Raw genomic sequence first — 57,671 nt, forward strand, 5'->3', positions numbered from 1 at the left:
ATGCGCTTGATAATGTTTGCGTATTCGGTATAAATATTGGATTAACCTTACCATATGCTCGAATCGCACGACACAAAGATTGACTATTCACTCCTAAAATAGGTGGTTCTCCAGCAGAATAAACATTTAATATTAAAAGAATATCCACATTAGAAAGTATACCAACAAACTCATGATATAGTTCTTTTATACGTGTATATCGATGAGGCTGAAATACCATAATCAATCGTCTATCAGGCCATCCAGTTCGAATCGTTGCAATAGTAGCATGTAACTCAGCCGGATGATGTCCATAATCATCTATTAACAGAATTTTTCCTGTTTGACCATTGATCTTATTTAAAGAATAATGACCTAAATTTTCAAAACGTCGATGTGTTCCTTGAAAATCCAACATAGTTTTAAGAATAATTCTATCACTAATCCCTTCTTCAGTTGCTACTGCAATAGCAGCTGTAGCATTCAGTGCATTATGATAACCAGGAGCATTTAAAGTAACTTGTAATTTTGTTTGATTGGAACGTAATATAGTAAAATTACTTTTGTCTATATTTTGATGGTAATTAAAAATATGTAAATCAGCATTTTTATGAAAACCATAAGTGATTGTTTTTCTGTTAATTTTAGGTAGAATTTCACAAATTACTGGATCATCGAGACATACTATAGCATATCCATAGAATGGTAGATTATGTACAAAATTAATAAATGCTTGTTTAAGATATTTAAAATTTCCTTGATACTGATGTATATGATCAGTATCAATATTGGTAATCACCTCCACCATGGGATGCAAATGCAAAAATGAATTATCACTTTCATCTGCTTCTACGATTAAATAACGACCATATCCAATTCGAGCATGTGCATTTTCCGATTTTATTATACCTCCGTTTATAAACGTCGGATCTAATCCTGCTGCAATGTAAATACTAGCTATCATTGTTGTAGTAGTGGTCTTTCCATGCGTTCCAGAAATAGCTATTCCATACTTAAATCTCATTAATTCGGATAACATTTCCGCCCGTTGAATAATGGGAATACGAGCTTGTTGAGCAGCTAAAATTTCAGGATTATTTGGATAAATAGCACTAGATATAACCACAACGTTAGCATTATTTATATTACTATATTTATGACCAATATAGATTGTTACTCCTAATCTAAATAAGCGACGTGTTATACTATTGTGCATAATATCAGATCCGGTGATACAGTAACCTTCGTGTACTAATATTTCTGCAATTCCACCCATACCCACACCACCTATACCAACGAAATGTATTTGTTTAATGCGATTCATCATTGGCATGGCATTGTTCGGTCCGAAACATAGTATATTCGACATATCTATTCAATATACTTTTAATGTTTTTCTATTTATCAAAATGGAATGTAATTCATATATTTATTTTTTTAGGTATTCAATTATTGTCTGAGAAACTTGTTGAGTTGCATTAGGTATGGCTATACTTCTAGCGCGTTGCGCCATACTACATAATGTTTTTCGATCCCAAGATGATAACATTGTACTTACAGTATCACTTGTAAAATTTTGTTGTTCAATAATTTTTGCCGCCCCCACCTGTACTAATGGTACCGCATTCCAATATTGCTGACGATCTTTATGATGTATAAAAGGCACAAATATTGCTGGCAACCCTACAACAGATACCTCGCTTACTGTTAATGCTCCAGCGCGGGATATCAGTATATCTGCCCACGCGTATGCTTGAGCTATATCATCAATAAATTTTACAATTCTATGATAGCTTTGTTTTATTTTTCGATAAGCCCGTGTTACTTTTTTAAAATCTTGTTCTCCAACTTGGTGCCATATGATTAATTTATTAGATAATTTTTCAGCCATATTTGGAATAATTTTATTTAATATGTGTGCGCCTTGGCTGCCTCCAATCACTAAAACACGAATAGGACCAACACGACCTTTCCATCGCTTAGATGGATTTGGAACAGCTAATATCGTATGTCGTATTGGATTACCTACTATTTTAGCATTAGGAAAAGTACCAGGAAATCCTTGCAACACTTTTTTAGAAAAAATTGACAAATACCGATTGGTTAACCCAATAACTCTATTTTGTTCGTGTATTATCAATGGTATCCCACACGTCCATGCTGCTAATCCACCGGGCCCAGAAACATATCCACCCATTCCTAATACTATATCAGGTTGCCAATATTTTATAATTTTTCGTGCTTGATATATTGCTAAAAAAATAAAAAACAGCATAGTACACTTAATGTGCAATTTTTCTCCACACCACTTTTTAATATAAATAAATTTAATATCAATACCATATTGAGGCACTAATTTAGCTTCAATACGATCTGAAGTGCCCAGCCAAACAACTTGATATCCATTATTAATTAGATAATGGGCCACTGACAATCCCGGAAATACATGCCCTCCGCTGCCACCTGCTACGATCATAATTTTCTTTTTTTGATTCATTTTTTAATGCGCTTCAAAAAAGCTTGATTTTTAGATAAACGTGTCTCGAAATCTATTCTTAACAACTGCATGCTTGCCATGACTGTAATCAGAAAGCTAGATCCTCCATAACTAATAAATGGTAATGTTAATCCTTTTGTGGGCAATATTCCACTGACAGTGCCTATATTAATAAAAATTTGCAATCCAAACCAAATGCTAATAGAACAAGCTAAAATTCCGGAAAATCTGTGATTAATATTTAAGGCGCAATAACCAATAATCATTCCACGAAACACAATTACAAATAACATAAACAGTACTAAAATTGCTCCAAAATATCCTAATTCTTCCGAAAGAATGGAAAAAATAAAATCAGTATGAGCTTCAGGTAAATATTCTAATTTCAGAACAGAATTTCCTAGTCCCTCTCCAAAACATTTTCCACGACCAAAAGCTATCAATGATTGAGTTAATTGATAACCATTTCCAAATGGATCTCTCCATGGGTCCCAAAAAGTAAATATACGTTGTATGCGATAAGGTTTAATCACAATTAATGGTACAATTAAGAATATATTAAGTATAAAAACCCATATTAACTGACATAATTTAGCGCCAAAAAGAAACAATATAGCCAAAGTAGTAATAAAAAGAATAATAATACTACCAAAATCAGGTTGTGCTAATAATAGTACAGCTAATATAATCATTATTATTATAGGTTTCAATATGCTCCAAAATTTGGCGCGTACTTCTTTTGATTTACGTTCTAAATAGTTAGAAAGATAGCAAATAAAGGATAATTTTGATAGTTCCGCAGGCTGAATACACAATGAACCCCACATTATCCAACGTGATGCTCCATTAGTAGAATTATTTAAAATTAATGCGGCTGTCAACATTATATAACTGCATATCAACATAATAACGCTATATTTCTTCCAAAATATTATGGGTGTTCTTAAAACAAGAACCGATAATAAAAATGTTACACTGTAATAAATAATTACACGTTTTATAAAATAACACGGATCATTCGCTAATCTCAGACCAGTGGGAATTGATCCTGAACTAATAATAACAAAACCAATACTAATTAATCCTAATAATAACCAAAAAAATATACGGTCATATAATACATTAATATTTAATGATTTTTTTTTATCCAACTTTAATGGTTGATTAATAATTTTTGTTTTAAAGAACCTCATTATCTAAATTCTCGAGCAAAATGAGTAAATATAAGTCCACGCATTTCGAATGATTTAAATTGATCCAAACTAGAACAAGCCGGAGATAACAAAACTATATCCTTCGGTTTTACACGACGACTAACAATACGCATTGCTTGAATCATTGTATTTGTAAAAATAACATCACTAAATCCTAATTCCGTCAATAATGATCCATCTTTTCCAAAACAATAAAGATTAATTTTATGTTGTTTAATCAAATGTTTCAAAGAAGAAAAATCAGCTAATTTACCATCACCTCCTAATAGTAAATGTAACGTACCAGATAACATTAAATTGTTGATCGCTTCTTTAGTGGCACTGACATTAGTAGATTTAGAGTCATTAATCCAACTCACTCCATGATTTTTATAAATTAATTGACAACGATGCATTAAACCAGAAAACTGGCGCAACACTTTTAAAGAAATAGAGCGAGGAATATTGATAATATCCGATAATGCCAAAGCAGATAATGCATTTATATAATTAACACGATTATTCATTCTCATTTCAGAACAATTCAGTACATATTTATTGTATGCAACTATCCAAATATGTCCTTTATAATATTTCAGATAATAATCTACAGAATCTTCGTTTTCACTAAAACTTACACAATAATCGTAATCATTATATACAGGCGCTGTTAAAGGATCTAAAGCATTCATCACACAAATTTTAGTATTTTTATAAATTCTTTGCTTAGACAACCAATATTGTTTTAATCCACCAGGATAATGATCCATATGATCTTCGCTAACATTTAAAATTACAGCTGCTATCGTATGTAAACTATAGGTTGTATCTAGTTGAAAACTCGAAAGCTCTAATATATATAATTGATATGATTTATTAAGTAAAGAAAGCACAGGCACACCTATATTCCCTGCTACACCAACACGCCATCCAATACTTCTAACCATTGTAGCAACCAATTGAGTTACTGTGCTTTTTCCATTAGATCCAGTAATAGCTATTATCGGTGCAGTTACTTCACGAGCAAATAATTCAATATCACCAATAATTTCTATTCCTAATTTTAAAGCTTCAATTAAAATTGGATGATCTAATCGTACTCCAGGACTAATTACAATCAATGTAGCACTCAACAACCACATATCATTAAATGCTCCTAAGTGATACTGTACAGCATGTGGTAATTTTTTTATCCCCGGAGGACATATACGGGTATCTATTACTTTCGGTATCACACCACGATCTAAAAAAAAATTGACACAAGATAAACCCGTTATCCCTAAACCAATAATTACAACTTGTGATCCTCGGTAATTACGCATATTTTTATTGACGCATCTTCAAAGTGATTAATCCAAAAAAAACCAACACTAAAGATATTATCCAAAATCGAACTATAATCCGAGGTTCTGGGTAACCCTTTAGTTCAAAATGATGATGAATGGGTGCCATTTTAAATATTCGTTTTCCAAATAATTTAAAATAACTTATTTGTAGGATCACAGATAAAGTTTCTATTACAAACATACCGCCCATAATTAATAATAAACATTCTTGACGCAACAACACTGCAATCACTCCGAGCGCACCCCCAAGTGATAAGGAACCTATATCACCCATAAATATTTGAGCAGGATAAGTGTTAAACCATAAAAAACCAAGCCCAGCTCCAATGATAGCAGAACATATGATTACTAATTCTCCAGAAAAGTAGATATAAGGAAGATTTAGATAACTAGCAAAGTGAAGATCGTTGCTCATCCATGCAGCTACAGCTAATCCAGCGGCAATGGATATTATAGGCATAATCGCCAACCCATCTAAACCATCAGATAGATTTACGGAATTACTTGTTCCAACAACAACAAAATATGCTAGAAAAATATACCAAATACCTAATTCTGGCATAAAATTTTTAAAAAATGGCACTATCAATTGTGTAGATGTAGGACTACGATCTGACACAAAGATAATTATGACTAAAGTTAAAGCGACCAATGATTGCCAAAAATATTTATGTAATGCACTCAAACCTGAAGAACTTTTCTTTTTAATTTTTAAAAGGTCATCAATTAAACCCAATATTCCATATGTTATTAGTATAAATGCTACATACCATATATATATATTTGATAAATCAGCGCACATCATTACTGATATGGCAATAGATAGAAGCATCGCGATTCCACCCATAGTAGGTGTACTTTTTTTTTGAGTATGTGATTGTGGCCCATCACAACGTACTATTTGAAAAAAACGCAAATTATGACACCATGTAATTGTATAGTAACCTATCCCTAAAGAAATAAACAATGCTAATATAAAACTAATAATAGCTCTGAAAGTTAAATGATAAAAAATATTAAATTTGGATGAATACAGTACTAATACATTCTCTGTTAGCCAAAATAATATTTTGATCCATCCCGAATAGCATCTATTATTTGCTCCATTTTAAAAGCACGTGATCCTTTTATTAACACACTAATTGATTGATGATTAGATAACATTTGCTTGATATAAATAATTAATTTATTTTTATTTTGAAAATGTTTTCCTTTTCCACATATTTTAGATATAAAATAGCTGACGCTGCCTATGGTAAGAATTTTATTAATATTTGTCGTTGCGATTAATTTTCCAATATAGCAATGATACTTAATTGATTTATATTTTCCTAATTCTAACATGTCACTAACTACCAATATACGATATCCTGGCATGGTAGTTAGCACGTGAATAGCAGATATCATAGAACCAACATTTGAATTATAAGTATCATCTAATAATAATTTACCTTGACCTAAAATAATTGGAAATAACCTTCCAGGTAACATTTTTATATTTTCTAATCCATACACTACCTCTGATAAACCTGCTCCTACAGAAAATGCAATAGCGCTAGCAGCTAAAGCATTAGCCACATTATGTATTCCTAACATTGATAAAACTACCGGAGAAGTTCCATATGGGGTATGCAACATAAATCGTGTTCCATTTTTTTTAACAACAATATTGCTTGCAAAAAAATCTATACCTACGTTAGTACATACAGAAAAAAACCATATAAATTTCCCCTTCAACGATTTACGCCATACGGACAAAGCATGACTGTCAGCATTTATAATACCTGTTCCGTTTGAATCTAATGTAGCAAAAATTTTCCCTTTTTCTTTGCCTATTTCAGATAATGATTTGAAACCTGATAAATGTGCAGGATAAACATTGTTTACTAAAGCTATATTAGCGGAAACTATCTTACTTAATTGAGCAATTTCTCCAGGAGAACTGGATCCTAATTCGATAATCGCAAAATTGTTTTTTTTTGTTAAACGTAATAAAGTAATTGGAACCCCAACTGTGTTATTTAAGTTACCTTGTGTTGCTATTATATTTCCACACCCTTTTAATATAGACGCAGTCATTTCTTTTACTGATGTTTTTCCACTCGATCCAGTTATAGCAATAACTTTTGCTGATGTTTGTTGGCGCACCCAACGCGCCAACGTTATTAAAGCGCAACGAGTATCAGGAACTATTAATTGCGGAACATCTAATAATACATGATGATTTACTAACAATGCTTGAGCACCAGCAGCAATTGCTTGATTTGTAAAATCATGACCGTCAAAACGTTTACCTATTAACGCTATGAACATACATTTTTTGTAAATAATATTCGAATTAATAGTGATCTCATGAATCATTAAATCCATACCAATATATTTAGCATGTAAAACTGGCGCTATTTCATGTAAACTAAATGGAATCATGATGTATTGCTCTTTAAAAAATTTTTTACTATGTATTGATCAGAGTGATATATGACATTATTTTCGATGATTTGGTATTTTTCATGACCTTTTCCAGCGATCAAAATTATGTCTTCTAAAGAAGCTTTCAAAATAGCAGTTTGTATCGCACAGTAACGATTTTTAATAATTTTGATGATTTTTTTTGGATATGATGGTATGCCACAAGTAATATCATTTATAATCGATTGCGGTTCTTCCATACGCGGATTATCATTAGTAATAATTATACAATCAGCATACTGATTCGCAATATAACCCATTAAAGCACGTTTACTTGAATCTCTGTTACCTCCGCACCCAAAAACACACCATAGTTGACCATAACAAAATCGTCTAATTGAAATTAGCGCTTTTTTTAATGCATCCGGAGTATGCGCATAATCTACTATAACCGTAGGATATCCATGAGAACGAAATACTTCCATTCTACCAACTACCGGTAGTAGTTGTGATGATGTATGTACCAATAATGACAAAGGATACCCTAATACTAACAACGTACCTAAAGCTAATAATACATTGCTAACGTTAAATTCCCCTATCAATTGACTACGAATTACTCCGTTGCCCCAACTTGAATCAAACATTATATCTGTGCCATGAATATGATAATTTACCTTAACCCCACGTATCCATTTACCTTTCCAAAAATATGGCAAATTACTCGTTGCTGTTACTGCAATTGCTTGAGGACAATTATATAACCATCGATAACCAATGGGATCATCAGCATTAATTACATATTTTTCTACACATAATTCATTAAATAGCCTCCATTTAGACATAGAATATTGCATAACGTTACCATGATAATCTAAGTGATCATGGCTTAAATTAGTAAATATAGCTACTTTGAAATACAAAGCATCCACACGATATTGATCTAATCCATGTGATGATACTTCCATAGCAACAAATGTAACCTTGTTTTTAACAAACTGAGCTAATATTTTTTGAGCATCAATAGCAGAGCATGTTGTGTTATGAGACATACACATATTATCTAACGTCCCGTTACCTATTGTGCCCATCACAGCGCTTTTTTCCCCCAACAATTGGACCCAACGAGCTAATAAATGTGTTATAGTAGTTTTTCCATTAGTACCAGTAACACCGATTAAATCCAAAAAACGTGATGGATGATTATACAAGCTACCTGCTATATCAGATAAATACCGCGGTAAACGATCAACATAAACTACAGGTATTTTATTTAAATGATAACTATATTTATTAAATATTGCTGTATCATTCCAAGATTCTAATAAAACTGCCGCAGCTCCCTTTTTGATCGCATAGTTAATATATGATCTTCCATCGGTCTTAGAACCTTTAATTGCTACAAATAAATTTCCTAATACAATGTTACGACTATCCAATTCTATTCCTGTTAATGTGGGATTAGTAGGATTGTCAAAAACATATGGCGCAAATAATTTGTATAAATTTCGTAAATCACACATATAATTGTATTTACAAGACCCGATCGATTTATTATGAAATTATTGTAAAAAATCTGGTCTTACATTCATTATTTTTAATGCATTACCCATTACTGCGCTAAAAACTGGAGCAGATACCATATTTCCGTAATAATGACCATTTTTAGGATCATTTATTACTACTGCCAAAGCAAATCTAGGATTACTTGCAGGAGCCACCCCAGCGGTACATGCAATATATTTATTAATATATTTCCCATGTGATCCAACTACCTTGATAGTACCAGTTTTTACGGCAACCCTATATCCTTTAATTGCAGCGTGACAACCACCACTCGGTAATGACACATTTTCCATCATGTCCAACACAGTTCGTACTAAAGATGTGGGAAAAACTTGCTTACCTAGTACCGAAGAAGAATTAATCCGTATAATGGAAAGTGGTCGAGATATTCCCATTCCACCAATAGTAGCATACACTTTAGCTAGTTGTAACGGAGTAATCATTAATCCATATCCATAAGAAAAGGTGGCGCGTTCTATGTCTGACCAACATTTATTATATGGGTATATTCCGTTACTTTCTCCCACTAAGCCTATATTTGTTGATTTACCCATTCCAAAATTTGAATATGTGTTAACCAAAACTGTTGCAGGCATAGCCAATGCTAATTTAGAAACGCCAACATTACTAGACTTTTGTAGTATCTCTCTAATAGTTAATTTTCTACGATATAACACATCTTTAATTCGATGCCCATTTATTATATAAGGTGATGTATTAATAATCGTGTCTTTTGTAATTAGATTATGTTGTAATGCAGCCATAATCACAATAGGTTTTACTGTTGAACCTGGTTCAAACGCATCAGTAATAGCACGGTTACGCATAGCAGATTTATTAACAATAGATAAAAAATCATTTGGATTATATGATGGACTATTCGTCATAGCTAGAATTTCTCCAGTATTAATATCTATCAACACTATACTACCGGATTCTGCTTTATTTATGTGTATAGCATTGTTCAATTCCCGATATGCCACATGTTGAAGGCGTTCGTCAATGCTGAGAATGACATTTTGAGAAGCTTGACCATGATTTAAAATAATTTCTTCAATTGTTCTCCCAAATCTATCTTTTCGCATTGCTCTTGTTTTGGGTTGCCCAGTCAACCAGGCATCAAAACTTTTCTCTATACCTTCAATTCCTTGATTATCTACATCTGTTACTCCTATTAAATGAGCAGTTGTACATCCAGAGGGGTAATATCTTTTTGATCCTGATTGCAAATGTACTCCCGGTAATTTAAGTTGACTGATGTATTTGGAAATAGTAGGGTCAATTTGTCGCGCTAAATACAAAAAATGATCTGTGGTATGATTATTAATGAGAGATGATAGCTTATTTAATGATATAGATAATATTTCGGATAATTCCGTCCAGCGACGGATATCAGCAGCAATACCGCCGTTCTTATTAATTTCTTTAGGATCAATCCAAACCGAATCAGCCGGTATACTAATTGCTAATAGTTTACCCATTCTATCGGTAATACTACCACGAGGAGAAAGTGTACTTTGTACACGTAATGAACGCATGTTACCTTCATTAATCAACTGATCAGAATAGATAATTTGTAAAAAAGTTAATCTTAATAGCAAAACAATTAATACAAAAAAAATACAGCTATATAATACATTAAAACGTTTGCTATTTAAAATTGTTTGAAAATTATAAGATTTAAACTTCATATAACATAAATGATGTTCATCACGTGATGAACTATAGCCTATGTAACTAATATTTTTATTTATTGCATAACAAATTTTTATAAATCAATACAATGTATTATCTTGAGTTAGTTCTGCATAACGCATTTGTAATTTATCTATAGCGATGCGTTCAATACGATTATGGTGAGATAATATTTTTTCTTCAAGAATTAAACTTCTCCATTCAGCATCTAAATTATTTTTTTCTAATACAAGATTCTCGCGATCTATAATCATAGATCTAGTTTGATAAGTTACTAAAACAACCAACATTGCTGATATTAATACTAACAACAATAAAAGTAATTGCCACTTACCATATAAATATAAATCATCATAAATAATATTAACAAGAGTATATTGTTTCTTTTCCATCATATTCACATCACTAATTTTTCAGCGCAACGTAATATTGCACTACGAGCACGTATATTTCTTTTAATTTCTTGCTTTGAAGGTGTTAATTTTCCTATATTTTTTAATTGACACTTACTTTTATATTGATTAAATATTTGATTATTTGTTAACGGGATCTTGGGAGGAATAGACCAAACACAACTATGTTCACGAATGAAGTATTTTACTAACCGATCTTCTAGAGAATTAAAACTAATTACTACCAACCTGCCTCTCGGAGCCAATATAACCAATGCATCTTTTAATACTTGTGTTATTTCTTCTAATTCATTATTAATATACATTCTAATTGCGAGAAAACTCTTAGTTGCAAGATGCTTACGCATATTACGTAGCGGAATAGCATCACAGATTAATTTAGATAAAACAATTGAGCGTATAATAGGTGTATGTTGTCTTTTAGATACTAAAACTTTAGCAATATTTTTTGAAAATCTTTCTGCTCCAAAAATTTTTAAAACCCAAGCAATATTTTCTTGAGATGCCTTCGATAGCCATTCAGCCGCAGATATTCCATTGCTAATATCCATCCGCATATCCAGTAAACCATCTTGCATAAATGAAAATCCTCTGCTGCAATCATTTATTTGATACGTACTTATCCCTAAATCCAGTAAAATGCCATCCACTAATCCAATTAGTCCTACATTTTTAACATATTTGATCGTTTTAGAAAACGAACTATGTATTATAGTAAATCTATCATCTTGTTCAGCAATGCACTTTCCAATTTTTATTGCTAATAAATCTTTATCCATTGCTAACAGACGACCTTGTTTATTTAATTGAGACAAAATTAATTTAGAATGACCTCCTGAACCAAACGTTCCGTCAATATATATTCCTGTTGAATTAATATTCAATAACTGTATCGCTTCATGTAGCAATACACTTTTATGAGTGTAGTTAATATGGAACATGTATATAATAACCAAAAAATATAGATAACAATATGCGTGTTTAATACAATCTGAAATACCTAACAATAAAAATTGTCAGATACATAACATTTTATATTTTATAGTACTAAGTGTTTATAGAAACTTCAATTAGAATAGATTTTATATCTTATATTCAAAACATAAAATTGCACATTTTTAATCTAAAAATTCAAAAAACACTATTATCAATAATAATAACATAAAAAAACAATCTTAAAAAATATTATAGTACTGTTGTATTAACATTTCCCTGCCAATAGTATTAGTAGTTGACAAACCATATTTAATAGATTTAAAATAAATTTAATGTAATAAATTATTATTTAAATCTGATGTTATTAGTTCGTAATCAGTGTATTATTAATTCAGATATTATATATCTATCTCAAACATTCATGAGAGATAAATAATCATGAGTCAAAAAGTCATTATTTTTGATACAACTTTACGAGACGGCGAACAAGCTCTACAAGCGAGTTTAAACGTAAAAGAAAAATTGCAAATTGCTTTTGCTTTAGAACGATTGGGAGTAGATATTATGGAAGTTGGATTTCCAGTATCTTCTCCAGGAGATTTTGAATCGGTTCATACGATAGCCAAACACATAAAAAATAGTTTAGTATGCGCCCTAGCCAGATGTGTCGATAACGATATTGATATTGCAGCAGAGGCATTAAAAGTTGCAAAAAATTTTCGCATTCATATATTCCTACCCACCTCCTTTGTACATATTCAATCTAAATTGAAAAAAAACTTTGATCAGATTATAGAAATGACCATTCATGCAATACAGTATGCAAGGAAATACACTGATAACATAGAGTTTTCTTGCGAAGACGCTGGACGTACCAATATAGATAATTTATGTCTTATTGTTGAAATTGCTATTCAATCCGGAGCAAGTACAATTAATATTCCCGATACAGTAGGCTATACCACTCCATACCAGTTTGGGAAAATTATCACTTCTTTATATAATCGTGTCCCTGTCATTGATAAAGCTATTATTTCTGTTCACTGTCACAATGATTTAGGGATGGCAGTTGGCAATTCTATTTCAGCTATACAAGCAGGAGCTCGTCAAATTGAAGGTACCATAAATGGTATTGGTGAACGAGCAGGAAATACTGCTCTAGAGGAAGTAATTATGGCCATCAAAGTACGAGAAGATTTACTGAATGTATGCACTAATATTCATTATCAAGAAATTTATAGAACTAGTCAAGTAGTAAGTCAATTATGTAATATGCCTATTCCAGCTAATAAAGCAATAGTTGGGTCAAATGCTTTTTCTCATTCTGCAGGTATTCATCAAGATGGTATACTAAAAAATAGGGAAAACTATGAAATTATGACTCCCGAAACTATTGGTCTAAAGGATTTTAAATTAAACCTTACATCTCGATCTGGAAGAGCAGCAGTAAAATATCATATGAAAACAATGGGTTATCAAGACAGTGATTACGACATGGATAAATTATATGATGTTTTTCTAGAATTAGCAGATAAAAAGGGACAAGTATTTGATTACGATCTCGAGGCATTAGCATTTATTAATAATCAACAAGAACAATCGGAATTCTTCAGATTAAAATGTTTTCATGTACATTCTAGCTCTTCTGGAATTGCTCACGCTTCAGTAAAATTATATTGTGGAAACAACATATGTTCTTATTCAACGAATGGTAATGGACCAGTAGATGCAATTTATAAAGCATTAACTCGCATCGCTAAGTTGTCTACTATAAATTTAGAGAGATACCAACTGAATGCAAAAGGACATGGTCGTAACGCGTTAGGGCAAGTAGATATTGTTGTATCATATAAAGGACGCAATTTTCATGGAGTTGGATTAGATACAGATGTAATAGAATCTTCAGTGAAAGCCATGATTCATGTTTTAAATAATATTTGGCGATCGAAACAAGTGATAATCCAACGAAAATATATAAAAAACAATAATAATAATAATCAGTAATTTGGAAAACCTAAATACTTATGAACAATAATAATTATTATATTGCAATATTACCAGGAGATGGAATTGGACCGGAAACTACAAGACAAGTTTATAAAATTTTAGATGTAATAAAAAAACAATTTCAAATCAATATTGTTACTACAGAACATAAAATAGGAGGAGATGCAATTAATAGCGAAGGTACACCTCTTCCAAGTAATACTTTAAAATATTGTGAACAATCGGATGCTATATTGTTTGGAGCGGTGGGAGGGCCACAATGGACGCACTTAAAAGGATCAGAACAACCAGAACAAGGGGGTTTATTAACTTTACGCAAACACTTTAATTTATTCGCTAATTTAAGACCTATATATCTTTCTGATGCATTAAAAGAATTATCTCCTTTAAATACGAATAGAATTACAAATGGAATTGATGTTATATTTGTACGTGAGTTAACCGGAGGTATTTACTTTGGCAAACCAAAAGGACGTGGAGGTACAGGTTTACATGAATATGCTTTTGATACTACGGTTTATCATCGTTTTGAAATAGAACGTATTAGCAAGATTGCTTTTAAATTAGCTCAAAAAAGACGCAAACGTGTGTCTTCTGTAGACAAAGCTAACGTACTACATACTTCTATGTTATGGAGAGAAGTAGTATCACAAATCTCTCAAAATTATCCAGATGTTGAATTAGAACACTTATATATTGATAATGCCAGCATGCAATTGATAAACAATCCTTCTAAATTTGATATTATTCTGTGTCCAAATTTATTTGGAGATATTTTATCTGATGAATGTGCTATGATAAGCGGATCCATTGGTATGTTGCCTTCTGCTAGTATCAATGAGCACAACTTTGGTTTGTATGAACCTGCCGGAGGATCAGCTCCGGATATTGCAGGAAAAAATATCGCTAATCCTATCGCACATATCCTCTCTGTTGCATTGTTATTTAGATATAGTTTAAAATTAAGTTATATTGCAACTGAAATTGAAAAAGCAGTTGATCAAGCGTTAATATTAGGATATCGAACAATTGATATAGCAAAAAAATATGAAAAAAGCATAGGAACCAATGAAATGGGTGACGTTATAGCTGATTTAATTAAAAACAAAAGAGAAAAATAATATTGGAAAATCCTTATACCAAAAGTTATACGATGCACATATAGTTTATAAAAATAAAGATGATATTCCAATATTATACATTGATAGACATTTATTGCATGAAGTCACGTCACCCTAAGCTTTTGAAGCGCTACGTTTAAGAAAACGTAGCGTTAAGCAACCAAATAAAACGTTTGCCACTATGGATCATAACGTGCCCACTACAACAAAAAACATTAATGATTCTGGAGATATGGCCAAAGCACAATTAAATAGATTAACAAAAAATTGTAAAGATTTTGGAATTACGTTATTTGATTTAAATCATCCTTATCAAGGAATAGTTCATGTTTTAGCTCCAGAGCAAGGCATCACGTTACCCGGTATGACTATTGTATGCGGAGACTCTCATACCGCTACTCATGGAGCTTTCGGTGCTTTGGCTTTTGGAATTGGAACATCAGAAATAGAACATGTGTTAGCAACGCAAACTTTAAAACAAATTCGATATAAATCAATGCAAATTAACCTTTTTGGCATTATTGCTCCCCAAATTACAGCTAAAGATATAATTTTAGCAGTTATTGGAAAAATTGGACATGGAGGAGGATCTGGTCATGTAGTAGAGTTTTGTGGGTCTATTATTACTTCCTTTAGCATGGAAGAACGTATGACCCTGTGTAATATGGCTATTGAGATGGGAGCAACTTCCGCTTTAATAGCTCCAGATAACATTACTTATGATTATTTAAAAAACCGTAAATTTTCTCCAACCGGAAAAAATTGGGAACAAGCGCTATTATATTGGAAAACTTTATATTCTGACCACGATGCTCACTTCGATAAAAGATTTGATTTTGATGTATCTAATATTAATCCACAAGTAACCTGGGGAACTAATCCTAGTCAGGTCATCTCTATTGATCAACCTATTCCATCTTTGGAATCTTTTAAAGATCTTATAGAACGCAACTCTGCTGAACGCGCCTTAATTTATATGCAACTTCAACCTAATACTTATTTAACAGATATTTCTGTTGATAAAGTATTCATAGGGTCATGTACCAACTCACGCATTGAAGATTTACGTATAGCAGCACAAACAATTAAGGGTCATCATATTTCTAAAAATACACAAGCCATTGTAGTACCGGGGTCTAAATTAGTAAAAAATCAAGCAGAAAAAGAAGGGTTAGATAAGATTTTTATACAAGCAGGATTCGAGTGGCGTTTACCTGGTTGTTCTATGTGCCTAGCTATGAACAATGATAAACTGGAAGTAGGTGAGCGTTGCGCTTCTACTAGCAATCGAAATTTTGAAGGTCGTCAAGGTCGTGGGAGCCGTACTCATTTAGTAAGCCCAGCAATGGCAGCGGGCGCTGCCATTGCTGGGCGCTTTATAGATATCCGAAAATTAAAATAATATATATATATATATATTATATACATATAGGACATATGATACATATGATTCAATTTACGCAGCACACTGGTATAGTTCTACCACTGGATATTTCTGATATTGACACTGACAACATAATCCCAAAACAATTTTTAAAAACCATTACTCGATCTGATTTTGGATTATATTTGTTTTTCAATTGGCGTTTTATCGAAAATACACCGAAAATATTAAATCCAAATTTTATATTAAATGACCCACATTACAAACACGCTAGCATTTTGCTAACCCAAAGAAATTTTGGATGTGGATCATCTCGTGAACACGCAGTATGGGCGCTTATAGATTATGGATTCAAAGTGATCATAGCTCCAAGTTTTGCGGATATTTTCCATAAAAATAGTTTTAATAATCGTTTACTACTTATAACTTTGTCAGAGTTAAAAATAAATGATTTGTTTAAAGAAATTGCAACACAAAAAAAAGGTATATCCTTTACTGTAAATTTATACGAACAAATTATTTATACATACGATAAAAAGTACTATTTTGAAATAAATAAGTTTCATAAACATTGTATACTTAACAAAACAGACAATATTAGTTTAACACTACAATATGATGCTGCAATTAAAAAATATGAGAGTAACCAGCCATCGTATTTAAAATAAATTATAATAATGAAAAAAAATAAATATATTGACCGTACATCTGTATATGTGTAAAAATTTAACAATAGTACATATTAGAACAACCAAAGAATTTGTATCAAAATTATCAGGAATATATGTAATAAAATAACATAAATCGAAATATCCATATGTTTATATCATGCACAACAAACGAACAGGATATAGAATAATTCATATAAATACCCCTAACAAATAATGTCTATTATTTGGACACTAATATTTAACACTCAAAAATTCAATATATGCAAATAAATAAAAAAATTTATAAAAATAATTATATTTTAATGTTATTCTAAAAGACATATATTAGAATGCTTGTTCGTATGTACATGACATCGATACCTGCACAGATAGGATACATGAACCCTCAAAATTACAGTATATGTTTATATTTTTTAAATTTTGAGTTTTCATATACAGCACACTACTTATTCAATTTGTTAATAAGATATTTAAAAAATTATGATATTTAATTAACAAGATAATATTCAACAATAAATATACTATATAATATATTTGTTTATCCAATCATAAAGAGCTCGTATTTTTGTTGCACAACACGCAATTAAAATAGTTTAATCAATGATTATTAATTTTTTTTTAAGAACATTATTATTAATTTAATTTTTTTAATATTTTATACTCAATTTTGTTTTTTGGCTTATGCATCTAATTGCGCACAAATTCCTATGATCAACAGTCTTTCTTCTATTGATCAAACTATCTGTGTATTATCCGACGAATTAAATATTTATTATCCTAATAAAATTAAGTTTTCTGGACATGTTAGAATAAAACAAGATCATAACATCTTCATGTCCGACAAACTAATAATATTACTTCAAGAAAAAAACGAATTATTGTACAATACAAAATTATATGCATATGGTCATATTGAGTATAAAAACAGCTATGTTATATTAACTGGAATTCGTGCTTGGATTAATTTTTATAATAAAAATATAGATATTCATGAAGGCACATATCATGTCTTAAAGCCTCCTATTCATGGAACAGCAAATTCTATAATGCAGAGGGGGGAAGGCCGCTATACTATTGTTAAGAAAGGAAAGTGTACTTCTTGTATTTCAAATAAAAATTATTGGAACATAACAGGATCAAAAATTCTTTATGATCATAAAACACACAATATGGATATATGGAATGCTTGTCTTAAAATAAAAAAAATACCAATATTTTACAGCCCCTATTTATCATTATCTTTGCATCAAAACAATATCTTAGGACACTACATACCAAACATTAAATATAGCAATAAAAATGGATTGATCTTAAAAATACCTTGTCCTATTTTTTTTTCAAAACATTGTTCGGGAAGTATTTCCCCATGTTATACATCTCACTTAGGAACAAAATTAGCAACAGAAATATACTATTCAGTTAATCCAGGAACTGGATTATTAATTTTAGATCTTATAGGAAATAATAAAATATATAATAAAAATTTTTCCAATAATTACCATAACAAATATTGGCAACTATATTGGAAACATAACGGCATTATGAACAAAAAATGGCATTTTCATTCTAATTATACCTCGGCTACAGGCTCCGATAATTACATTGAAAACTTTAATATACCAACATATACACATTCTAATAATAATCACATCAACCAAAAAATACTATGCAATTATAGTGATAAAAATTGGAGCGCTAATCTAGCTTATTTTGGTATCACAAATACTAATACCACGATGATTAAAAATCATTCCAATTATAACAAAGCATTGCAATTAGAATTGAACTCATATATTGATTGCATCAATAATCAACCATTTAATTTAAAATTATTCAGTCAATTAACGCAATTTATACCTTCAAATTATCATTACCCAAAAACAATCAGAATACATACAGAACCAACTTTAGATTTCTCAATAAATAATCATTATAGTTATTTTAACAGCGAAGCCAAATTAAGAATAACACATTATCGACAAAAAAATGTAAATCATTACAACAGAATACAAAACCCAGATCATCATTTAAACAATATAGTTAACCGCATCATCCCACAATTTAAAATTAACGGAAAGATGATTTTCAAAGAAAAAACACATATTTCAAAAAAATATAAACATTTCTTAGAACCAAAATTACAATATTTATATGTACCATATCGTTTTCAAGAAAATATCGGTATCTACGATACTGATATGATTCATATAAATCATAATAATTTATTTCGTGACACTACATATAGTGGATTGGATCGTATTTTATCTGTCAATCAAATTACGGGAAATATAGCTATACGATGTTGTAAGAACAAAAACGAACTATTTTACGCGTCTATAGGTCAAATTTTTGATTTGAGACAACTGAATTTCAAACATATAAAAATATCTAAATGTACACAAAAAACTCCTAATATCATGTTATTTTCAGGAATAAGTCATTGGAATATTAACGATTATTGGAATGTAAACACTGAAATGCAATATGATATGCAACATCGTGCATTATCATTTGGGACTATAATATTAGAATACCTAGGTAAAGACAATCAAGTTTTACAAACACATTACAGACATACCAACGAACAATATCTTGAAAAAATACTACCAAACATTAAAGAATCAATATATCACAACACAATTGCTCAATTAGGAATACTTGCTTGTTATCCTTTAATTGATAATTGGAAAGTAAGTTGGGCACATTACCATAACATAAAAACTAATCAACTCATTGATCAAACAATAGGAATACAGTATTATACACCATGTTGGGGAGTGAATATATCTTGTGAGCGAAAAATGATTGATTGGAGTAAAGAATTAAACCGCAGTATATATGATAACAAAATACGATTTGATATCAGAATATATAACTCTACGTCAAATTTTAAAACAAATCCATATAAGATGTTAAACATAGGGGTTTTTCCATATCAACACACATTTTAACCTTATTCATTGTATGACGACGTTAAATCAGGTTCATACTTATAATATTGTTTAATCGTATGAAATTTTGGCAAATATTAGTTCTAATGTTTACGTTCAAAACAAATATTGTTCTTGGAGCATTAAAAACAATCGATAAAATCGTAGCATTAGTAAATCATAATATTATTTTAGATAGTGATGTCAGAAACAATGTGTATACAATTCAAAATAACATCTCTGATACCCACAACAATATATTACAAGATATTTCATATTATCAACAAATATTAGATCAATTAATCATAGATAACCTCGTCTTACAGATTTTTGATCAACAAGAAATTATTAAGATTAATTATAATCAACTTAACCAAATGATTAATTGCATTTTAAATTTATATGATATGACATTCGATCAGTTTCATTCATATTTATATAATATTGGATTAAGTTATGAAAAATTTTATTTCCAACAATACCAAAATATGATTAAAACAATGATATGTGATCATGTTATGCATGATCGTGCTCATGTATTAACAAATGAAATAAATGAAATTGCCAAAACATCAAATATTATTGATTTTAACAAACAATTTAAATTGAAGCACATTATATTTTCATTACCAATACAACCCACTCAATACCAAATAGACAAAATAGAAGATTTTGCACGATTATTAATTGAAAAAAAAGAATTTAACAAAAATATCAAAGAATTGATGCGAACATATTCCAATAAAAATATTATTCAAATAATTAAAGTGCACGAAACAGAATGGATTTCATGGAAAGACATACCAATCATTTTTGAAAAACATTTACACACTACCAAAAAAGGTGATGTTGTCGGTCCAATTGTATCTTATGATGGAATACATATCATAGAAATAAAAGATATACGTCATAAACAAATTATACTACCTGTTACTAAAGTTACAGCAAAAATATTTGGTATTAAAAATTCGTGTAAAAATATAAATATAGTGGAAGAATTGTTACAAACCAAAGAACGAATGGAGAAAAGTAATATTACATTTGGAATGATTGTTAAAGAAAAATCAAAAGATATATATTGTAATCACTATACAGAAAATATAGTATACAAAGATTTAGATGATTTAGAACCATCAACTCGAAAAGTTTTAAGTTCTTTAAAAAGAAATGAAATTAGCATACCAGTATACACTTCTTTCGGATGGTGTTTAATTCAATTAATAGATATATCTGTACTGGATTATAATGAAATAATATATGAACGTGCTTATTTATATTTATTAAATAAAAAATTTCATGAAATTATGAAAAATTGGATTCAAGAATTACGATCCGAATCGTATATTAAAATCATCAACTAAAATGAAAAAAAAAAATAAACGATTTCGACGCATTGTGATTACTACAGGGGAACCAGCTGGGATCGGTCCTGACATAATCATTATGAGCGCGCAAAAAAAATGGCCTGTAGAGTTAGTCGTGTGCGCAGATCCTAATTTGTTATTAGATAGAGCGAAGCAAATCAATGTACCTTTAAGACTCCGTTCTTATCATTCTAAAAAATTAGCGTCTCCTTGTGTGTCCGGAGAATTATCTATATTAAAAATGTTACTGCCACAACAAGTTACACCTGGCCAATTGAATGTTAATAATAATAATTATGTTATTGATACTTTAACACGAGCATCGCAAGGATGTTTAAATGGGGAATTTTCAGCATTAGTGACAGGCCCTGTACATAAAGCTATCCTTAATAAAGGAAATATAACATTCAGTGGGCACACTGAATTTTTATCTCACATAAACAAATGCAAAACCACTGTAATGATGTTAATCAATAGCACATTACGTGTTGCTTTAGCCACTACTCATATACCTATACTATCTGTTCCAAAAATGATTACTCAACAATCTCTTTGCGATACTATTCCCGTTCTTGCTCAAGGATTAAAAAAATATTTTGGAATTGCATACCCTAAAATTTATGTATGTGGCTTGAATCCACACTCTGGAGAATCCGGCTATATAGGACAAGAAGAGATTAAAATTATTATACCTGCTTTAAATATTTTAAAAAAAAACATTAATTACGAACTAATAGGACCTTTATCAGCTGACACAATATTCCAAAAAAAGTATATGCAACATGCAGATGTAATACTAACTATGTATCATGACCAAGGTTTACCTGTTTTAAAATATTCTGGATTTGGTCAATCAGTGAATGTTACGTTAGGATTACCTTTCATTAGAACCTCTGTAGATCACGGTACTGCTCTTGAACTATCTGGAACAGGACAAGCATTACCCGATAGTATGATTATGGCTATTACAGTTGCGATTGAAATGATAAATAATCTTTATGCAAAAAAAATACTATAAAGATCATCTTATCAAGAAGAAATGGAGTCAAGTATTTCTTACAGATCAAAATATTATTGACACCATTGTTAAAACTATTAATCCTAAAAAACATCAAAAAATACTAGAAATAGGACCTGGTTTAGGTGCATTAACTCAACAAATTTTAAATACTGCAGATCTCAATTCCTTAATATTGATAGAACGTGATTTAAACTTGGTCAATCGCCTAATTCAAATATTTGATAAAAAAATCAATATTCTTTATCAAGATATAATGACAACAAATTTTTTTGATTTATCACATCAAGTTGGACAAAAACTACGATTAATAGGAAATTTACCCTATAATATAGCCACAGAATTAATTATATATTTATTTCAATATATTAATGTAATCTATGATATGCATTTTATGTTTCAGAAGGAAGTAGCTATGCGCCTTTACGCAAATCCCGATAGAAAAGAATATGGAAGATTAAGTATAATAACACAATATCATTGCAAAGTTATTCCATTGTTAACGATACCATCAACTTCTTTCTTTCCTATCCCAAAAGTAGAATCTATGGTTGTAAGTCTACTCCCCCACATAGACACTCCGTATCCAATCGTTAATATAGAAAAACTATCTTTTCTGACAAAATTAGCTTTTAGACAAAGACGAAAAACTCTTCGAAATAGTCTATCTACATGTTTTAACACAAAAGAAATTATACAGACAGGAATAAATCCAGAGTTGCGAGCAGAAAATGTCACTATTGATCAATACTGCATACTAGCAAATATGTTAAATATAAATAGAAAATAAACTTACTTACATAATGTATTATTGTACTACATACAACTATTTTGTAATTGTATTTTAACTGAAAAATGGCTATACATTCCATCTTTATTAGGTTATTGTATATGATTGATTTATGACTTATTTATGTAAATAATCATAAGTCAATGTCATAATGATATAAAACTTAATTAATAAATACAAAAATGTTTAAAATGAATCAATCTTTATTGTAATGAGCAGTTATGTATTAAATAAAGCATATTTTCATATTTTATAAGATATATGTTTTGTTGTATGAGTGGTGCTTTTTAAAACAGAAACTTTATACTTATACAAAATATTAAAAATATTATGATATATATGTATTTGATCAATTTTTATTATAAAAATATATAATAGCCAAATGTCTACTTATTTTATTGGAGATGTTCACGGGTGTTACAAACACTTACAAACAATACTAAACCATGTATGCTTTAATCCTAAAGTTGATACCCTACATTTTACCGGAGATTTAATCGCCAGAGGACCAAATTCATTAGAGGTATTACGTTTAGCCTATGAATTGAAAGACAGTGCGTATCTAGTATTAGGGAATCATGAATTACATCTATTAAAAACATATTTTGGAATAATAGACTGTAATAAAAAACGCACAGATCAGTTTGATGCTATATTCAATGCTTCAGACATAGAAGATTTGATTAATTGGTTACGTCATCAACCTATGTTATTTATAGATGAAAACAATAAAATATTAATGACCCATGCAGGTATTAGTCCTAGTTGGAACGTTAACGATGCTAAAAAATATGCTAAAGAAATAGAAAAAATTTTAGTTAGTGACCATTATTTTTTACTTTTTAAAAAAGATATACATAACAATATATCCGATACGTATCACATTAATGATAATAAATTAAAACAAATACAAGAAAACATTAATGTATTCACACGCATGCGTTATGTTGATTTAAATGGAAAGTTAGATTTGAAATATAAAGGTATCCCTAAAGATGCCCCAGCATATATATATCCGTGGTTTTCTTTAAAAAACAAATTAATTGATCCCACATATAGTATAATTTTTGGGCATTGGGCATCTTTAGAAGGCACAAAAATTCCATCTGGTATTTATGGATTAGATTCTGGTTGTTGTTGGGGAGGGGCTCTGACTTTATTGCGATGGGAAGATAAAAAAATTGTAAGCATACCTTGTACTCTACCTGATTAACTTAAAAAATAATCAAACTTTAGAGATTATTTTTACATATTCTTACCATTTTTAATAAATTCGCATCATATGATTTCATTACTCTTGAAAGACAATTTATTGATTGATCTACAAATATTAGCTGAATTAATTAATATAACTGAATATCTTAATTATTAACCATAATAGTCTAGTCGTCACTTGTAACGTTCTAAAATAGAAAATTGTAGATAACAACAGTTTTCTCTAATTTCATAAAATTTATTAAAAACAGATCTCCATTCTCTTATATCATAATCAGGAAACCAAGCATCGCCATCAATTTCAACGATATTATGAATATATGTTAAATACAAGCGTTGTGCGTAAGGTAAAAAAATATTATATATTTCACTTCCTCCAATCACCATGACTTCAGGTGTATTTTGTATTAATAATAAAGCTGAATTTATATTGTCAGCTACAAAAACACCATTATAATTATTTAATAGATTACGACTTAAAACAATATTTAGTCTATTTAATAACGGTCTTTTTCCTATAGACTCAAATGTTTTACGCCCCATAATAATTGGCTTATATGAAGTATGATACTTAAACCACTTAATATCCATAGGTAAATACCAAGGAATAATATTTTTTCTTCCAATTATATGATTGGTAGTCAACGCAGCAATTAAACTAATAATCATTAAGCACAACATTCAAGTTTATATTTAAAATTAATAATACTTTTAATAAAATCTATAATTACTAAAATACACAGAGTATAATTGTGTAATTAATATTAATGAATCAATGACAGCTTTAATGTATTATTTTGGCATACATACATACATACATACCCTGAATTGATACCACATGTTCTGTAGTATCAATAATTAATGACACAGCTGTAGCAAAACTTCCGTTTATTATAGTAATAACATAATAAACTCCATATTTAATATTCCAAGTGCCCTGATTCCAAATATATCATTAAGAAATACTTACTTTATGAAAACAATCAAGATCAAATCTATTTAATAAACTAGGAAAATCATGAGTCTACGCAATGCTAAATTAATAAATATAGCGCCAAATATATTCATCACGAGTAACAATATAGCCGTGTTATATGCCCTTTTTTCGTATTAAATGAGTCAATTGACGAGTATCTACTTCTCTAGCAATTCCAACAATATTTTATTGTATTAAACAATTTAAAAGAGTTAATGTATAATGAAAATTACTAACAATTATTGCTAGGTCATGAATGATTAGCCCGCTTACTTGGATACAGAAGATTTATTATCAAATTTATTAGTCCCAATATTCCCAATATGAGGACAAGTCAATCTTACTATTTAGTATGCATATATAAGAAGGATCAGTAATTGTTTATTGATAGCCAGTTATTGATTGATGTGTGTTGAAGAACACTATTTCCCCTATCGTTTCTCCTTCTGATCCTATTATTTAACCATAAAATCGATTACCATCTTCTAGTACCAACAACACTGATGTCATTACAATAACTCTATCTTAATTAGTAAATTGATTCATCAAATGTATGATTTATATTTTATTGACTAAAGAAAATTAATTAACTAAATGTTTAACTAATATTACCATCATACTAGATTAAAATAAAACATATGTAAATAAAATCTACAACGTTTTATTTATTATAAATTTTAAAAATTTTTAGTAGCATCAAATATGTATTCATATTTCATATATGAATACATATTATTTACTGTCATCTATTTCATCATCATGATGTGTTCATTTCTAAAATATCGCTTACATCAAACAATCCGATTTTATCATGCCCTATCCAAAGAGCAGCGCGCAATGCTCCATGAGCGAATATTAAACGATCCGATGCTTTATGCGTGATTTCTAAACATTCTCCTAGTCCTGCAAATAACACAGTATGTTCTCCAACGACATTTCCAGCACGTATCGAATGAATTGGTATATCTTCACAAGCAGATGTTGGTGTGTACGACGTTGGAGCATCAAAATTAAAATCCATAATTTTATTATTATTGGAACGAACGGATCGCAATGTATTTACAATAATGTTCTGCATTGTTAAAGCAGTACCAGATGGTATGTCACGTTTCTTGTTATGATGAGTTTCAATAATATTGATATCTGAAGTACTACCTATGATTTGAGTAATCCTATGTAACAGTTTAAATATTAACGCTACACCTATACTAAAATTAGAGGAAAAAACAATTCCTATTTTATGGGATGCATTTAAAATAAGATTCTTATGTATCTTATTAAATCCAGTAGTTCCAATAACTATATTTTTATTGTTATTAACGCAAAATTTTAAGTATTCTACAGATACATCAGGGGCAGTGAAATCAATTAAAACATCAAAATTATCTTTAATTGATTCTAAATTATCAGTAATTGTCACACCTAAAGTATCAGCGTTTATTAATGTTCCAACATCCATTCCACAAATATTAGTATTTAAACGTGCTATGGCAGCTCCTAAAACAATCTCTTGACTAAATTGTTTTTCTCCTTTAACAATACATTTTACTATTTCTTTGCCCATTCGACCAGTTACTCCTGTCACGGCAATACGAAGAAATGTACCGCTCATAATCTATTACCTTATTAATGATGTTGATTTATTATAGATATAGAAAATCTATGACTCTGATTGGTTCTTATATATTGCGCACAGTAGAATAAAATATAAAAATTATTAATAAATTTTAGTAATTATTATTTTATATAATAAAACACAATTAAACAACATTTCACGTTATTTTTAATTTTTTATAATCATTTTTTTACGTTCAATACTTAATTTTACTGCCATGATAAAACTAAAAAATACACTATTATTGTGAATATACTAAATTTTAGGTATATCAAAAAATATGTTTTCTTCCTGTCCGACCATTTCTTCAACAACAACATGATCTGGACTTAACAGACGTAATTTTTCAATAACTTGGAGTACTAAAATATCTGGAGCTGATGCCCCAGCAGTAATACCAATGTTATTTATTCCATATAACCAATTTCTTTGAATATCATTAGCATGACCAATTAAATATGCACTCTTTCCAATACGACGTGCTAGCTCCATTAATCTTACAGAATTAGATGATGCCATTGATCCCACAACAAATATCATCTCTACCGCCAGAGCTAAATTTTTAAGAGCATTTTGTCTATTAAATGTAGCGTAACAAATATCATTTTTTCTAGGACCTAGAATATTAGGAAATCTTCTATTCAAAATTGCTATAATTTCTGCGGCATCATCTATCGACAAAGTTGTTTGTGTTACGAAAAATAAATGATTTGGATGATTAACTTGCACTGACCAGGCATCTGATTGAGATTCAACCAAATATATTTTTTGTTCAGAATTTATAGGAACATATTGCCCCATAGTTCCCTCTACTTCTGGATGACCAGAATGACCTATTAATATTACTTCCATATTATTACGATTCGCTAGAGCAACTTCTTTATGTACTTTAGTTACCAATGGACAAGTAGCATCAATTACTATTAAATTTTTAATTTTTGCCTGTTCTCGTATCCTTTTTGATACTCCATGAGCAGAAAAAACTAAAACCGATCCATTCGGCACCTCATCTAGTTGCTCAACAAAAATAACACCTTTATTAGATAATTGAGCGACTACGTAACTGTTATGCACTAACTCATGTCGCACATAAATTGGCGTGCCATATGTTTGTATAGATTTATCTACAATATTGATTGCTCGATTGACCCCTGCGCAGAACCCACGCGGGTTAGCTAATACAACTTTAATTATTTATACCTCTTCATATTCGTAAGAATATTTAATACTCATATAAAACGACAATTAATTTTAAACAATTTGTATAATTATATTAAAAAAATAACAACATATGTTATGTTTAAAACAATCCCTTGTACATATCATGATGTTAATTTAAGTTATTTTTTAAAAAAATCATAATAGAATCTTCCTGTTAAGATGGTAATTCCTACACAAATTGCTATATCTGCAACATTAAAAGTTGGCCAATGCCAACTTTTAATGTGCAGATCAATAAAATCAACTACTGCTCCGTATAGTATTCGATCAAATAAATTTCCTAAAGCTCCCCCAATAATCATAGAGTAAGATATCCTATAACACCTAGAACGATCAATCAATTTATACAAGGCCACAATAAACGCTACGATCACTAATATTGTTATCCAAACAAATATCCCATGATAATATAAATGAGAATCGGCAAATAATCCAAAAGCTAATCCTGTATTACAAATATAATAACAATTAATGCCGGGCAATACTGATAACACCTCCCCAATACAAATGAGTCTTTACCCAATATTTTGTTCCTATGTTTAAAAACATTAACAACATAGATAACCATAACCATTTTAAATTTTTATAATTATATTTTTTATGCATTAAAAAAACCTACGCTTTTCTCCTGAGCCAACTATGTTAGTAATACAACGAGAGCAAATATTTGAATAATTTTTATATTGATCAATGATATCTAATCTATAATGCCAGCAACGCTGACACTTTTTACCTTGAGCTTTTTCTAAAAAGATTTTCAACCCAGGTATTCCTTTTTGTTCACATTGAGTTACATTAAATTTATTGTAATAATCTAAAACTACAGCTGATGACGTTATTAATCTAAAAGAAAGTTCATGACCCAAGATACGTAATATATTTGCCAGTTCTGGAGTAGCATATAAAACTACACTGGCGTCTAAAGATCCCCCGATAATACCAGTAAGACGCATTTGTTCAACTATTTTACTTACTTCACTTCTGACATTTAAAAAAGTATTCCAATTATCACTATTCATAATTTGTTTTGAACTTATACTAAATAAGCCATCATACCATTCTTCAGTAAATACATATTTTGATCTATTTCCTGGAATATATCTCCAAATTTCATCAGCAGTAAAAGATAAAATTGGAGCAATCCAACGCACCATAGATTCAATAATATGATACAATGCAGTTTGGCAGCTACGACGTTCTTTACTATTTTTTTTCATAGTATATTGTCGATCTTTAATAACATCCAAATAAAACGAACCCATTTCTATTGAACAAAACTGCATAATTCGTTGTATTACATTATGAAAATTATATTTGTTATAATGCGATATTACTTCTAACTGTACAGATAATGCTCGATCTACTACCCAACAATCTAATTCAATCATATTTTCTGGATGTACACAATCTTGTTCTGGATTAAAATCACCAATATTAGCTAAACAAAATCGGGCAGTATTCCGAATACGCCGATACACATCGGTCGTATGTTTCAAAATAGAATTTGAAATTGTCATTTCTTTAGAATAATCAGAAGAGGCTATCCACAATCGTAATATATCTGCTCCGAAATCTTTTATTATTTCCTGAGGGCTAATGACATTACCAAGAGATTTAGACATCTTACGTCCCTGAGCATCTACAGTAAATCCATGAGTCAATACTTCTTTATACGGTGCTTTACCTGTAATTGCGGTTGATATAATTAAAGACGACATAAACCAACCACGGTATTGATCTGAACCCTCTAAATATAAATCTGGTGACTTATTATGGTATTCTAATCTCTCTGGTATTACCGAATAATGAGTAGAACCAGAATCAAACCATACATCAAGTATATCTAACACTTTTTCATATTGATCTATTTCTTCATTTCCTATGAGATCTTCAGTTTTTAAATCCCACCACGCCTGTATTCCACGTTGTTCTACATGTTGAGCGATTACTTCCATTAACTCAATCGTACGAGGATGTAAGATATCGGTTGTTTTGTGAATGAAAAGAGGTATGGGTACACCCCAAACGCGTTGCCTTGAAAGGCACCAATCCGGTCTATTAACAATCATTGTTTCAATGCTAGATTCTCCCTTATTTGGAATCCAACGTACTTTATGTATTGTTTCCAATAATTTATTTCTTAAATTATATTTATCCATACTTAAAAACCACTGCGTAGTAGCTTTAAAAATGACAGGAATTGCATGCCGCCAACAATATGGATAACTATGTTTATAATTGTAATTCACATGTAACAAAGAACCTGATTGACTTAATAAATTTATTATTATGTCATTTGCTTGAAATACTTGTACTCCATCTAACATAGGGTGCACATTAGATACATAACGGCTTGTATCATTTATTATACTAATAATTTTAAGATTATATTTTCGAGCCACAATATAATCATCAACGCCATGATTTGGAGCTATGTGTACTACTCCTGTTCCAGAATCTAATGTGACATGATTACTTAAAACAACAGGGATATCAAACGGCATGAACGGATGATGAAATTTTAACGATTCTAAAGAATTACCTGATGTTTCTACTAAAATCTCCCAAGAAAAACATTGTATGCGTTGCATTACAACATCCACTAAATTAGCCGCAACAATTATATATTTATGATTATTCACTGCAATCAATTGGTAATTGTAGTCTGGATGTACAGAAATAGCCTGATTGGAAGGTAATGTCCAAGGAGTAGTAGTCCAAATCACTAATTCAACGCTATGTTGACATAATTCAACATTGAATATTTTAGAAATACGCATACTATTTACTGCAGCAAAAGCAACATCAATAGCAGGAGAAAAATGGTTATTATATTCCACTTCCGATTCGGCTAGTACAGAGCAACATTGAAAACACCAATGTACAGGTTTTGTTCCTTTATAAAAGTAACCTTTAGATATAACCTTACTTAAAGTACGAATAATATTTGCTTCTGTCTTAAAATCCATTGTCAAATAAGGTCGTGACCAATCTCCTAAGACACCTAACCTTACGAAATCTTTTTTTGTATTTCTATTTGATCTAAAACATAATTACGGCAGATACTTCGAAATTTATTTGGATCAACACTAATTCCTGGTTGCCCTATTAACCGTTCTACTTGTAGTTCGATAGGCAATCCATGACAATCCCAACCGGAGATATAGGGGGCATTATACCCCATTAAGTTTTTATATTTTAGAATAATATCTTTAAGTACTTTATTTACTGCATGACCTAAATGAATCCTACCGTTCACATAAGGTGGGCCATCATGTAATACAAATAATTTTTTTTTGATTTTTTTAAGACGAATTGCTTCGTATAAATTATCTTTATACCAACGTTTTAAGACAATAGGCTCACATACAGGTAAATTAGCACGCATTGGAAATAATGTATGTGGTAAATTCAAAGTATTTTTATAGTTAATCATTTATAAATTATTCCGTTTTATAAACTTTATTTATATTATTAATTTTATTAAAGTAACTACGTACTTTTATTATATCGTTTTTAATTTGATGCTGTAATGTTTTCACGGAACTGAAATATTGTTCATCGCGTATTTTAGACAAAAAAACCACTTTAACATGATAAGTATATAGATTTGTAGATATATTTAATAAGTGTACTTCTAATTTTTGTTGATTTTTTCCAGTAATTGTCGGACAAATTCCCACATTAGCTATACCCGGTAATGGTACGTTAGAAATACCATATACCTCTACTGCATATACACCATGTACGGGTAATCGTTTACCTTGTAATGATATGTTAGCCGTAGGAAACCCAATTCTACGGCCTAATTCATTTCCGCGAACTACACGACCAGAAATACAATAAGAATGTCCCAGTAATAATTCAGCATCCAACATTCTATTTTCCACTAAAGCGACACGTATCGCAGTACTACTTATTCTTTGATTGTTTTCATCAAGATAAGTGGCGACACGTATTACTTCAAAACCTTCATTTTTACCCATTTTTTGCAATAAAATAAAATCCCCTTTTCTAAAAGCACCGAATCTAAAATCATCCCCGATATAAATAAACCGTACGTCTAATTTAGATATTAATATATTTTTAATAAAATTATATGCTTCAATAGCAGCAAATTTTTTATTAAAAGTAATACACAAAATGACATCTACTCCTGCTACACATAAATAATTAACTTTATCTCTTAATCTAGTTAATCGCATTGCTATTATATTAGATAGATACTCGTTAGGTTGTGGTTCAAAGATCATGACCACAACAGGTAATTTCAAAGTGTTTCTTTTTTTTTGTAACTTTTCGAGCAATGCCTGATGCCCACGATGAAATCCATCAAAATTACCAATAGTAAGTATACAACCTTTATGATGGGGTTTTATATTATGTAATCCTCTAACAAATTCCATGTTAAATTCAAATAAATTTTTAAAAAAATATCTATATTTATTTATATATTTTTAAAATACTGACCTTATTTTATTTAATTTAAAAATAATACAATTTAAAAATAGATTTATAAAAAAAGATATTATCTAACGTATAGATAATCGCATTTAAAATAATAAATAACAATTGAAATATACAATTTAAAAATATAACATAATACATAAGTGCAATTAAAATTTTAATATTTGGGGGTATTGTAGATTGGCTAATACTAAATCAGCTCAAAAATCTCTTATAAAATCAAGGAATCAACGAAAGTATAATATAAGCAGAAAATCTATGTTGCGTACTTTTGTAAAAAAGGTATATATAGCAATTGCATCTCAAGATAAAACAACCGCAATGACTGCATTTATTGCTATGCAGAAAATAATAGATCGTCAGGCTTGCAAAGGATTAGTTCATAAAAATAAAGCCGCTAGGTGTAAATCTAGAGTATATGCACGTATTAAATCTATGGGTTGTTAATTGAAAAAATAAAGTAAAAGAGGAGATCATATCATAACAACAAAATTTAAATCATATATTTTAGAAATATCGTTGTCACTCAATCAACGAGTAAGATCATCGAAGAATTTTTTTACGCCATCAAAAAAACTTTTAGATCTAGGACTGTTTCTATTCCCATGAGGTCCTCCGAAACTATTTGACAAATCTTGAAGCAGTTGTTTTTGTATATCATTTAGTTTCACCGGAGTTTCTACTACCACTCTACATAATAAATCCCCGTTACCACCACTTCGAACTGATTTTACTCCTTTTCCTCTCATACGAAATAATTTTCCAGTTTGTGTTTCAGGAGGAATTTTTAATTTTACCCTGCCATCTAAAGTTGGCACTTCAATTTCTCCTCCCAAAGCTGCCATAGAAAAACTAATTGGTACTTCACAATAAAGATTTTTTTCTTCTCGGTCGAAAATTGGATGTTTTCTAATTTGAACTTGGACGTATAGATCTCCTGCAGGTGCACCATTTTTTCCAGATTCACCTTCTCCTGATAAACGTATTCGATCTCCTGTGTTTACACCTGCTGGAATTTTAACAGAAAGAGTCTTAGATCGTTCTACTCGTCCATTTCCACGACATCTGTTGCAAATTTCTTTAATAATTTTCCCGTGCCCATGGCATGTGGGGCATGATTGCTGTACAGAAAAAAAACCTTGGCGTATTTGAACTTGCCCTTGACCATGACATGTCATACAAGTAATGATATCTGAATTTGATCTCGCACCACTTCCACGACATTTCTCACATGCTGATAAAGTTGGTATGCATATTTCTTTAACAATTCCACGTACTGCATCCTCTAAACTCAACTCTATATTATAACGTAAGTCCGATCCTCTACCTGCACGATTTCTTCTATTTCCTCCAAATATATCTCCAAATACATCACCAAAAATATCGCTAAAATCTGCTCCTCCCGAATTTGTTGATGACCCCATATTGCCTGATTCAAACGCTGCATGACCATACTGATCATAAGCTGCACGTTTTTCTGAATTACTTAATATTTCATATGCTTCTTTAATTTCTTTAAACTTCGTCTCAGCTGTAGTATTTCCTGGATTACGATCTGGATGAAACTTCATTGCTAGGCGTTTATAGGACTTTTTGATTTCACGCTCATCCGCATTTTTGGAAATGCCTAAAATCTCATAATAGTCTGATTTAGCCATGGTTTTCTTTATATCCCTTTATATACTTATTAATTTAGCAATACACTTATAGATTCAATATTTTTTAATTGATAATTTTAATAATTAATTTTCTCCTACTCTACATTTATTTTTTTTAAGAATATTATTTTTTGTTCTTTACTTCTTCAAATTCTGCATCTACTACTTCTCCATTTGGATCAGAAGTACTGTTAGTAGCCTGAGATTTAGATTGCTCTTGGTTCTTTTGACTAGCTTCTAATAATTTTCCAGAAACTTTAATTAAAGACTGAATTTTAGATTCAATTTCACTTTTATCTTCATTCTTGATAACTAACTCCAATTCTTTTAATGCGTCTTCTATAGAAGATCTATCATCTAACGATAAATTATCACCAACTTCCGTTAATTGTTTTCTAGTACTATGTAACAAATGATCAGCTTGATTACGAATTTGTACTAATTCTTCAAATTTACGATCTGATTCAGCATTAGCCTCTGCTTCTTGCACCATTTTATTAATTTCTTCTTCATTTAAACCAGAAGAAGCTTTAATAGTAATTTTTTGTTCACGTCCACTATTTTTATCTTTAGCAGATACATGTAAAATACCATCTGCATCAATATCAAAAGTTACTTCAATCTGAGGTATACCACGCATTGCCGCTGCTATTCCATCTAAATTAAATTGTCCTAATGATTTATTATCGCTTGCTCTTTTTCTTTCTCCTTGTAAGACATGAATAGTGACAGCGGATTGATTATCTTCAGCTGTAGAAAAAATTTGACTATGTTTAGTAGGAATAGTAGTATTTTTAGCAATTAATGATGTCATAACCCCTCCCATCGTCTCAATTCCTAATGATAATGGAGTCACATCTAATAACAATACATCTTTTACATCCCCCGATAAAACCCCTCCTTGCACAGCTGCTCCTATAGCAACTGCTTCATCAGGATTGACATCTCTTCGCGGCTCTTTTTGGAAAAATTCAGATACTTTTTTTTGAACAAGAGGCATACGAGTCTGACCGCCTACTAAAATAACATCATGTATATTGGAAACAGATAAATTAGCATCTTTTAATGCTACTTTCAGTGGATCCATAGTACGATTAACTAAATCTTCCACTAGAGATTCTAATTTAGCACGAGTTACTCTAATATTCATATGTTTCGGCCCAGTATTATCTGCTGTAATATACGGTAAATTCACATCAGTTTGATGTGAAGCAGATAATTCTATTTTTGCTTTTTCTGCTGCTTCTTTTAATCGTTGCATTGCTAACGGATCATTATATAAATTAATATGTTGATCTTTTTTGAATTCATTTGCTAAATAATTTATCAAAAGACTATCAAAATCTTCCCCTCCTAAATGAGTATCTCCATTAGTAGACAGTACTTCAAAAGTTTTTTCTCCGTCAACATCATCAATTTCAATAATAGAAATATCAAAAGTTCCGCCTCCTAAATCATATACTGCAATTGTACGATTCCCCTTAGTTTCTTTATCTAGGCCATAAGCTAATGCTGCAGCAGTCGGTTCATTTATAATTCTTTTAACCTCTAAACCAGCAATACGTCCAGAATCTTTAGTAGCTTGACGTTGAGCGTCATTAAAATAAGCTGGGACAGTAATAACTGCTTCAGAAATTTGTTCTCCAAGATAATCTTCTGCGGTTTTCTTCATTTTTTTTAAAATTTCAGCGGAAACCTGAGGAGGCGCCATCTTTTGACCTTTAACATCTAACCAAGCATCTCCGTTATTAGCAGAAATTATTTTATACGGCATGATATTCACATCCCGCTGCACTTCTCTGTCTTGAAACCGACGACCAATCAATCGTTTAATAGCAAACAAAGTATTTTTAGGATTAGTAACAGACTGCCGCTTGGCTGGTTGACCAACCAAAATCTCTCCATCTTGTGTATAAGCAATAATAGAAGGAGTTGTACGATCACCTTCACTATTTTCTAATACACGAGGTTTATTACCTTCAATAATTGCAACACAAGAATTGGTAGTTCCCAAATCTATGCCAATAATTTTTCCCATCTACACATCTCCACTGAAAAATCGATTTAATCATACCATGCACCTGATATGCGGTCAAAACTGCACTTTTCAACCTTGAAACAAGTTTGTTTTCAAAACTTTTCAAAAAAACGTTATATGAATTTAATATAATCAATTGTTTTTTAACATCACAAATAAAATCATACAACACCCATATAAATAACATAAAAAACTTGTTATTTATATAATATATAATTTTTCATCATTACCCTTCACAAACACCACCTTATTATGTAATCATACATGATTATTAAAATACCATTAGACACATCAATAAATACACAAATATAACAAATATTAGAATTTAATATAAAACATCTATGTTTGTAGTATTTGTATAATATTTTAAGACATTATTCTTAAAATTAGATTACGTAACGAAGAAAAACATTTAGATATTTCATGAGATAATACAGGCAATTTCATACGTTCTTTTAGTATAACTGGTAATATTACTTGTATCTTTTTTTTCAAAAAGTGCTCCACTAATTCTTTAAATTTAACAGGATGTGCAGTGCCAAGACATATACCAAATTCATCAGAATGCAATTTATCACGTAGCAATCGATATGCTACAGCAGTATGCGGTTCAGAAAGATATCCTAAATCTGCAATTTCTTGGACTGTTTTTTCAGTGATAAAATCGCTAACACAACCGTATTCTAATTCTCTAATAGATTTATTTTCTCGAAGAAACAATTCCTCTATTCTAGACCAATTGTTTGGAGAACTTACATCCATAGCATTAGAAAACGTTGAAACAGTAGGACGAGGTTCCCAATAACCATATTGTAAAAATCTAGGCACAGTGTCATTAATATTAGTAGCAGCAATGAACTTTTTTACTGGTAATCCACAAGACTGAGCTAATAATCCTGCGGTTAAATTTCCAAAATTACCACTAGGAACCGCAATCACCAATTTATTACGCACTTGATACGGTAATTGTGATACTCCTTCAAAATAATAACAAATTTGAGCTAACAATCGACCAATGTTAATAGAATTAGCAGAATTTAAATCTAATGCCTGTTGTAATACACTATCATCAAAAGCTTGCTTAACTAAATTTTGACATGAATCAAAATCTCCATTTACTGATATTGTAGAAACATTACCTCCTAAAGTGCAAAATAATTTTTCTTGTAATCTACTAATCTTGCCTCTAGGATAAAGAATTATAACATGTATATTGCTTAAATTAAAAAAAGCATGAGCCACTGCAGCACCTGTATCTCCAGAAGTGGCGGTAAGAATAACCATCGGTTTATCAAATCGATGATTAATATTATTTAACATTTGCGCCATGAATCTACTACCAAAATCTTTAAAAGCTAAAGTTGGTCCATGAAAAAGCTCTAAAACCGAAATATTATCATTTATATGTACTAGTGGTACTGGAAAATTAAAAGCATTTCTAACACAAGTTAATATACTATTTTTTGATAATTCAGAACCAATATACGCAGACAAAATATGTGTGCTACGTTCTATAAAACTCATCTCTAAAAGAGAATTGATTTCAAATATAGAGAATTTTGGAAGATTTTTTGGAAAAAATAATCCCTGCTTTTTTCCTAATCCTTTCAAGAGAGCTTGAGTAAACGTGACTTGTTCATTATGTTGCTTAATATTATATAGTTTCATTCATTATTCACCATAATACGTGCTCCAAGCTTATCTACAAAACAAATTTGAACAAAACCTGAATTATTTTGTAAATAAAAACGTGATAGCCAATCAGAAATATCTTCTATTACATCATGATTATTGCATAATGCAAAAACTGTGGGACCAGACCCTGAAATACCACAAGATATAGCACCTTTTTTCATAACATTATGACGCATATAAGATAATTCCATCGGAAATAATTGCGAACGATAAGGTTCTGCAATAATGTCCTTCATACATTTAATTGCTAAATCTTCTTGATTAGTATGACAAGCATGTATGAAACCGGATAAATATTGACTATGATTGATACAATCTTCACGATCATATTTGTTTGGTAGTACTGATCGAGATGTTGCTGTAGATATTTTAATACCTGGATACGCTATAATCCATAACCAATCATCAAAAATAGGAATTTTCTGGCTGACAGCATTACAATTTTTCAAAATCAAACGCATACTCCCTAAAAAACAAGGCGATACATTATCAAAATGCATTGAACCAGAAACTTTACCTTCCATTTCTCCCATTAGCGCGAGCAGTTGATCTGTATTAAGTGGACATCCGCAATGATAATTCATTGCTACTAATACAGCTACTATGGAACAAGCACTAGAACCTAAACCAGAAGAAACAGGAACATTTTTTTCTAGTGTGATATTTAAACAATATGTTTGTCCTAAAATTTCACAAAACTTTTTCCAACATTGGAATACAATATTTTCTTCTAATTGTGCCGGTAATTGATGATGAAAACATCCTGTATTTTGTAAGCTAAATGTATTAGCATTTTCAATGCTAATACAATCTCCGAGTAAGCTACCATTTATGGGAGAAATTGCCATTCCTAATGTATCAAACCCCACTCCAATATTACCAATAGACGCTGGTGCGTAAACTCTAGTCATACCCAGATACATCCTTATTTTTATTATGATAAAGTACGTAACAAATCTGCAAATACTCCTGCTGCTGTAACATTATTACCTGCTCCATAACCACGTAATACCAATGGTATTGGTTGGTAGTATCGTGTAAAAAATGCAAGAGCATTTTCTCCATCTTTTACTCTAAATAATGGGTGATTATTATTTATAGATTCAATTTTCACACAGCACCGTCCTTCCTGTATATTACCCACGTAGCGTAATACATGTCCTAACTTATATGCCCTTTGATATTTATCAAAAATAACATTATCTAGTAGAGATAATTTTTTTAAAAAATTATCTGTATCATTTTTGCTAATGAAATTATGAGGTATTACTGGATCCACTTGAATATCATTTAATTCTAATTCATATCCGACTTCTCGTGCTAAAATTAATAATTTTCGAGCTACGTCTATACCAGAGAGATCATCTCTGGGATCCGGTTCAGTATAACCTTTCTTCTGAGCCAATAAAGTTGCAGCAGATAACGATAAACCTTCATCTAATTTTCCAAAAATAAACGATAAAGATCCAGATAAAATACCTGAAAAACTTATTAATTTATCTCCAGCATTTAATAAATTTTGTAGATTTTCTATAACTGGTAATCCAGCTCCTACATTAGTATCGTATAGAAATTTCTTGCGTGATTTTATCACAATATCCCTAAGCATTCTATATTGTTCCATAGATCCGGTGTTAGCTTGTTTATTTGGTGTAATCACATGACAACCATTTAATAAAAAATCCACATAACAATTAACTACATCGATACTACTAGTACAATCAACGACAACTGGATTTAACAAATGATTTTCTTTTATAATTTCTATTAATTTTTTTAAATTGCAAGATTCACAATTTTTATTTAGAGATGATTCCCAACGATTTAAATCAATCCCATTTATGTCTATACACATCATTCGAGAATTAATAATACCACATACTCTTAAGTCAATATGTTTGTTTTTTAACCAATGTCTTTGACGTCGAATTTGTTCTATTAAAGCTGTACCAACACCTCCGGATCCAATAATAAATACTTCTATTAGTCGATCAGTGCTAAATAACATTTGATGAGCTACTCTAATACCCATAGCAGCAATATTGTTTTTTACCACCACCGAAATAGAACGCTCTGAAGATCCTTGAGCAATTGCGATGATGTTAATATTAGCACGAGCTAACGCTCCAAATAATTTATTGGACAAACCAAGTTGAGTACGCATACCATCACCTACAACCGAAATAATTGCAAGATCTTGTATGATATCTATTGGTTCCAAAAGTCCATTTTTTAATTCTAAATTAAACTCTTCATTTAATGCAGCGCAAGCTTTTGATAACTCTTGATAAGGTACGCAAAAGCTTATACTATATTCAGAAGATGATTGAGTAATTAATACTACTGAACATATGGCCTTAGACATTGCAGAAAATACACGAGCAGCCATACCAATCATTCCTTTCATTCCTGGTCCAGAAATATTTAACATTACCATATCATTTAAATATGTAATTCCTTTCACTATATTAGTTGTATCATTATTAATTGGGCCAATTAATGTTCCAGGAGCATTAGGTTTGAAAACATTTTTTATTAAACAAGGTATATGAAATTGAGCAATCGGTAAAATAGTACGAGGATGTAAAATTTTAGCTCCAAAGTAAGAAAGCTCCATAGCCTCTTGATAAGATAATGAATTTAATAATTTCGCATTAGGTACTTGATGCGGATCACACGTATAAATACCATCTACATCTGTCCAAATTTCACAACGACTAGCCCCTAAACAAGCCGCTAAAATTGCAGCTGAATAATCAGAACCATTCCGCCCTAAAGCAACCAATTCACCCTGATCATTTCCTGCAGTAAATCCAGCCATTAACATAATATCTAAATGAGAAATAGGTATATTTTTAATACGCCGTGCAGATTCTTCAATATTTACCATAGAAGCAAGATACTCTTTTCCTTGGGCTACGAGATTATCTACTGGATTAATAACAGTTATCTGAAGGTTTCTAGCATTTAAAAGCTCTTCCATTAAAATAATGGACAACTTTTCTCCCAAGCAAATAATATTAGCATTTACATTATCTGGACAAAATTTTAACAATGAAATTCCATGTAACAAATTTTTTAAATGAATAAATTCTTGTTCTAGTATAAGATTTAAAGTTATATAATTAAATCCGGATTGAATATGAGCTATATCTTTCAGTAAATTATTAAAAATAGTTTCTATATTGTGAATATGTTCTAATACAGAACTACCATTCAATGTGTGATTAATGACTGATATTAGATTATTAGTAATCATTGCAGGAGCCGATAATACTGCTGCTATTTTTTCTTCTTGAGCGTTTTTTTCAAGAATGTTGGCAACATGGATAAACTGATTTGCATTAGAAAGTGAAGTTCCACCAAATTTCAATACTCGCATGTTTTGTCTCCTAAATACGACTCTAATATCCCTGAATCTGCATTAATAAAAATAGACAGCAAAGATCGCTAATGTTTATCTACATGTACTACTATATTTCATTGGGTAGATAATTATAATAGATAGTTAAAAATTAAAACTAACACACATTATATCTAATTATATCATTATATTAATAAATATAGTACTATCTACAATTAAAAATTTTTTAAAAATCAATTATCATTTAAGTATATGATAAAATATTACTATTGTAGTGATATCTTGTTTGTAAGAAATAGAAAATGTATATTTCACTTCACGTACTCACATATTTTTTATAATATAAATATATTAAAAATAAGATCATCTATTCATAATAAATGATTTTCAGTAATATTTAATGTGTCTATATACCTAAAAACATTTCTTATATTTGATAGGAAATACATCAGTCTATCGTAATGAAAACAGAAAAAAAATAACATTATTCATGCTCAATGAAATACATTATTCATATACGAAAATATTCTTACGTTCTTTGATATAAAAATGTAGATATTGATACAATCAAAAATTAAAAACTAGTAGGGCCAAGTAGAGTAATTAAAAAATAATATAATTTTATATTTCACGCTTAAACATCGTGTTGGTTTATTAAATCACATTTTTTAATATTAATTTTTACTTGAGAAATAATTTTAGACGGTTTTTAGTAAAAACCACACATATAAATTTGCATTTGTATTATAAATACTCTATCAAATTAATAATTATTGTTAATTCAAAAATTGATAGATTTAATAGAATCAAAACATTAAATGTTATTCATATAACAAATTTTTATTTACATGACATCGAATTATAGGCATATTGTAGGATGATTGCATGTCGATATATAAAGTGCATTACTTATTAATTTTTAAAAAATTAGAAACAAAAATAATATTGTTATATTTTATTATCTTTTTATTTTTTTACTAACAAAGCATTAATAAATAATTTAAGTATGCATACGCAGTCTAATATCACTAATTTGTCGCCATAAATCACGCTTTGCTTGAATATCATATTTTAATATTGATAATGATGGACTAGTTAAACATATGCTATCTAAATTATTTGGTACTTCAGTGCCAATCCACCAACAATAGCAAGAAAATTCTGATGGGATAATTAAAATTTTAATCTGGTCAATAGTCAACGCATACACTTCTTTAGGATTAATCTGCATAGCACGTATAACATCTTTAACAAAAGGATCATTTAATGATGTCGGAAAATCTGATGATATCAATAATAAACGAAGACATGGCCATAACTTAATTGGATTTATGTTGTCTGAAACTATAGGATATCGTAATTTCCAAAATATAATACCTAATTCCTGAAAAACGAACATATGTCGTTTATTTCTGTCATTAATAAGTATAGCCATACACATTCAATATGTTTATTACATTTAACATATGCATTATTAAATAATTAATTTAACATGATATTATTTTTTATCTAATTCATCAAATATGTATTTCCAATGAAACGTTCATTATTAATGAACATCATTACATACAGATATACTACCTAAAAATTTCATATTTATTGGTTTATTTAAAATTCGTACATGAGATAACTGCATTAATATTTTGCTGCTAGATAGCGCTTTGTCTAACTCAATAAGAGCATGAAAAGAAAACAATTTAATATTACCTATTTCGTGATAACGAATATTATCAATTTTATTAGAAAGTACTCTAATAATATGACGTATTTTAACTCCATCATTACGCCCTACTGATATGTGATACACTCTCATATTGTTAGAAATCTTAGATTGTGGCCTAGTTTTAATAACTCTATTATCCGCATGAAAACAATTTTGACGGTTATTATTCATACGCATCTTTAAAACTGATTTATTTTTAATAACCGGATCTGGAGGCAACACCAATGGACGATTCCCTTGTGCTATCTTCAATAAGATAGCCGCTAAATTTTCTGTTGTCAAATCTTGTTTAGGTTTTATTTGAGGCAATAGAGATCGATATATACTCAAATCATCATTATCCACACTTAATTGATATTCTACTTTATTCGTAAATTTCGATAACCGACAAGCAAGTAAAGTTTTAGATGTAGGATACTTAACCTCTGGAATTTTTAAGTTTATTTTACGTTCAATATGACGTAACAAACGATACTCTTTATGCTCTACAAATAATAAAGATTTTCCAACGCGTCCTGCTCTGCCAGTTCTACCTATACGATGTATATAGGCATCAGAACTAATTGGTATATCATAATTTATTACTAAACTAATACGATGCACATCTAATCCACGTGCAGCAACATCAGTAGCTATGAGAATATCTAACTTTCCATTTCTTAATCGATCTAATGTCTGATGTCGTACTATTTGATTCATGTCTCCATTTAAAGCCGCACTATTATAACCAAATCTTTCTAATATTTCGGAAATTTCTAACGTTGCATGTTTAGTGCGAACAAAAACAATAGCTGCATCAAAATCTTCTGTTTCTAAAAAACGCATTAAAGCGTCATGTTTAGCTATTCCTCCATGCACTAGCCAATAACTTTGTTGAATATCAGCACACATGCTAGTATTAGAATGAATATATATTTCTTTTGGATTCTTCATAAATCGATAACTTATACGACGAATACCCATAGGTAAAGTAGCAGAAAATAATGCTGTTTGACGCTTAACTGGAATATTTTTAACGATACGTTCTATATCTTCAATAAATCCCATACGTAACATTTCATCAGCTTCATCTATCACTAAAGTTTTTAATTGAGACAAATTAGCAGTACCACGATTTAAATGATCTATTAGTCTACCGGGAGTACTTACTATAATATGAGGTCTTTTATTCAAAGCATTCAATTGAATACCATAGCTTTGACCTCCATATAAAGTAACAACATTTATTTTTTTCATATATCTAGAAAAGTTAGAGCACACTCTACCAATTTGGATCGCTAACTCTCGAGTAGGCGTTACAATTAAACCTTGAGAATAAGAATTATCAATATCAATATTATGTAATAGTGGTAAAACAAATGCCGCAGTTTTACCGCTACCTGTATGCGCCATGCCTAACACATCACGTCCAGCTAATAAATATGGAATGCATTGAATTTGAATAGGTAAAGGTTTTTCATATCCAATATCATTCAAAAGATTAACTATATAACGATTTAATCCTAACTCCACAAAAGAATCTGCAGTTTTCGACATCTGTAACTACCTCATCTTGATAAACAATTAACTGTAAAAATCAACATCAAAATCTTTTTTTAAAAATAGTATTTCTGAACACAAAAGTTCACATGTAGACAGATTAAAATTATTTCAATAACAACACTTTCGTTATATATATCATGTGCTGCAATAACTAAGATTAAAATAAAATTAACAATATTGATTGTAACTTCACGAATACGAATATAAATTCCATTTTATAAAGAAGAAAAATATTAATTCTCGCAGTGTTATTAAATAGAACCATGTATGTATAACTTTATACTCAAGTTATATAATTAGCGTTTCACTAATGAAATTGATTGGTTTCTTTAGTATTTGTATTTATCCTGTAATTATGACTTATTCTATCAAGTATCAAACGAATTGATTCGATTTATTTTTTAGATTATACATACTAATACATTTTTATACCGTTACATGAGCACTTCACATATTTTTTTAAAAATCATACATAAATGTATATAATACTAATCATAGTAAATATACTTATGTGTTTACTTGATTTATTCCTTTCATACTCAAACGAATACGTCCCTGACGATCTATTTCTAATACTTTTACTAATACTTCCTGTCCTAATCTCAAGTAATCAGTTACTTTGTTTATTCTTCTTTCAGAAATCTGGGAAATATGGACCAATCCTTCTTTTCCAGAAAAGATAGTAACAAATGCTCCAAATTCAACAATATGACTAACTTTTCCAGTATAAATAGATCCTATTTCAACGTTTGCAGTGATATCGTGAATTTTACGAATAGCTTGTTTCGCTTTATCATGATCTAAGGCAACTATTTTTATGATACCATCATCTTCAATATCAATAATAGTATTAGTTTCTTCAGTCAATGAACGAATAACTGACCCCCCTTTTCCTATAACATCTTTGATTTTATCTGGATTAACTTTAATGCTATATATTCTTGGAGCAAATTTAGAAATTTCCTGTTTAGGAAACTTAATAATCTGTTCCATAATATCTAATATTTTCAGTCGAGCATTTTTTGCTTTTTTTAACGCAATATTTATTATATCGTAAGTAATACCATCTGTTTTAATGTCCATTTGCAACGCTGTTATACCTTGACGACTACCAGATATTTTAAAATCCATATCTCCGATATGATCTTCATCACTAATAATATCAGATAATACCACAAAATCATTTCCTTCCTTGATCAAACCCATAGCAACACCAGCAACTGCTGCTTTAATTGGCACTCCGGCATCCATCAACGCTAAAGATGTGCCACAAATTGATGCCATGGAGGACGATCCATTAGATTCAGTAATTTCTGACACTACACGTATTGTATATGGAAACTCATTAGCATTAGGCATCACTGCTAACATACCACGTTTTGCTAAACGTCCATGTCCTATTTCCCTTCTTTTTGGGGCTCCTATAACACCTATTTCACCCACACAATATGCTGGAAAATTATAGTGCAATAAAAACCTATCAACACGAGCACCAGTTAATCCATCAATATTTTGTGCATCACGCTCTGTACCAAGCGTAACAGCAACCAAAGCTTGGGTATCACCTCTAGTAAATAATGCTGATCCATGAGTACGTGGTAATATGCCTGTTTTTATATTTATTGTCCGAATTGTGTCTTGTAAACGCCCGTCAACACGTAATTTTTTCGTTAAAATACGAGAACGAATAAATTGATCTTCTAAAGAATTTAGAAGATACATTATTTCATTTTCATCTACAACAATATTCTGGTGGCTATTAAGAACAGTTTTTACTATATCTTTCTTAATATTATCAATTTGAGCATGACGCTCCTTTTTATCAACAAAGAGATATATATCTTGTACACGAGACTCATATAATTCAGATAAATATGTTTTTAACGATATATTAACTTCTTTTTCATTCCAAGAACATTTAGTTTTTCCAACTTTTTTAACCAATTTGTTAATATTATGAATCACTGTTTGTTGTTGTTCATGTCCAAATATAATAGCATCTAAAATTTCTTTTTCACTGATTAAACACGATTCTGATTCCACCATCAAGATATTAGATGCAGTCCCTGAAATTACTAAATCTAATTTACTATTAGATAACTCTGTCGTTGTTGGATTTAATACATATGTATTTTTAACATAACCAACTCTAGCTGCTCCAATGGGCCCCAAAAATGGAATATCAGATAAACTTAATGCGGCAGATACTCCTATCATTGCTACAATATCTGGATTTATCTGTGGATCTACTGACACTACTGTAGCAACTACTTGTACATCATTAACAAATCCCTTAGGAAATAACGGCCGAATAGGACGATCAATCAAGCGCGATGTTAACGTTTCATTTTCGCTTGGTCGACCTTCCCTCCGAAAAAAACCTCCTGGAAATTTTCCAACAGCATAAGCACGTTCTTGATAATTTACAACAAGAGGAAAAAAATCTTGTTCTGCTGATCTTGTTTGATTAGAGCTAACTACTGTAACCAGTACTGTAGTATCGCCCATACTCGCCATAACTGCAGCATTTGCTTGACGAGCTATTCTTTCAATATCTAAAATTACAGTATGCTGTCCATATTTAAATGTATGAATAATCGGATCTAACAAAATAATACCTTTTTATAATTTAAAATATAATTTTTTAATATGTTTGAATGATCATAAGAACACCGATATATTAAGTATATAATTAACAAAATTTAATTTTTAAACTTATTCTCAAAGACTCCTTAATAAATAACACAACATCATAAAAACATTTGTATTCTTCACCAACTGATTGTGTTAGTTAATGACGTAATCCTAAATTCTTTATTAAATTAGTATAACGCAACATGTTATTTTCCTTTAAATATCTCAACAATCTTCGCCGATGAGAGACCATTTGAAGTAATCCACGGCGACTGTGATGATCTTTTTTATGTTTTAAAAAATGATGTTTCAAATGATCAATACGTTCAGTTAATAGGGCAACTTGAACTTCAGTAGAACCAGTATCTTTAATATCTCTACCAAATTTAGAAATTATTGATATCTTTTTTTCAGCACTCCAGGACATAAAAAACACCTTTCTATTTGAGAACTATGTTTAATTTGAAAGATAAATTATATTTGAAACTTAAATTAAATAAAATTGAAATTAATGTTCAATTCTTTGTTTTATTTCTCTATTTAAATAAAAATAAATTAGATAACAATATAAAATATATGTTGTGGCACATTATCTGCATCTATTTAGAAAGGTGTCATAGAACTTTACAAATCTTACAAATACAGAAGATCAACACATAATAACACTTTACGTTCACGTGATTAATTTTATCCACATCAAATGCGCCCTTTTTATATTCTTTTTAATGCACAAATAACATACATATATAGATAATATTAACATTTTTCATTAGATATATTAGAAAACTTAAGTGTAATCATATTCATTGGCATCAAGAATGCATCTAATTTACACAACACTTGTAAATCATTCAAAGAATCATTATAAAAAATAGCTTCCAAAATTGCCAGACTTATCATAGAAGAAGAAACATACTCTCCTACTGATAAACGACGCAATTCCATAACATGCGCCCCGCAACCTAAATACTCTCCAATATCATGCACCATACTACGAATATAAGTTCCCGTAGAACAATGGACATCTAATTCAATAATGTTTTCTATTCTTTTAATAAGATTCAGACTGTATATATGAATCAACCTGGGTTTCCTGGGAATACATATTCCTTTTCTAGCGTATTTATATAAAGGCAATCCACGATATTTTAATGATGAAAACATAGGAGGAATCTGATTGATTATTCCTCTAAACGATGCCAAACATTGCTCTAATGTATTATTATTTGACTGTACAGGCATCACACTAATAACTGTCCCATCTGAGTCAAAAGTATCAGTATTTACTCCCAACTGAATGATGACTTTATATCGTTTATCAGAATGTAACAAGTATTTAGCAAACTTAGTCGCTTTCCCAAAGCAAATAGGTAGCATACCTGTTGCTAACGGATCTAAAGTTCCAGTATGTCCTATTTTACTAGCATTAAATAATTTTTTAATTTTATTTAAGAATACTCTAGAAGATATTCCTTTAGGTTTATCTAATAATAAAATGCCATTGATATCTCGACTTTCTGCATTTTTATATCGCTTCACCATCAATCTTAGTTGCATTGATTTAATTTTTTAAATATCATAACTTTTCTGTATCAGGAATTAAACTATATACTTTTGATCCTTCATAAATTGAAGGATCATACCTAAACAACAGCACAGGCACTACACGCAAACACATAGTATTGGCTAATAAAAAACGAATAAATCGTGAAGCGCGTTGTAATACCATAACAGCGGTATCTATTTCTTCTAGACCTTCTTTATCAATAAAAGTCACAAAAATGTTAGCATTTTTTAAATCTTTAGATACCTGTACTCCTGAAATAGTAGGTATACCTACTCTAATATCATCGATCCTATTCTGCAAAATAATAGAAATCTTTTTATGTATTTCTTGGGCAATACGTTGAGCACGATAGTTGTGTTGAAAGTACATTTCTCGTATCCCTTAACCTTCATAAAATAAACATATATATTATCTATGTGTAAATAAAACAACATCCCAATTGAATACTTTAATAATAAACACACTAACCATCGGATTATACATGAGACAGTTTTATCATATCAAATACTTCAATCATATCTCCAGAATGAATATTCTTATAATTTTTTAAACCAATACCACATTCTATTCCACTACGTACTTCATTAACATCATCTTTAAAACGACGCAGCGACTCCAATTCACCTTCATACACTACTATATTATCTCGTATAACTCTAATTTTTTTATGACGTTTTATCATGCCTTCAATAACTATACAACCAGCAACGTTTCCATATTTTGGAGAACAAAATACATTTTGTACTTTTGCTAAACCAATAATTTCATCTTTATATTGTGGCATTAGCATACCATTCACCGCTTTTTTTACTTCATTTATCAAATCATAAATTACTGAATAATAACGCACATCTAACCGATCTAATTCAATTATACGCCGAGCAGCAGGATCTGCTCTAACATTAAATCCTAAAACAACTGCATTAGAAGCTGCTGCTAATGCGACATCAGTTTCAGTAATACCACCAATAGATGAATACAAAATTTTTACTGTTACATCACTAGTTGATAAATTTTCTACAGATTCACGAATAGCTTCAGAAGAACCTCGCGTGTCAGATTTGACGATTAAATTTAATTCAGAAGCCGTACTAGTATTCTTGAGATTATCAAATATATTGTCTATATTAAGTTCTTTTTGACGAGCTAATTTTATTTCACGATACTTTCCTTGACGATACAAAGCTACCTCTCGAGCTTTTTTTTCGTCACGAACAACAATTACATTCTCTCCAGAAGCAGGTGATCCTGACAAACCCAGTAATTCAACCGGAACTGATGGCCCAGCCGAAGTAATCTCATGACCACATTCGTTACGCATAGCACGAACACGTCCATATTTTGTTCCACACAAAATTATATCGCCACATTTTAGTGTACCTTCACGAACCAGAACAGAGACTACTGGACCACGTCCTTTATCCAAAAGAGATTCAATAACTATGGCTCTTGCCATACCGCGATGTGAAACTTTTAATTCCAACATGTCTGATTGCAATAAAATAGCATCTAATAAATTATCTATTCCATCTCCTGAAGCAGCAGAAACATATATAAACTGTGTATCACCACCCCATTCTTCTGGAATAAGACCATGACCATTAAGATCATTTTTTATCCGTTCAGGGTTGGCTTCTGATTTATCAATCTTATTTATTGCTACTACTACAGGAATATTTGCAGCTTTAATATGCTGTATTGCTTCAATAGTTTGAGGCATCACTCCATCATCAGCAGCTATTACTAACACAACAATATCCGTCATCTGAACTCCACGAGCACGCATAGCAGTAAATGCTGCATGTCCTGGAGTATCAAGAAAAGTAATCATACCGTTATCAGTTTTAACATGATATGCACCTATACTTTGAGTAATACCTCCTACTTCAGAAGACGCTATTTTAGTAGAACGAATTCTATCAAGAAGGGATGTTTTTCCATGATCAACATGCCCCATAATAGTAACTATTGGTGCTCTATTTTCAATCGTAGTGCCACAATCTGTCACATCATCAATACCACGATCATTCATGATCAACTCTTCTAGTTCGTTTTCACGACGTAGAACAACATTATGACCCATTTCTTCCGCCACCAGTTGAGCAGTATCTTGATCAATAATTTGATTGATAGTTGCTACAATACCCAATTGCATCATCACTCTAATAACATGTGAGCTTTTTATGGACATCTTATTAGCCAATTCAGCTACGCTTATAGTTTTCCCAATAATAATATTACGAGTAATCGTTTGAACAGGTTTATTGAACACTTGTACTAATGCGCTTTGCTTTCTTTTACTTTTACTGACACGATTGGGGATATATAATTCTTCTTCTATACCTAACGCATCGGATGTTGCTTTATATAAACGATAATTATTACTCCTTTTATGTTGCTTAATTAACTTCCCCCCACTCCGATATCGCGTACGTACTCGAGAACGATTTCTTCTTTCATTTTCTAATTTTTCATTATTGTTTTTTTCCACCATTTCAGGCATACAATATAATTTACTATTATTATGACTACCTTCTAAGTTAGAACGAATTACATTGGCATTTAATTCAATATCCCAACAATTTTTGGTTTTGTTTTTAGAAGACTGCGTTTCATCTGATAATTGTAAAGACCTTTCTTTAATGACTTTACGAGACACTTTTCCTATAACTTTTTCTTTGTGTGCTGTTGATTCAGAACAACGATGATTTTTTTTAGAAGTTTGTGTTAATGACAATGAACTAAGAGTATTACTTATTTTTTTGTTTACCAATTTATTCTTTACAGTTAAACAATATACTTCACGATTAACATCCAAAACCATTTTGTCTTTTGCATCAATACATTCTGTCTCTTGTAAAGTAGATTGTACATATGTTAGTTTCTTTCGTATCTCTATTTGTACTTGTTTATTTTTACCACCAACGCTAGAAACACTTAAAATACTACGTGTTTTTCGTTGTAGTATCAATTTGTTAGACACATCGCTTTTATTATCATTCATATGCTTCAATAAAATTTCTTTTTCTTTTGAGTTAGAACACCCATTTTGTTTTAAAAATACTAATATATGAAAACCATTTTATTAATTGATTTTCTGGAATTTTAATGTCTACAGAAAACACTGATATGGTAGTATCTATTATGGCTTTCTTTAATTATTATTACTACAATAATATTAATACTTGTTATCATCATTAAACCAACAAATATTGCGAGCTTCCATAATTAATTCTCCAATTTTTTCTATAGTTAATCCCTCAATACCGGAAAGATCCGAAATATCTTGTTCAGCTAACTTTTCTAATGTAGAAATACCACGTTCAACCAATGTTAATGCTAATTTGTATTCAATATTAGGCAGTCTCAATAACCCTGTCACAGGATTAATAACAGCAGCATGATTATTTTCTTTCATATCTTTTTCATTATGAGTCGCAGAAAAATTCTTTAAAGCATTTTTGGCACGATCCCTAATGATTTCTACTGTTTTTCTATCAAATTCTTTTATTGATAATAATTCTGTCATAGGTACATAAGCCAATTCTTCAAGAGAAGAAAACCCTGAATCGATCAAAATTTTAGCAAATTGCTCATTGATATTCAAAGTATGAACAAAAACATTGGTAACAGCACATATTTCAACTTGACGCTTTTTTTCCAACTCATCTATAGTCATAATATTAAGTTCCCAACCACTTAATTGAGATACTAAACGAATATTTTGTCCGTTCCTTCCAATAGCTTGAGGTAAATTAGATTCTTCTACTGAAATATCCATTGTATGTTTATCTTCATCTATCACAATAGATGCAACATCAGCAGGAGACATGGCGTTAATAACAAATTGAACAGGATTGTCATCCCATAATATTACATCTACACGTTCCCCTCCTAACTCACTAGATACGGCTTGAACACGTGCTCCTCTCATACCTACGCATGCTCCTACTGGATCAATGCGCTTATCATTTGTTTTAACAGCAATTTTTGACCGTGAACCAGGATCTCGAGCTGCGGCTTTAATTGTGATTAATTCTTCTCCAATTTCAGGTACTTCAATACGAAACAATTCAATTAACATTTCAGTCCTAGTACGACTTATCAGTAATTGAGGACCCTTAAAATCTGGTCGCACTAAATAAAGAATACCACGAACTCTATCCCCCAATCTAAAATTTTCACGAGGTAGCATTTCTTCTCTATTAATAATTCCTTCGGCATTATTTCCTAAATCTACATTTATGCTATCTCTATTAATTTTCTTTACTATACCTGTAACAATATCACCCTGACGAGTTAAAAACTGTTCTATAATAATTGCACGCTCAGCTTCACGTACCTTTTGAACAATCACTTGTTTTGCAGTTTGAGTTGTAATACGATCGAAACTAATAGATTCAATTATATCTTCAATATAATCACAAATTTGAACTTCTGGGTTCTCAAATCGAGCTGCATCTAATGTAATTTCTTTGGTAGGTTGAGTTACTTGTTCTACCACAACCCATCTCCTAAATGTATTAATCTGACCTGATTTACGATCAATTACAACACGGACTTCAATATCCTGTTCATATTTTTTTTTTGTAGCGGCAACTAATGCTGTTTCTAATGCTTCAAAAATTTTTTCTTGAGGTACAGCTTTTTCATTAGAAACTGATTCTATAACAGCCAAGATCTCTTTATTCATCCCAGTTTCTCAAAATTCTACTATTTTCTTAAATAAATATGTGTACTTTATTACATAAAGTACATCCAAAAAAAATAATCCCCCACCTACCTTTCATTGAAAGTTACGATATTGTTATAACTTATTAATTTCAATCACAAAACTACGACTTAATTAACATAAATTAATTAAGTTGTCCCATTCATATCGCTCCAACCTTGTAACATATAACAGAATTCTATTTGATATTATGAAATTAACAAATCTTAAGAAATGTTCATAAAAAACACCAGCGATCATACTTGATTTGATCAGTATGTCATCAACATAAAAATAAATCAATCCAGATTCTCTAAATATTAATGTTCACTATAACTAACTTAATAAATTGATATTATTTATGACAATTAATATCAATTTATTTTTTATTATTCTTAAATCAAAACACAGGGTCCATTTTATCATATATAACATTATTGTATTATTTCTTTCGCAATTTATTTATATATAGATAAATTAATCTGATTAATGATGCGGTTGCGGGGGTCGGATTTGAACCAACGACCTTCGGGTTATGAGCCCGACGAGCTACCATACTGCTCCACCCCGCGCCTGTATTAAGACAATTAGGAATTGTATACTATATAACTCCCAAAAAGCAAATCATTTATATCACCGAAATAATACCGAGGACGGGACTTGAACCCGTAATCTCAAATAAGAGAACTACCACCTCAAAGCAGCGTGTCTACCAATTCCACCACCTCGGTTATTAATAACTATTTAATAAGTACATTATTACATAGTATACTTAAAATTTATATATGAATTACTAATCACATATATCTTTATGTTTCTTATTATACAAAATATATTTAAATTTATTTGTTATTAAATATTTTTTTAAAAATCAAAAATCTTATCGGTCTTTCATTTGATTATTTTGTATATTGTTTTGAATATATCTTTGATTCTGTTTACTATTCATATTTCCTAACAATAAACTAAGTAAAAAAAATAATATAGCTAAAATTACTATTAAACACGTGATACCATCGTTAATACCCCCTGACCCTAACATATTTCCTAACGAACGACTACTAAACATTCCTCCTGAATCATTACTTCTATTTTGCTGCAACATAATCAATGTGATTAAAGCAATTGCTATAATTAAAAATATGACCAAAAAAGATTGATACATAATATTATGTCACCTTATATAAACATTTTATTATTTAAAAAATAGTACCACCGACGACTACTAATAGTAGTCCAATATTTCTTTTGATATACAATAAAGCGTATAATATCCCTCATATTATAATTAAGCAATATATATAATATTTGAAGTAAATTACTGTTGTATTAATTTTATTTCCGATCTGATTACAGAAGCAATCCTATTGGCTAAATATAATATTTTACTGTAACATTTTCCTTCCACCATAATACGAATATATGGTTCGGTACCAGACTGACGTAATAACACACGTCCATGTTCAGATAATTCCTGTTCCACTGCTTTAGTTTCTTTTTTAACCACATCAGATTCTAAAGGACTTTTAATGCCAGAACAATGTACATTAACTAAAATTTGAGGCAATAAAGACACATCGTTGCATAACTCGTGTAAACTGACACAATTATTTACCATTGCAGATAATATTTGAAGAGCAACAATAATACCATCTCCCGTGGTAGTTTTATCTAAAAGTACAATATGTCCAGAATTTTCACCGCCAATATTCCAACCCTTTTTTTTTAACATTGCAAGTACACAGCGATCACCAACATTAGAACGTATAAAAGGAATATTTAACTGTTTTAACGCCAATACAAGCCCCATATTACTCATAAGGGTTCCCACTATACCACCTGTTAATTGCTTGCAATGTAATTTTTCCCGAGCTATAATGTACAGCATTTGATCTCCGTCTACTTTATTTCCAAAATGATCAACCATAATAACCCTGTCTCCATCTCCATCATAAGCAATGCCCAAATCTGCTTTTTTTGATAAAACATGAGAGCGTAATTGCCGAATATCTGTAGTGCCACATTCTCTATTAATATTTACTCCGTTTGGACGACATGCAATAGTAACCACATTAGCACCTAACTCACGAAATACACTAGGAGCAATATGGTAAGTAGCTCCATTAGCACAATCTACAATTATTTTTAATTTTCTTAAACTAAGATGAGTAGGGAATGTTCCTTTACAAAATTCTATATAACGACCAGCTGCATCAACAATGCGACTAGCTTTTCCTAAATCTTTTGGATCAACACACGTTAAACATTTATCTAATTCCATTTCTATAGATTGCTCTACTTCATCATCTAATTTAGTACCCTTAATAGAAAAAAATTTAATACCATTATCATAAAAAGGATTATGCGAAGCAGAAATTACAATACCAGCTTCAGCTCTAAAAGCACGAGTTAAATATGCAATAGCTGGAGTAGGCATAGGGCCAGTCAATGCCGCTGATAAACCAGCAGCAGCCAATCCTGATTCTAATGCCGATTCTAACATATACCCAGAAATACGAGTATCTTTTCCAATAATAATATAATTAGACTTACCACCACTACATCTGCTTAATACTTTTCCTGCTGCCCACCCAAGCTTCAGAATGAAATCTGGAGTAATCGGTATGCTCCCCACTCTACCTCTAATCCCATCAGTACCAAAATATTTGCGGCGATTCATATTAATTTTTGTCCTTGTTTTGTTCTTGCAACATCATTTGAACCACTTTTAATGCTTCTGCTGTTTCCTTAACATCATGCACGCGAATAATTTGTACACCTTGTATAGCTGCAATCACTGCGCAAGCAATGCTACCTATTAATCTTTGTTTAGGATGATATGAATTAGAACTAAGACTAAGCATCGATTTACGTGATATACCTACTAACAAAGGTAAACCAAAATGGTGAAAATATTTTAAATTAGCTAATAGTTGATAATTATGTAATAAACTTTTTCCAAAACCAAAACCAGGATCAAGCAATAATTTATTTCTACTGATACCCTCCGATTCAAAACGAGTGATTTGTTGAACGAAATACTCGTTTACTACACGTGTAACGTTAGAGTATATGGGAGAATTTTGCATAGTTTTAGGCTCTCCTTGCATATGCACTAAACACACTGGAAGTTTACAATATAACGCAGCTTGCATCGCTCCTTCAGCAGTAAGAGAACGTACGTCATTAATCAGATGTGCACCGATAGCCGCGCTCTCGCGTATTATCAATGCTGATGATGTATTTATTGAAATATAAGTATCAAAACGCTCTGCTATAGCACGTACTACAGGTATAACACGATCTGCTTCTTCTTCATCACTGACAACATCGGATCCAGGACGTGTCGATTCTCCGCCAACATCAATGCAGGTGGCGCCATCAGTAATCATATTAAACACACGATCAATTGCTTTAGGAAGGACACAATAGTCACCTCCATCGAAGAAGGAATCAGGGGAAACATTTAAAATCCCCATAATTTGAATTTTAGAAAAATCTAAAATACGTTTATTTGTAATCGAAGTCATAGATTTACAGGACATCTTCAAGCATTATCTACAATGAATTTAGGTTGTTTGATTTATATAAAAACATAAAACTATTTACAACTGATAATTAATGTTGTATTTTTATACGAAATTATCACATATTATTGTGATGCTGCATCAGGATTATCATTGTAGGATTCGCTGTCTACTGATTTTGGATCTTTTATGGAAGAAACACAAGTGTTCTGGCTATCGCTAATATCAGATACATTGTTTTCCCATCCAGATGGAGGCTTAATTGATTTTCGATCCATCAAGTCATTTATCTGAGATGCATTAATTGTCTCGTATTTTATTAAAGCATCTTTCATAGAATGTAGAATATCCACATTTTCTGTTAAGAGTTTACGAGCACGTATATAATTTCTTTCAATC

40 protein-coding genes, 2 tRNA genes and 3 pseudogenes (2 of these 45 only partly in view) are annotated in these 57,671 nt (G+C 30.5%); 10 read left to right on the forward strand and 35 right to left on the reverse strand.

Going from position 1 to position 57,671, the window contains the following annotated elements; all coding sequences use genetic code 11:
* The 10 genes from murC to rsmH all read right to left on the reverse strand — a co-directional run.
* Positions 1–1,348, reverse strand: partial view of a UDP-N-acetylmuramate--L-alanine ligase gene (murC, locus tag M9397_RS01960; RefSeq protein WP_250259586.1) — the 5' portion only. Its footprint begins 95 nt before the window's first position; only the first 1,348 of its 1,443 coding nucleotides appear in the window; it begins with the start codon at positions 1,346–1,348; its stop codon lies beyond the left edge, outside the window.
* A gap of 60 nt (positions 1,349–1,408) precedes the next feature.
* Positions 1,409–2,476, reverse strand: coding sequence for an undecaprenyldiphospho-muramoylpentapeptide beta-N-acetylglucosaminyltransferase (gene murG, locus M9397_RS01965; protein ID WP_250259588.1), 1,068 nt, complete (start codon positions 2,474–2,476; stop codon positions 1,409–1,411).
* Complete coding sequence (gene ftsW / locus M9397_RS01970) at positions 2,473–3,669, reverse strand: cell division protein FtsW (RefSeq protein WP_250226724.1); 1,197 nt, start codon at positions 3,667–3,669, stop codon at positions 2,473–2,475. The genes murG and ftsW overlap by 4 nt, the downstream gene beginning before the upstream one ends.
* Positions 3,669–4,991 (reverse strand): UDP-N-acetylmuramoyl-L-alanine--D-glutamate ligase, encoded by a 1,323-nt coding sequence (murD, locus tag M9397_RS01975; protein ID WP_250226725.1) that lies wholly within the window; start codon positions 4,989–4,991, stop codon positions 3,669–3,671. Before murD ends, ftsW begins: the two co-directional genes overlap by 1 nt.
* 4 nt (positions 4,992–4,995) lie before the next feature.
* Positions 4,996–6,084, reverse strand: a complete 1,089-nt coding sequence (gene mraY, locus M9397_RS01980; protein WP_250259874.1) for a phospho-N-acetylmuramoyl-pentapeptide-transferase — start codon at positions 6,082–6,084, stop codon at positions 4,996–4,998.
* Entirely contained in the window at positions 6,069–7,442 is a 1,374-nt protein-coding gene (gene murF / locus M9397_RS01985) for a UDP-N-acetylmuramoyl-tripeptide--D-alanyl-D-alanine ligase (protein WP_250259590.1), read from the reverse strand. Before murF ends, mraY begins: the two co-directional genes overlap by 16 nt.
* Positions 7,439–8,947 carry a UDP-N-acetylmuramoyl-L-alanyl-D-glutamate--2,6-diaminopimelate ligase gene (gene murE, locus M9397_RS01990; protein WP_250259592.1) on the reverse strand — a complete coding sequence of 503 codons (1,509 nt, stop codon included), beginning with the start codon at positions 8,945–8,947 and terminating at the stop codon, positions 7,439–7,441. Before murE ends, murF begins: the two co-directional genes overlap by 4 nt.
* Positions 8,948–8,986: 39 nt before the next feature.
* Positions 8,987–10,681 carry a peptidoglycan glycosyltransferase FtsI gene (gene ftsI / locus M9397_RS01995; protein ID WP_250226729.1) on the reverse strand — a complete coding sequence of 565 codons (1,695 nt, stop codon included), beginning with the start codon at positions 10,679–10,681 and terminating at the stop codon, positions 8,987–8,989.
* An 84-nt stretch (positions 10,682–10,765) separates the two neighbouring features.
* Positions 10,766–11,080 (reverse strand): cell division protein FtsL, encoded by a 315-nt coding sequence (gene ftsL, locus M9397_RS02000; protein WP_250226730.1) that lies wholly within the window; start codon positions 11,078–11,080, stop codon positions 10,766–10,768.
* A gap of 2 nt (positions 11,081–11,082) precedes the next feature.
* Positions 11,083–12,039, reverse strand: coding sequence for a 16S rRNA (cytosine(1402)-N(4))-methyltransferase RsmH (gene rsmH / locus M9397_RS02005; protein ID WP_250259594.1), 957 nt, complete (start codon positions 12,037–12,039; stop codon positions 11,083–11,085).
* A gap of 433 nt (positions 12,040–12,472) precedes the next feature.
* Between rsmH and leuA the strand changes: the two genes are divergently transcribed.
* The 9 genes and pseudogenes from leuA to M9397_RS02050 all read left to right on the forward strand — a co-directional run bounded on the left by leuA (position 12,473) and on the right by M9397_RS02050 (position 24,532).
* On the forward strand, positions 12,473–14,038 hold the full coding sequence (gene leuA / locus M9397_RS02010) for a 2-isopropylmalate synthase (protein WP_250259597.1): 1,566 nt from the start codon (positions 12,473–12,475) through the stop codon (positions 14,036–14,038).
* 20 nt (positions 14,039–14,058) lie between these two features.
* Entirely contained in the window at positions 14,059–15,162 is a 1,104-nt protein-coding gene (leuB, locus tag M9397_RS02015; RefSeq protein ID WP_250259599.1) for a 3-isopropylmalate dehydrogenase, read from the forward strand.
* Position 15,163: 1 nt separating this feature from the next.
* Positions 15,164–16,564 (forward strand): annotated as a pseudogene (leuC, locus tag M9397_RS02020) (3-isopropylmalate dehydratase large subunit).
* Between the two features lie 44 nt (positions 16,565–16,608).
* Positions 16,609–17,214: a 3-isopropylmalate dehydratase small subunit gene (gene leuD, locus M9397_RS02025; protein ID WP_250259601.1), complete on the forward strand. Its 606-nt coding sequence runs from the start codon at positions 16,609–16,611 to the stop codon at positions 17,212–17,214.
* A 677-nt stretch (positions 17,215–17,891) separates the two neighbouring features.
* The gene (lptD, locus tag M9397_RS02030; protein ID WP_250259602.1) at positions 17,892–20,168 is read left to right on the forward strand and encodes an LPS assembly protein LptD; all 2,277 of its coding nucleotides are present in this window, start codon (positions 17,892–17,894) and stop codon (positions 20,166–20,168) included.
* Positions 20,169–20,254: 86 nt separating this feature from the next.
* Positions 20,255–21,508: a peptidylprolyl isomerase gene (locus tag M9397_RS02035; RefSeq protein WP_250259604.1), complete on the forward strand. Its 1,254-nt coding sequence runs from the start codon at positions 20,255–20,257 to the stop codon at positions 21,506–21,508.
* Position 21,509: 1 nt separating this feature from the next.
* Entirely contained in the window at positions 21,510–22,529 is a 1,020-nt protein-coding gene (pdxA, locus tag M9397_RS02040) for a 4-hydroxythreonine-4-phosphate dehydrogenase PdxA (protein ID WP_250226738.1), read from the forward strand.
* A complete protein-coding gene (gene rsmA / locus M9397_RS02045; RefSeq protein ID WP_250259606.1) occupies positions 22,510–23,319 on the forward strand; it encodes a 16S rRNA (adenine(1518)-N(6)/adenine(1519)-N(6))-dimethyltransferase RsmA in 810 nt (269 codons plus the stop codon). Before pdxA ends, rsmA begins: the two co-directional genes overlap by 20 nt.
* Before the next feature lie 382 nt (positions 23,320–23,701).
* Positions 23,702–24,532 carry a symmetrical bis(5'-nucleosyl)-tetraphosphatase gene (locus tag M9397_RS02050; RefSeq protein ID WP_250226740.1) on the forward strand — a complete coding sequence of 277 codons (831 nt, stop codon included), beginning with the start codon at positions 23,702–23,704 and terminating at the stop codon, positions 24,530–24,532.
* Between the two features lie 176 nt (positions 24,533–24,708).
* On the opposite strand, the gene M9397_RS02055 is transcribed toward M9397_RS02050, so the two are convergent.
* The 6 genes and pseudogenes from M9397_RS02055 to ribF form a co-directional block, all read right to left on the reverse strand.
* Entirely contained in the window at positions 24,709–25,203 is a 495-nt protein-coding gene (locus M9397_RS02055) for a dihydrofolate reductase (RefSeq protein ID WP_250259608.1), read from the reverse strand.
* Between the two features lie 1,064 nt (positions 25,204–26,267).
* Positions 26,268–27,122: a 4-hydroxy-tetrahydrodipicolinate reductase gene (gene dapB / locus M9397_RS02060; protein WP_250259610.1), complete on the reverse strand. Its 855-nt coding sequence runs from the start codon at positions 27,120–27,122 to the stop codon at positions 26,268–26,270.
* 258 nt (positions 27,123–27,380) lie between these two features.
* A complete protein-coding gene (ispH, locus tag M9397_RS02065; protein WP_250259876.1) occupies positions 27,381–28,316 on the reverse strand; it encodes a 4-hydroxy-3-methylbut-2-enyl diphosphate reductase in 936 nt (311 codons plus the stop codon).
* A gap of 149 nt (positions 28,317–28,465) precedes the next feature.
* A complete protein-coding gene (lspA, locus tag M9397_RS02070) occupies positions 28,466–28,840 on the reverse strand; it encodes a signal peptidase II (protein WP_250259612.1) in 375 nt (124 codons plus the stop codon).
* Between the two features lie 111 nt (positions 28,841–28,951).
* Positions 28,952–31,782 (reverse strand): annotated as a pseudogene (gene ileS / locus M9397_RS02075) (isoleucine--tRNA ligase).
* Between the two features lie 7 nt (positions 31,783–31,789).
* Positions 31,790–32,752: a bifunctional riboflavin kinase/FAD synthetase gene (gene ribF / locus M9397_RS02080; protein ID WP_250226744.1), complete on the reverse strand. Its 963-nt coding sequence runs from the start codon at positions 32,750–32,752 to the stop codon at positions 31,790–31,792.
* Between the two features lie 241 nt (positions 32,753–32,993).
* Between ribF and rpsT the strand changes: the two genes are divergently transcribed.
* The gene (gene rpsT / locus M9397_RS02085; RefSeq protein ID WP_250226745.1) at positions 32,994–33,260 is read left to right on the forward strand and encodes a 30S ribosomal protein S20; all 267 of its coding nucleotides are present in this window, start codon (positions 32,994–32,996) and stop codon (positions 33,258–33,260) included.
* A gap of 83 nt (positions 33,261–33,343) precedes the next feature.
* On the opposite strand, the gene dnaJ is transcribed toward rpsT, so the two are convergent.
* From dnaJ to ftsH, 19 genes and pseudogenes are all read right to left on the reverse strand, one after another.
* A complete protein-coding gene (gene dnaJ / locus M9397_RS02090; protein ID WP_250226746.1) occupies positions 33,344–34,471 on the reverse strand; it encodes a molecular chaperone DnaJ in 1,128 nt (375 codons plus the stop codon).
* A 124-nt stretch (positions 34,472–34,595) separates the two neighbouring features.
* Positions 34,596–36,509 carry a molecular chaperone DnaK gene (gene dnaK / locus M9397_RS02095; RefSeq protein WP_250226747.1) on the reverse strand — a complete coding sequence of 638 codons (1,914 nt, stop codon included), beginning with the start codon at positions 36,507–36,509 and terminating at the stop codon, positions 34,596–34,598.
* A gap of 366 nt (positions 36,510–36,875) precedes the next feature.
* Positions 36,876–38,177 (reverse strand): threonine synthase, encoded by a 1,302-nt coding sequence (thrC, locus tag M9397_RS02100; protein ID WP_250226748.1) that lies wholly within the window; start codon positions 38,175–38,177, stop codon positions 36,876–36,878.
* A complete protein-coding gene (gene thrB, locus M9397_RS02105) occupies positions 38,174–39,115 on the reverse strand; it encodes a homoserine kinase (RefSeq protein ID WP_250226749.1) in 942 nt (313 codons plus the stop codon). Before thrB ends, thrC begins: the two co-directional genes overlap by 4 nt.
* A gap of 23 nt (positions 39,116–39,138) precedes the next feature.
* Entirely contained in the window at positions 39,139–41,586 is a 2,448-nt protein-coding gene (gene thrA, locus M9397_RS02110) for a bifunctional aspartate kinase/homoserine dehydrogenase I (RefSeq protein ID WP_250259614.1), read from the reverse strand.
* A 982-nt stretch (positions 41,587–42,568) separates the two neighbouring features.
* Positions 42,569–43,003 (reverse strand): DNA polymerase III subunit psi, encoded by a 435-nt coding sequence (locus tag M9397_RS02115; protein WP_250259616.1) that lies wholly within the window; start codon positions 43,001–43,003, stop codon positions 42,569–42,571.
* Positions 43,004–43,117: 114 nt separating this feature from the next.
* Complete coding sequence (locus M9397_RS02120) at positions 43,118–44,827, reverse strand: DEAD/DEAH box helicase (protein WP_250259618.1); 1,710 nt, start codon at positions 44,825–44,827, stop codon at positions 43,118–43,120.
* Between the two features lie 513 nt (positions 44,828–45,340).
* Entirely contained in the window at positions 45,341–47,443 is a 2,103-nt protein-coding gene (gene pnp, locus M9397_RS02125; RefSeq protein WP_250259620.1) for a polyribonucleotide nucleotidyltransferase, read from the reverse strand.
* A 181-nt stretch (positions 47,444–47,624) separates the two neighbouring features.
* Complete coding sequence (rpsO, locus tag M9397_RS02130) at positions 47,625–47,894, reverse strand: 30S ribosomal protein S15 (RefSeq protein WP_250226754.1); 270 nt, start codon at positions 47,892–47,894, stop codon at positions 47,625–47,627.
* A 329-nt stretch (positions 47,895–48,223) separates the two neighbouring features.
* Positions 48,224–49,006, reverse strand: coding sequence for a tRNA pseudouridine(55) synthase TruB (truB, locus tag M9397_RS02135; RefSeq protein ID WP_250259878.1), 783 nt, complete (start codon positions 49,004–49,006; stop codon positions 48,224–48,226).
* 37 nt (positions 49,007–49,043) lie between these two features.
* A complete protein-coding gene (gene rbfA / locus M9397_RS02140; protein WP_250226755.1) occupies positions 49,044–49,403 on the reverse strand; it encodes a 30S ribosome-binding factor RbfA in 360 nt (119 codons plus the stop codon).
* A 106-nt stretch (positions 49,404–49,509) separates the two neighbouring features.
* Positions 49,510–52,120: pseudogene (gene infB, locus M9397_RS02145) on the reverse strand (translation initiation factor IF-2).
* Between the two features lie 92 nt (positions 52,121–52,212).
* Complete coding sequence (nusA, locus tag M9397_RS02150; protein ID WP_250226756.1) at positions 52,213–53,727, reverse strand: transcription termination factor NusA; 1,515 nt, start codon at positions 53,725–53,727, stop codon at positions 52,213–52,215.
* Between the two features lie 516 nt (positions 53,728–54,243).
* A tRNA-Met gene (locus M9397_RS02155) sits at positions 54,244–54,317 on the reverse strand.
* A 73-nt stretch (positions 54,318–54,390) separates the two neighbouring features.
* Positions 54,391–54,476, reverse strand: a tRNA-Leu gene (locus M9397_RS02160).
* A gap of 149 nt (positions 54,477–54,625) precedes the next feature.
* A complete protein-coding gene (gene secG, locus M9397_RS02165) occupies positions 54,626–54,910 on the reverse strand; it encodes a preprotein translocase subunit SecG (protein WP_250226757.1) in 285 nt (94 codons plus the stop codon).
* 153 nt (positions 54,911–55,063) lie between these two features.
* The gene (gene glmM, locus M9397_RS02170; protein WP_250226758.1) at positions 55,064–56,425 is read right to left on the reverse strand and encodes a phosphoglucosamine mutase; all 1,362 of its coding nucleotides are present in this window, start codon (positions 56,423–56,425) and stop codon (positions 55,064–55,066) included.
* A gap of 1 nt (position 56,426) precedes the next feature.
* On the reverse strand, positions 56,427–57,275 hold the full coding sequence (gene folP / locus M9397_RS02175) for a dihydropteroate synthase (RefSeq protein WP_250226759.1): 849 nt from the start codon (positions 57,273–57,275) through the stop codon (positions 56,427–56,429).
* 122 nt (positions 57,276–57,397) lie between these two features.
* A protein-coding gene (gene ftsH, locus M9397_RS02180; RefSeq protein WP_250226760.1) for an ATP-dependent zinc metalloprotease FtsH crosses the window boundary here: on the reverse strand, positions 57,398–57,671 show its 3' portion. It continues 1,661 nt past the right edge of the window; only the last 274 of its 1,935 coding nucleotides appear in the window; its start codon lies beyond the right edge, outside the window — the gene reads right to left on this strand; the stop codon is at positions 57,398–57,400.

It is taken from the genome of Blochmannia endosymbiont of Camponotus sp. C-003, from assembly GCF_023585685.1.
Taxonomy (GTDB): Bacteria; Pseudomonadota; Gammaproteobacteria; order Enterobacterales; family Enterobacteriaceae; genus Blochmanniella.

What these genes read in the sequence shown, in the direction of transcription:
- rbfA (WP_250226755.1), bottom strand. Translation starts at nt 49,403, where the DNA reads ATGTACTTTCAACACAACTATCGTGCTCAACGTATTGCCCAAGAAATA.
- murF (WP_250259590.1), bottom strand. Translation starts at nt 7,442, where the DNA reads ATGATTCCATTTAGTTTACATGAAATAGCGCCAGTTTTACATGCTAAA.
- M9397_RS02035 (WP_250259604.1), top strand. Translation starts at nt 20,255, where the DNA reads ATGTTTACGTTCAAAACAAATATTGTTCTTGGAGCATTAAAAACAATC.
- murE (WP_250259592.1), bottom strand. Translation starts at nt 8,947, where the DNA reads ATGTGTGATTTACGAAATTTATACAAATTATTTGCGCCATATGTTTTT.
- ftsI (WP_250226729.1), bottom strand. Translation starts at nt 10,681, where the DNA reads ATGAAGTTTAAATCTTATAATTTTCAAACAATTTTAAATAGCAAACGT.
- ftsW (WP_250226724.1), bottom strand. Translation starts at nt 3,669, where the DNA reads ATGAGGTTCTTTAAAACAAAAATTATTAATCAACCATTAAAGTTGGAT.
- thrC (WP_250226748.1), bottom strand. Translation starts at nt 38,177, where the DNA reads ATGAAACTATATAATATTAAGCAACATAATGAACAAGTCACGTTTACT.
- ftsL (WP_250226730.1), bottom strand. Translation starts at nt 11,080, where the DNA reads ATGATGGAAAAGAAACAATATACTCTTGTTAATATTATTTATGATGAT.
- M9397_RS02120 (WP_250259618.1), bottom strand. Translation starts at nt 44,827, where the DNA reads ATGTCGAAAACTGCAGATTCTTTTGTGGAGTTAGGATTAAATCGTTAT.
- leuA (WP_250259597.1), top strand. Translation starts at nt 12,473, where the DNA reads ATGAGTCAAAAAGTCATTATTTTTGATACAACTTTACGAGACGGCGAA.
- dnaK (WP_250226747.1), bottom strand. Translation starts at nt 36,509, where the DNA reads ATGGGAAAAATTATTGGCATAGATTTGGGAACTACCAATTCTTGTGTT.
- dnaJ (WP_250226746.1), bottom strand. Translation starts at nt 34,471, where the DNA reads ATGGCTAAATCAGACTATTATGAGATTTTAGGCATTTCCAAAAATGCG.
- pdxA (WP_250226738.1), top strand. Translation starts at nt 21,510, where the DNA reads ATGAAAAAAAAAAATAAACGATTTCGACGCATTGTGATTACTACAGGG.
- rsmH (WP_250259594.1), bottom strand. Translation starts at nt 12,039, where the DNA reads ATGTTCCATATTAACTACACTCATAAAAGTGTATTGCTACATGAAGCG.
- M9397_RS02055 (WP_250259608.1), bottom strand. Translation starts at nt 25,203, where the DNA reads ATGATTATTAGTTTAATTGCTGCGTTGACTACCAATCATATAATTGGA.
- M9397_RS02115 (WP_250259616.1), bottom strand. Translation starts at nt 43,003, where the DNA reads ATGGCTATACTTATTAATGACAGAAATAAACGACATATGTTCGTTTTT.
- thrB (WP_250226749.1), bottom strand. Translation starts at nt 39,115, where the DNA reads ATGACTAGAGTTTACGCACCAGCGTCTATTGGTAATATTGGAGTGGGG.
- leuB (WP_250259599.1), top strand. Translation starts at nt 14,059, where the DNA reads ATGAACAATAATAATTATTATATTGCAATATTACCAGGAGATGGAATT.
- folP (WP_250226759.1), bottom strand. Translation starts at nt 57,275, where the DNA reads ATGACTTCGATTACAAATAAACGTATTTTAGATTTTTCTAAAATTCAA.
- M9397_RS02050 (WP_250226740.1), top strand. Translation starts at nt 23,702, where the DNA reads ATGTCTACTTATTTTATTGGAGATGTTCACGGGTGTTACAAACACTTA.
- murG (WP_250259588.1), bottom strand. Translation starts at nt 2,476, where the DNA reads ATGAATCAAAAAAAGAAAATTATGATCGTAGCAGGTGGCAGCGGAGGG.
- ribF (WP_250226744.1), bottom strand. Translation starts at nt 32,752, where the DNA reads ATGGAATTTGTTAGAGGATTACATAATATAAAACCCCATCATAAAGGT.
- thrA (WP_250259614.1), bottom strand. Translation starts at nt 41,586, where the DNA reads ATGCGAGTATTGAAATTTGGTGGAACTTCACTTTCTAATGCAAATCAG.
- rsmA (WP_250259606.1), top strand. Translation starts at nt 22,510, where the DNA reads ATGCAAAAAAAATACTATAAAGATCATCTTATCAAGAAGAAATGGAGT.
- nusA (WP_250226756.1), bottom strand. Translation starts at nt 53,727, where the DNA reads ATGAATAAAGAGATCTTGGCTGTTATAGAATCAGTTTCTAATGAAAAA.
- glmM (WP_250226758.1), bottom strand. Translation starts at nt 56,425, where the DNA reads ATGAATCGCCGCAAATATTTTGGTACTGATGGGATTAGAGGTAGAGTG.
- rpsO (WP_250226754.1), bottom strand. Translation starts at nt 47,894, where the DNA reads ATGTCCTGGAGTGCTGAAAAAAAGATATCAATAATTTCTAAATTTGGT.
- secG (WP_250226757.1), bottom strand. Translation starts at nt 54,910, where the DNA reads ATGTATCAATCTTTTTTGGTCATATTTTTAATTATAGCAATTGCTTTA.
- murD (WP_250226725.1), bottom strand. Translation starts at nt 4,991, where the DNA reads ATGCGTAATTACCGAGGATCACAAGTTGTAATTATTGGTTTAGGGATA.
- dapB (WP_250259610.1), bottom strand. Translation starts at nt 27,122, where the DNA reads ATGAGCGGTACATTTCTTCGTATTGCCGTGACAGGAGTAACTGGTCGA.
- leuD (WP_250259601.1), top strand. Translation starts at nt 16,609, where the DNA reads ATGATTCAATTTACGCAGCACACTGGTATAGTTCTACCACTGGATATT.